This window comes from Liquorilactobacillus sucicola DSM 21376 = JCM 15457, from assembly GCF_000612445.1.
GTDB lineage: Bacteria > Bacillota > Bacilli > Lactobacillales > Lactobacillaceae > Liquorilactobacillus > Liquorilactobacillus sucicola.
Genome location: NZ_BALC01000003.1, coordinates 1 through 57,671, shown reverse-complemented (window position 1 = coordinate 57,671; position 57,671 = coordinate 1). Strand labels below are relative to the sequence as shown.

Here is a 57,671-nt window from a genome sequence, read left to right as displayed (position 1 = left end):
TTCTGATTCCTGCCGGTTATCGAAAAGATATGTCAACTCGATCGAAATCACAACTTTGTCATCCAACTTTAGGAACTTATCAATGTACCCGCGTTTTAAATCAGCTTTGACTAGTTCTTTTTCATAATTCGTTTCTTCTAAGTAAGAAATGCCTAAAATGTTCTCGACAAATATCCCCAGCGAGTTGCCCTTCCAGTCACACAGAATGACCTTATTATCATCTGCGTCTTTCGTATACTGACCAAAGAGTTTTCTTCTCAGATCTACGATAGGGATCATATGCTCTTGATACTCATATACGCCTAGAATATAGTCAGCAACTTCTGGCAAAGTGATAAAATTGTTGGCTTCGATCACCCTAGTAACAGCTTTGACTGGCATCGCGAATAGCTGTTCGTGACTTTTGAATACCACATATTGTTCCATTAACGCCAATCCTTTCTTTGAAAATGTAATTTTAAATCACCTGTAATTTAATTAAACCTTGAAACTATCAACTTGGAATTTCAGCACACTGGCAATATCTTCGATTTCCTTAACTGATGATTCGAATTTTTTGACTACGTTATAGAATTCTTCAACATTTGCTGTTGCTTCTTGAGTCCCAGCAGAGGTTTCAGAAATAGCAGAGGTGATATTCTCAACGGACTTCGTAACCGTGTCTTTTTCTTCTACCACTCCAGTGATGTGATTTTCGATGATTTTAATACTTTCAACAAACTTCTCGACCACCCCAGAGATTTCTTTCGTTGAATCGATTGCCTTATTGACCGTTTCAGTTTGTTTCTCGCCGCTCGCATAAGATTCATTCATGGCTTCCGTCATATGCTTTGATTTGTCTCTAATAACTTCAATAATATCGCGAATGTTTTTGGCAGACTTTCCGCTTTCCTCAGCCAATGTTCGAACTTCTTCAGCAACGATCGCAAAACCGCGCCCTGCTTCACCTGCACGGGCAGCCTCAATTGAAGCGTTAAGTGCAAGTAAGTTAGTCTGCTCTGAAATATCATTGATCAACTGAACGATATTGCCAATATTTTGAATATCCTTGTTCATGTTATCCATTTCTTCAACTATCTCAGATTGACCGTTACGCTCTTGTTCCCAACTTCTAGAAACATGAACCATCATATCTGTATTCTTAGTGTTGCTTTCTTTTGCTTGTTCAGCATAACCGCTCATTCGACCGACTTCTTTATGAATTTCTTCAATATTAGCTGCCAGTTTTTGCATATCACTCGTTGTTTGTTCCGCTTCTGTTGTTTGTGAAGTGGATGCATCAGCAATACTATTCATCGTAGACCGAATATTTTCAATCGTACTGGACGACTTCTTAGACATCGTTGCCAATGTACCTGCGATATCATTCATATGGCCGCTTTCTTCCTTAATTCCGATAATCATCGCAACAAAAGCGTTAATCACACCATGAAAGCCATCTTTAACTTTCGCAATTATCGGATTGTCCTTATTATTTGATCTGAACTTATCCAATTGCGACATATCGCCCGAACTAACAGCATCCAATATTTTTTGTAGGTTTTTCATTTCGGTATAAAATGCGCCATTAGACATTAGTGTAAGCACTTCATTTACTACCGCATAAACGATTACTACTACCACACTGAAAATGACAAAGCTATGTGCCGCCTGTGCATCTGCCGCACCTCTGACAATAAAGAAATAACAAACAATCAGAATCAACGCTGTTATACCCGCTGGAATTAGTGGGCGCAACTTTAATTTCTTAAAAAAATTCAAAAACTTTTTACCCATGGTTATACCCCTTCCGCTAAACATACCTGATTAAAGTATTAAAAATTCAAAGACGCTATTCAATTTTTTCTTTTTTAATTCCGCGCTCCTTTTTTGAATTTGAAAATAGCAATCCCTTACTTTCAATATCGGCAATTTCGCATAAAATTTTAAGCACCAACTCTCACCAGATATAAATATCTTTAGGATCGGCATAACTTGTGTATCCACCATCGTGATCATCACGGATCAAACGGCCTCCCTGCAATTCAAGAACACGTTTCCTGATTGAATTGACCATTGTACTGTCGTGTGTTGCCATTATTATGGTTGTTCCCTTCTGGTTCAGGCGAAAAAACAGTTTCATGATCTCAGCAGATGACTTGGTGTCCAAGTTGGCGGTCGGTTCATCAGCAATCAGCACAGAGGGGTGATTCACAGTAGCACGTGCAATCGCTATTTTCTTCTGTTGTCCGATCGAAAGTTCTTGCAGCATCTTATTTTTATGTGCTGTCATACCCACTAACCCTAGAACTTCCAATCCTCTTTTTTCTTTTTGAAGGCCTGTTATTCCCACTGCCTCCAAACAGTATGTAATATTCTCAAAAACTGAATAGTATGGAATAAAAAGATCCTTTTGCATAACGATCCCGATTTGACGGCGCAGCAAATAGAGCTTATTTGCTGCAATCTTTTCAACTTGCATATTTCCCATCCGAATCGTACCGCTTGTCAGTGTCTCCTCGCGCGTTAGTAGTTTCAGCAACGTTGATTTGCCTGCTCCACTGGGACCAACCAGATATACGAACTCCCCCTGCTGCACATTAAAAGAAACATCAATCAGCGCTTTTACACGCCCGTCATATTTTTTATTGACATTTGTTAAACTGATCAATTTATTCCTCCATTGACTACTCTGAGAACTTATTAACGACTCCCAACATATCATCTACCGCTTGTACGGCTTTGGTATTTAAACCATATGCCGCTGTGTGATTATCATATTGCTCATTGAATCTGACAGATCAACTGTCGAGTTTTCCAAATGATATTGTTGAATACTTCCAAGTCCGCCATTGAAAACCGGATTTATTTGCCCCCCATTGACAACACGATAAAGGTTATTGCCAGCTGCCTGCAGATCATTTGTATTATTAGGTCGATAAAGTGGGATCCTACCAACTTGGACAGTTCGTTCACCATCTTGGATATTGATAGTTCCATTAGAATCAATTCTTACATTTCCCTTAGGCCAGCGATCTTGCGGCACGGTCGCCTCAATCGACAAGCGATATCCCTGCTGATTGACAAGCTGCCCGCTACCATTAGGATGAAAATCTCCATTTCTAGTCAACAGCAAATTGTTATTCTGATCATACACTCCGAAAAATCCTTGCCCTTCGACTGCCAAATCATATGGTGAAGCCGTATTTTGCAGACTTCCTTGTGCAAAATTGATATTTTCCTGATTAACTTCCAAACCCTCATTCAGAGCTGTATTAGCTGCACGCGGACTCAACGCGACTTCTTGTGCTGTCGCCTGATTGTTCAAAAGCTCTTGAAAACTGGTATCACGATTTTTATATCCAACTGTATTAACATTGGCAATGTTATTTGAAATAACATCCATGCTTTTTTGCAATCCGTTTAACCCAGACTTATTAATTGATAGAAGACTATTCATATTCATTGTTAAGTTAACCTCATCTTTATATCTTTCCTAATTCATTGACTGCTTTACCCAATGTCTCATTGTTGGAACTCAGAGCTTTCTGATTAGCTTCAAATTCACGCCCTGTTTGAATTAAAGCGACCATCTCATCCGCAGTTGAAACATTAGATTGTTCCAGGTAACCCTGACGAACATCTGCTCCCGCGAGTTGACGCCCCTGCGCGTTGCTCGTAAAGTATGTATTTCCCATATTTTGTAGTGCTTGTTCATCATCAAAAGCTGTGATCCTGAAGTTATTATCTCCGGCTACTGCCGGCTGTCCCGCAGCGTTCAAAACAGTATATCCTTCCTGTGTCACGTACTGATTCTGTTCATTAAGATTAAAATTGCCGTTTCTAGTATAGGCTTCCTGACCATTAGGCATCCTGACTGTGAAGTAGCCATCATTAGTAATCGCAAAATCCGTTGCTCTTCCCGTCTGGTGCAATGCACCTTTAGTCTGATCAAGATATGATCCATCTAACTGATTACCAAAAGTAAAGCCGCCGATTTCGGTTCTCTGATTCGCATTAGGCCCGCCTTGATAATTATGCAGCTGCGCTTCCCTTAAAGTACTTTGAAAAAGATGTTTGGCACGGTAACCAGTCGTATTAACATTAGCAATATTTCCGCTGACATTCTCCTGTCGTTTCTGTAAAATATCGACATTCTGCCTTAGAGTATCAAGTGCACGTATCATGCCAATTCCTCCTTAATATAGTTTTTCAGTTTAATTATGATTTTCCCATGGATCTGTGAAACGCGTGCTATTGAAATATCTAAAATAGCAGCAATTTCCTTTAATGTAGCTTCCTCTTCATAATACAGACTCAAAATGAGTTGCTCGCGTTCAGACAGTTTCTTAATACTATGCACCAGTGCCTGCTTGCGTTCTTCTTCTAGCAATGTTTCTTCACTATTTTCAGCCAGTGTATCTTGAATCATATCCTGCAGTGAGATACCCTCATCTGTGTTTGAGAAAAGTGTATCTTCCAAAGAAACGCTAGCCAGATAGTGGATACTTTCGTAAATATTCCCTAGCTGAGCGGCATCAATCTTCATTTCTTTACAGATTTCTGCATCTGTAACTTCACGTTTCAACTTCTGTTCAAGATCTTGTTTTGCTTGATAAAATTTGTTGACGATCGTCATCTTATAGCGTGAAATTTTTGAATGTTTCCGAATCTCATCGATGATTGCACCCTTGATACGAATCATAGCGTAGCCTTCAAAGGGAACCTTTTTGCTTGCATCAAATCTTCTCAACGCATCGATCAGCCCAATCACGCCAATGTTATACAGATCTCCATACTCATATTCGGTACTTTTAACTGATATTCGATTAGCCACACGCTCAACTAATGGCAGGTACTTTAATACCTCATCTTCTATGCTTGTTTCGTACACAAAAACATCCCCCTTCCACGCTTAGAGTTTCCTTTCACCGATATGATTCATTAAATATTAATACTTCCAACAGTTTCTATCGCAATTTCATTTGGGATTTCGTTTAATGAAAGGACAGCAACATTAGGATAATTGAACGAGATCAATTTGCGGAATGCCAACCTGATCTTAGGTGAAGTCAACACAACGAATGACGTATCGTTGACCATCATCTCTTGCTGAATCTTTCCAAGAGCACCCAAAATGCGATTAACCGATTCTGGCTTCAAAACCGGATATGAGCCGGTGGCTGTTTTTTGAATGCTCTGCATGATAAGTTCTTCGACCTTAGGATGAACTGTAATGACGTTCAACTGATTGCTATCATCCGAATACTTATTCGCAATTGTTCGCTTAAGTGCTTGTCTGACATATTCTGTCAAAACCTCTGTGTCCTTTGTCACGGCCCCGTAATCAGCTAAGGTCTCCAGAATCGTCGCTAAATCATTGATTGGAATCTTCTCCTCCAATAAGTTCTGCAGAACTTTTTCAACCTCTCCCAACCGGAGAATATCTGGAATCAATTCATCGATCACTACGTTGTACTGATCCTTAATTCCTTCCAGTAATTTTTTGACCTCCTGACGTCCAAGAAGCTCTGGTGCATGCGCATAGATAATTTCCTTCAGGTGTGTAGCAATTACGGTCAAGGGTTCAATAATCGTAAATCCTTGCAGATCAGCTGCTTCTTTATCTTTTTCATCAATCCACATCGCATCAAGGTTAAACGCAGGCTCCTTGGTCGGAATTCCTTTGAATGGGAAAGGCTCATCATTAGGGCTGATAATCATGAACTTATCGGGGTAGATGTCGCCCTTCCCGACTTCATTTCCCCGAATCTTAATCGAATAGTCGTTAGACTCAAGGTAAAGATTATCGCGTATACGCACCGGATTCACTAGAATTCCCAACTCACGTGCGGTCTGTTTTCTAATCGAAACTATCCTGCTCATCAAACTGTTATCGACTGAACTGTCAACAATCGGAATCAACCCATAGCCAATTTCAATGGCAATCGGTTCAACTTGGAATGAAGAAACCGATTCTTCCTCGTCTTGCGACTCCTTCTTGCGTTGAAGAGCCAATGTCTGTTCCTCTTTCTTGCGCTGTTTGACAGCTTTTTCCTCACGCTGCTTGACAAGCATGCTGGCTCCAAACATTAGTATTCCAATCAGCATGAACGGAATGAAAGGGAAGCCAGGGATAACAGACAAGACCATCAGAATGATACCAACGATTCGGAATAACTGTGGATAACGAACAACGTCCCGCGCAATGTCCAATCCGAATGAACTATTATTATCAGAACGTGTTACGATGACCCCAGATGCGATAGATATCAGTAAGGACGGAATCGCACTGACTAGACCATCACCAATCGCTAGTTTCCCGAATTGAGATAATGCCTCTGTAACCGACATATCACCCTTGACAGAAAAAATGACTGCTCCGCCAATTAAGTTGATCAAGGTAACAAGGATACCTGCAATCGCATCACCCTTGACAAACTTGCTGGCTCCATCCATTGAACCGTAAAAATCTGCTTCGCGCTGAAGATCCTTACGGCGCTTGCGCGCGTCCTCTTCAGTAATCAAACCTGAATTAAGATCTGAGTCAATCGCCATCTGCTTACCAGGCATCGCGTCCAACGTAAACCTAGCCGATACCTCAGAGACCCTTCCAGCACCATTGGTCACAACAACTAATTGGACGACCATGATAATCACAAACAAAATTATCCCAACTATATAGTTGCTGCCGGCTACAACATTGGCGAACGCATCAATCACGTTCCCCCCGTTTCCGTTTGTTAAAATCAAACGTGTTGATGACATGTTCAGCCCTAATTTAAACATCGTAGTAATCAGCAACAGGGTCGGAAATGTCGTAAACTCCAGAACTGACTTTGTGAATAAAGTTATCAATAAGATGTTCATTGCCACCGTCAAATTGATAACAATCAAGACATCTAAAATAGGTGCAGGCAGTGGAATAATTATTAAACCAATAATCCCAACAACTAAAAATGAGACAAGTACATCAGCATAATTTAGTTTTCTGCCGCGCTTTTTCTTCTGAGCTGCCTTTTGCATTCACTTAGTTCCTCCTTAAACTTGAATCGAACAATCAAATCTTATCTTTGCTTTCTTCTTCCAAACGATAAACCAGTGCGATTATCTCTGCTACAGATTCATACATATCAACTGGTACAAATTGACCCGGTTCCACTTTTTTGTATAGAGCGTGAGCCAAGGGACGATTTTCGATCATCGGGACGTGTTCTTTGCGAGCCTCTGCCTTCATTCGCTGGGCCAACTGATCTGCACCTTTAGCCAACAAAATCGGGACTTCATCTTTTTCAGGATCATACCTGATTGCTAACGCAAGATGGGTCGGGTTAGTTATCAAAACCGTTGCTTTCTTAACATTAGAAACCGCATTGCGTACCATCTCCTGATACTTGGCTTTCCGTTGCGACTTGACCTTAGGATCGCCTTCCATCTGTTTGAATTCTTCCTTAATCTCTTGTTTTGTCATTCGCAAGTTCTTAATGTGCGTATAGCGCTGATACATGTAATCAGCTAGTGATAAGACCAACAGTAAGAGCGCTATTTTCAGAGACAAGTCTTTAGCAAAATCCAAAACAAAAAATAAAATTTTGCCTACACCGACAGAACTGAGATTGATTAAAGTCGGGATTGCCTGCATAAACTTCTGGTAGCAAAGATAGGCTATTATCGCAAATTTAGCCAACGTCTTAGTCATATTAAACAATGAACGCAAACCGAACATCTGCTTGAAGCCATTTAAAGGATTGATCTTCTTGAAGTCCGGTTTTAGTGGCTTCGTTGTAAAAAGTAAGCCAACTTGGACCAAATTGGCCAAGTATCCAAGTGCCATGCTAATAGCCATGAAAGGGGCACAGAGGAAAAAGATCATTAGAACAGCCTGAATTCCAACCTTTGAAAGATCGCGGTACTCAACCTTGAATCTTCCGATCTGTTGGATCATCTGAATCATATATGGCATAAAATGATTAAGTACAAATTCCCAAGATGGCACCATAATGAACGCAAAAACTAGTAAAGCTAATGCTGCATTCAATTCTTGGCTTTTCGGGACTTCGCCCCTTTTACGAGCGTCTTTTAGACGCTTGGCAGTCGGGCGTTCTGTTTTACCATCCTTATCTCCCATACCAGTCTTTTACCTCGCTTGTTGAATGGATCTGACAAAGTCCATCATATTGGAAATAGATTCAGCTAAATGTGTTCCTAGAAAACTCAGCAAGTTCGGCAGCAACAGTAAAAATATAATTAGGGCAACTGCTGTTTTGACCGACAAACTCAGCATTAAAACATTGATCTGTGGAATCGACCTTGAAATAATACCTAAGACCAGATCAATTACTAGTACCGAAACAACTAGCGGTGCCGCCAAACTTACGGACATCACAGCCATGCCAGCAAATAACTTAACAATTCCCTCAACCGTGAAACCTCTAAGAACGATAGCTCCCAACGGCACCAGCCGAAATGATTCTAAAACTCCAAATATCATCTGTTGATACAGGTTCAACATGAAGAAAACACATAATGCAAGCCAGTAATAAAGCTTCCCAAACTGTGAGGTCATCATTTGCATAGTCGTATCGTATGCTTGTGCCATTGAAAAACCAACTTGAAAATCAATCATCTGTCCGGCCATCATCACCGCATTAAAAACTAACTGGCTTAGATATCCCATCGCCAAACCAAATAAAATTTCTTTTACTGCCGCCAATGCAAAAAGAATCAATGAAACTTCTTTGTAGCTGCTAACGGCCGGAAACGCAGCCATTACCAGACTAAAACCGACAACCATCTTTGCCATATTTGGGAAACCGCGCTGTGAAAAAACTGGTCCAATAACGAGAAACGACATGATGCGGCAAAGGATCAATGCTCCCATCTGAACTTGGACCATTTTTTTCCACCTCACTTACTTGTCTTATTCTTATAATGAAGAGATCATTTTAAATATTGATTTTGTAAACTCTAAAAGGATATTCAACATAAAGTTTCCCGCTAATATCAGTGTGATAAAAATTGCGATCAGCTTGGGAACAAAACTCAATGTTTGTTCTTGAATCTGGGTCGTCGCTTGGAAGATACTGATCACAAATCCGACAATCATTCCAACTAAAACAGCCGGTCCTGCAATTAATATGATACGAATGAATGCATCCCGTACTACGTTTAAAACCATCTCACTGTCATAAACCACGTTCCAACTTCCTAGTAAAAACTTCTAATAAGGGACTCGACTAATAAGTACCAGCCATCAACCATCACGAACAACAAAATTTTAAACGGCAATGATATCATGACTGGCGACAACATGACCATCCCCATTGACATCAGAATACTGGAGACGACCATGTCAATTATCAAAAATGGAATAAACAATAAGAATCCAATACTGAAAGCAGTTCGTAGCTCACTGATGATAAAAGCAGGCGTGACTACTGTCATCGGAATTTCTTTGTATGACTTGTAGTGATGCTTATCTTTAGACGCGTCTAAGAACAACTGAATGTCTTTATTCCTTGTCTGTTTATACATAAACTTCTTCATCCGAACTTCGGACCGATTGAAAACCTGTTTTTGTGATATCTCTTGCTTGTTATACGGTACAATCGCATCGTGATAGATATCCGTATAAACAGGTCGCATTGTAAAAAAGGTTAAGAAAAGCGCCAAACCAATCAAAACTTGATTAGGTGGATTCTGTTGTGTTCCCAAAGCACTGCGAGCAAATGACAAAACCATGATGATTCGCGTAAATGAAGTCGTCATAACTAACAAAATCGGTGCAACTGACAAAAGCGTAAGCAGCAAAAATGTGTTGATAGTTTGATTTGACCCATTACCGCTGGATAATAAATTATTAACTGTCGATGTAACATCATTCGTGCTGATCGCCAAAGCGTCGACAGGGACCCACATAGTCCATCCGCAAGCGGCCGCCGCTGTAGTCAGCATCGCTGTTTTCTTTCTCATTTGCTACTTCCTTTTTTATTTGACAACTTTTTAGTTACTTTTTTCAAAACATCTGCAAACTCAGGTTTCTCCTTACCTGATGCCGCCAATTTCATCGAAGCAAGAAACTTCGCTGCTTCTTCTGCCGTCAGTTCTTTCAAAATCTGATTTTGTTGTTCGGAAAAGCTCATGACGTAATACTTGTCAACGATCTGAACTATTCCAATCGAGGAGGTTTTGCTAACAGCGATTTTCCGCAGAATTTGGAAGGTATTATTCGTCTGATTAGTATATTTATTCAAATATTTAAGTGACACATTAATCAAATAAATGATAATCAGCAAAAACACACTTATTTTGATAAGTGAAAAAAAGATCTCCATCAGCCAGCCTCCTCCCTTTTATTGCACAACTAGATCTGTCACGAAAACCTCTTGTACGATTTGCTGCCCATAAGCACGGTTGATACTATCCTTTAGTTCATTCTTCAGATTGGGGATACTATCGGCAGAATTCAAAATATCTCCTGCTTTTTTCTGACGCAAGACGTTAATCACACTATCACGGATAACAGCCGTATTCTTCTTAACATTTTTGCTGTTATCATCATTCGCCACCAAAAGCGAGAGTGAAACCCGGGCATATTTGTCAGTTCCAGACCCGTCGTTCGCCAAGTTGACCAAAAACTTCTTAACAGGTACGATAACTTGCTTATCAGATATTTTGGCAGTGTTGCTGCTTTGTTTAGCAGTCTCAGTTTTTTCGTTTGACATAAATTTCGAGGTCAAAATCGTTCCCCCAACACCACCGCCGATAGCAATTATCAAAATCAATGGCAGAATGATAAGCCACTTGATTCCACCTTTTTTACGTCCTTCTACTTCTTCATTTTCCTTTGCCATAACTCACCAACTCTATCTCTTAATTTCTTTCATCTTTCGGCAATTGCCGAAAGACTTTTCTGCGATACTCTATGATCAAATCCACAATTTCTTCTGCGGACTGCTTAACGATCAGAGTTTTACCATCAGTCAAAATCACCACCGTATCAGGAGTTTCTTCAATACGGTAGATTAGATCTGGATTCAAGTAAAACTTGCTGCCATTCATTGAAACCAAAGCAATCATGTTCATCCACCCTTTTTATAAAATGCATAGTAATCAGATCTTAACTAAAATGTTATTTAAAATTGCCTATTATCTCTTCAAGTTAATCAATTCTTGCAGCATCTCATCTGACGTAGTAATACTCCTAGCATTTGCTTGATAAGCTCGGTTTGCGATGATCATTTCTGTAAATTCATTTGAAAGATCAACATTTGACATCTCAAGTTTGCCGGATTGAATATTGCCGCTGCCATTTTCTCCTGCCTGACCAAGTACAGCCTGACCTGAGTTAGCTGTTGCAGCATAATTGTTGCCGCCCATCTTCTGCAAGCCGCCCGGATTGAAGAAAGTTGCCAATTGAACTCTGCCAAGTACATAGGTTTGACTGCCGTATTTAGCTGTCACAGTCCCGTTCTCGTCTACTGCCAATGAATTGTTACTGTAGTTCTGTCCTCCAATTTGCGCAGCAACCGTGATCGGAGAAGCCGTTCCATTGAAACCTGGATTGCCGCCTTCAACTTGTGCACCGCCTGAAGTAGCATAACCCAAAACTTTAAGGCCATTTGAATTAACCAAGGAGCCATTGGCATCCAACTTGAATGAACCGTCCCTTGTATAATAGTTAGCACCATTATTGTTACGGACAACAAAGTAGCCCTCACCACCGATGTACAGGTCAGTTGGATTACCTGTCGATTGTGGTGCCCCTGCACCAGTGGAAGTATCGATCGAACCTGTTTGCACACCTAGTCCAATCTGCTTACCATTAATTCCACCATTGTTGTTAGTAGGTGCAGTCGCGTTCGACATTGTTTGACTCACCATATCCTGAAAGGATACACGGCTTGATTTATAACCTGTCGTATTTACATTAGCGATGTTATTCGATACAACATCCATCTTTGTCTGTAAATTCTTCATTCCGCTAACACCTGAGTAAAGTGATCTTAACATTATTATTCCTCCTATTATTTGCTGCATTTTCTTCTGTCATTCCGAAAATGCCATAGCTTCTTTTCAGTCCAGCTATTATTTTATAAACTTCGTACTATCTATATTGGTTACAGTGTTGATCTCCTGCATATTCATCGCTGTAATTATTGTCCGATTATGGATATTGGCAATCAGCCCATATCTTTGTACAGCAGCAAAGACTCCTTGCTTCCTTTTTCTTCTAATTCGGTCAGTGCATTTGAGATCTGCTGGTAATCAGTATTATGAAGGTGCAGATCCCGTGCTGTTAATCGCTTGCGTGCATGATTAGAAAGTCTAACACTCAGCTTTTTTTCAGCTAATACTTCTGAAAAAAGTGCTGTTTCTTGCTTATTCTTTTGCGGAACGCTGTTCTGAGCATTTAGCGCTGCAGTATTGATCTGTGAAACCGACATTGACAGAATCACCCGACCTCATTCAACGTACTCATGCTATATTCTTTATTGTTTACTACCAAAGTCGCGTACCCATTATTAAAGCGAACTTTATCAACTTTGCCTGTAACACTGTTTCCGCCATCATTAAGCGTGACGTTTTTGCCCAACAGATTAAATGCTTCCTGCTGCTGCATAATCATGACTGAACTTGTCAAATTTTTGCCCATGGCGTTCAGCTGATCAAGCGTTGTAAATTGCGCAAGTTGAGAAACATAATCTGTTCCGCTACCGCTACTGCCAGAATCACCACCACTCATTGAAGGATTGCTCATTGACGCAGCCATGATTTTTAAAAATGATTCCATTGAAACCCCAGAAGAATTCTTGGTAGTGTTATAGGCTGTGGCATCGGCAACTGATGGAACAGCATCAGATATAGTATTGTTCAAAGATAATGACCTCCCTTATTAAGCCAAAATACTGATCGTACTTTTAGTTCTTTCTTCTTTTGTATCTTTCTTCGTTTTTTGAGCCGCCATTTTTTCTTGGTAGAGGCTGCCCTTACTATGATGCTTGAGAACATGTTGTCCAAACTGTCGCTGTGAAGAATGTTGGTTAAAGAAATCCATCTGTAAAGAATTCGAGTTGTTAACCTGCGATGCGGGCTCCTTGGTATTAATCGTTCCACTACCAAAATCTTGATTTTTCAAAACCTGTTCTAATTTTGTTGAAATCGACTCCAGCATCTGCTTTGCATGTTCACTTTGAACTTTGAACTCTAGCCGAACTTGTTGATCAGTCACACTTAACGAGACCCTAACTTTGCCCAAATTCTCAGGTAACAACTGTAACGTCAATGACTTGCTTGCACCATTAGTGCCTGTCTTCAACGCTTGAACGAGTGGTCGCGTTATCGCAGAAGTTTGTGCAGCTGTCAGTGAAGTGCTGTTCTCAGCAGTCGGAGCAACCTTTACCGTTGCTGTTGTCTGAGCATTTGGCCGCAAATCAGCAATAATCGGATTCTGCATCTCTGCAGCTGAAAGATCTGCAACAACTACTTGTTTGATAATCTCGGGTGCTTTAGCAACAGTATCAGCTGTTCCAACATCTGCCACAGCTTTAGTGACAATATTTTGAGTAATATCCGCCGACGATTGATCATCTACAGTAATAATATTTTTTTCAGAAGTTTTTTTCACACTATCTTGCATCATAACTTCTTGATATTGTGTATTATCTGAAACTCCAAAATTAGTTGTTTTTGACCCGCTATTGTCCACAATTTCAGCATTAAAATTTTTAGAATTTTTTTCTGTTAATTTTTGCAGATCGTCATCAGCGTTATTTTTTTCACTGGCTGCTGTAGCTTGTGGCTCGTTTTTGGGATCTACTGTGACGGATTTCGCAGCATCTGAACCTTTACCTTCTGCTTTTTGTTCACTCTTTGTTTTTCCTTTATCATCCATTCCCCCAACAAGCTGTGTTTCACCTGATGCCGTTGCCAACCCCTTTTTACTTACATTACTTTGGCTGTCTGAAGAAGTTGTCATTTGTTGCACTGATTGCTGAGTTGTATTATCAGCCATCTTAATATCATTAGTTACAGCAGGCGGTTCTTTGCTTTCATTTGATGTATTCAAAGCATCGATTCTTGATTCAGCTTTTGCGGTAGCTGTACGATCAGAGCTGACTGCAGTTGTATTCTCCTGTTCAGATTTGGCAGTATTTTGCTCTTGTCTGCTCTTAATGGGACCGTCTGAAGGAGCGGCTGCCAGTATGGTTTTTGCAGTAGTTGGTTGCTGAACATCCGCAGTTTTGCTAACTTCATTTGGGGATTGAACATTGGCCCCCGTGTTTTGAGCCTCTTGCGAACTGCTATTTGTTACCGGGGCGGCTGCCATCGTTGCTGCCTGGTCGATTACTGTTTTAGCATCAGTCTTTCGAACCGCTTGAGAACTGCTATTTACTACCGGGTCCGCCACTAAGATAGCTGTGTTCGTGATAGCTGGGGCCTTTTTTTCTTCTCTGTCATCGTCTTCATCAGTCATTGCCTGTTCTTTAGTAATATCTTTGGTGAACTTTTTTCCTTGTTTTTTTACCGCCTGCTCAGGAACTGCTGCATCGGAATTTTTCATGTTGATTTTTTTTAACAGCTTTTTAAAATTTCTAGCAGCAGTATTCGTACTGGGCTTCGCAACAAGAGGAGTATCAGGCAATTTGACGTCCTTTGAACTCGAATTTATTTTTTGCATCTATTCACCTCCTTTCGTTTTAAATAACAAATTTGGGACGATTGCCCATCTCGTCAAGCTGCTTTTGTTCCTCGTGCTTGACTTCTTGAAGATATGCTGCATGTTGTTTTTCTTCCAATTTTTCAAGAACTTTGCGTTCCCTTTGAGCCTGAACGACCTCTTGCAGCACCATTTCAACTTCATTTTGCAGCTCAAGGGACTCTGTTTTTATCTCTCCCATACGTCGGTCCAGTTCAAGTAAATATCGCTGCTGAACCTGCATTTTCCCGACCGACAATTCACTGACATCCATCAAATTGAATTTTTCAGCGCCTAATCGCGTAATTTCATCTTCTTTGCTTGCTAGTCTTTGCCGCAAAGCCGTATATTTTTGCTTGATCTGCTGTTCATTTTGCTTACGGTATTCAAGAATGTTCTCCAGTGAAAACTCAAAACGTTTGATTTCTGATCCTCTCCCTCAATGTACTATTATCGCTGTCCCTCCAGTGAGGTTACGTCGTTGAACAAACTATTTAACTGCTTCAATGTCTCATCATAGGTTGCATGCTCATCAATCTTCTGACAAAGGAAATCATCGATCGGATGATGTAGTGAAATAGCATAGTCAATGACTGCATTAGATCCTGCTTTATAGGCACCAATATCAATCAAATCTTTTGAATCAGTATAGACCGACATATTTTCCCGCAATTCACTTGCGTGCTGATAATGCTGCTCATCAACCAGTGATTTCATCAAGCGACTCAAACTATTTTGAATATCGATCGCTGGATAATGATTATGTGACGCTATTTTACGTGAAAGGATGATATGGCCGTCGAGAATACCACGCACAGCATCAGCAATCGGTTCATTCATGTCGTCCCCTTCAACCAAAACAGTATAAAATGCCGTAATTGATCCCTTGCTGGACGTTCCGCTGCGTTCAAGCAGTTTTGGAAGAGCCGCAAAAACCGAAGGAGTGTATCCTTTGGTTGTTGGCGGTTCTCCCGTTGACAAGCCTATTTCTCTCTGTGCCATTGCAAAACGGGTAACAGAATCCATCATCAGCACTACTTTCTTGCCTTGATCACGATAATACTCAGCAATTGCAGTTGCCACATGAGCCCCCTTTAACCGCACTAACGGCGGCATATCAGAGGTTGCACAGACAACGACTGATTTGCGATAACCTTCCGGTCCTAAATCATTCTCAATAAACTCGCGCACTTCACGGCCACGTTCACCAATCAAACCAATAACGATAACATCTGCTTCACAATATTTGGCAATCATCCCCAGAAGGGTACTTTTTCCGACTCCGCTTCCTGCAAAAACGCCTATTCGCTGCCCTTCACCGACTGTTAGCAAACCATCAATTGCTCTGACACCCGTACTCAAAACTGTGTCGATCTTGCGGCGTTGAAAAGGATCTGGCGAATCTTGAATAACCGGATAATCATTCATTTTTGTATCGCTAATTGCTTGGTCGAATGGTCTTCCCAAACCGTCAAGTGTGTGTCCTAACAATCCATCACTGACTTTTACTGTCAGTACTTTGCCTGTTGCCTTTACCAAGCATCCAGGGCCGATTCCTTCAAGCTCATCTAACGGCATCAGCAGCACTGTTTCTTTGATGAAGCCCACAACTTCCGTCAACGCATTTTTGTGGCCATTGTTGAGCATAACCTCGCAGATTTCACCCATGAAAACATCCATACCCTCAACTTTGATGATCAAACCAACAATTTCACTGACCTTGCCATATGAGGTATAGAATTCATGTTCTTTAGCTTTTTCGAGATAATCATCTAAGTTCAATTTAAATTCCATATCAATCACTCAGTTTCTTGTATTTGCTGTAAAAATTTCTGTAGTTCTTCTTGCAAATCAAATGTTTCCAATGATTCCGTCGACTCCACGGTTACCTCATACTGTGAAAGTTTTGCATTATCTAAAACGATATATCTCAGGTTAGCTACCTCTTTTTTCTTAGCTTCCATTTTTTTCACTAAAGCATCGTGATAGCGCGGATTAGCATGAATTGTTATCACTTGGTCAGGTTTTTCAAGTTTGAACAAGATTGGATCAAGCAATGGCAACAATTTTTCACTATCCATATCCAGCTCATGTTTTACCAGTATCTCCGCCATTTCGACTGCAAAAGAGATAATCTTATTCTTTTCCGCCGTCACGTAGTTTTTGGTGCCGGCAATCGTTTCCGCCAGATTATTCTTTGCTTCTTCAATCAGCTCTTGGGCAGCCTTTTCACCCTCAAGTAAACCTTCTTGATACCCGTCTTGATAACCCGTTTCTTTTGCCTGTTGATAAGCTTCTTCTTTGATCTTGGCAGCTTCTTCTTTAGCACTGCCAAGTATTTTCTGCCTAATGATCTCCATGCTTTTTTGCTGCTCAGCACTCAAAACATCAACAGCATTCGCACTTTTATATACTGGTTTTTTCTTCTTAACATGCGGCTTAGCAGCAACCATCTTTGTCACGATCGCCTTTGCGCTCTTATTCTTAGAAATATTGGTTTGCTTTAACAGATTATTATTACTTGATGACTGCATCCTGCTCCCCTCTTCCGATATAGATCTCACCGGCTTCATCTAACTTGCGAATGACCCCAACGATCGTCTGTTGGGCCTCTTCGACCGCGGACAAACGTGTTGGTCCCATAAATTCAAGTTCTTCTTTAAGATTTTCAACAGCACGGCTGGAAAGATTCTCGAAGATAAAGTTCTGTATATCCTCAGTTGTTCCCTTCAATGCAAGTACAAGAACATCATTGTCAACATCACGCAAGACTTTCTGAACATCCATCTTCTCAAGCGTGATAATATCCTCAAAGGTGAAGAGACTAGCCTTGACCTCACTAGCCAATTCAGGTTGCCGGACGTCCAAATCACTGATAATATTCTTCTCGGTACTCCTACTTGCTGAGTTCAGAATATCAACCAAAGTATGAACTCCACCGACATTTTCCGTATCATTCTCAGCATAATTCGAGAATTTGTTTTCAATAACCTTTTCGATTCGTTTAACGATTTTAGGTGACGTACTTGTGATTGTCCCAATACGTTCTGCGACATCCACTTGGAAATCCATCGGAAACTGGGACAAAACATCTGCGGCCTTATCTGGCTGCATATAGCACATAATTAAAGCAACTGTTTGTGGATGCTCATCAACCAGCAAATTGACTAGCTGTTGTGTATCAGCCTTACGTGCGATATTGAATGGCCTTTCTCTCAGCTGGATCTGATTCAAAATATCAATGATCTCTTTTGCTTTTTGAGGGCCAAGTGCCTGGTTTAACAGATTCTTTGCATAATCGATTCCCCCATCAAGGACATACTGTTTAGCCGCAGCAGTGTTAACAAACTCTTCTAAAACTTTTTCACGCTGGTCTGGGCTGACCGCATCCGTATTTGCGATTTCATAACTTACCTTCTGAATAAAGCTTTCTGGAAGCAACTTCATGATCTTAGATGACGTTTCCGATCCAAGCGAAATCAATAAGATTGCTGCCTTTTTAATACCTTCAATTGAATCCATTCCGCTTACCTCACATCTATTTTTCTTTCATCCATGCTTTTAGCAGATCAGCTACCTCTTCAGGATGTTTATCAGCATATTCTTTGGCCTTTTGGTCTTTGTCCTTTTGCGCTTTTTCACGTTTAGCCGCGTTTGCCTGGGCCTCTTTTTCTTCAGCTGTTGTTTCAGCTTGCTGTTCTTCAGCATCTTCCTCAGTTTGAACTGCTGCAGGTTGGGTTACATCCGCTTCATCTTCATAATATTCATCTTCAGCGTTCCGTCGTCTTCTCCTGATAAGCAAGATAGTGGCTATAATTGCACCAAGCAATAGCAAGACGCCAGCACCAATTCCAACATACAACCAAGTATTTGACTTCTTCTTTTTGGCCTTTGTATTATCATCAGTACTCTTACGCCGCCGAACAAAATCGATTCCTTGAACGTTGATTGCATCTCCCCTGTTTTGGTCAAAACCAACCGCTGAAGAAACCAGCGTCTTGATCTGATTTTGATCATTTTGAGACAAATCTCCATTGACCACTACTGAACTTGTCATCCGACGAATGGAACCAGGTGCACTAATAACTTTGGTTGTCTGCGTGTCTAATTCGTTGTTGACACTGCGACTGTATGAACCGTTGTTGTTACTACTGCTGTTGCCAGTCACGTTAGAAGCATTATTATTTGCCTCGCCTGTCTGGGTATTCTGCTGATTACCTTGCCCGTTCCCAGTTGTTTGGACGTTCTCACTTCTGATTTTGGGGTTGTTGTATGTAACCATCTTTCTCTCGATCGAATCAAAGTTTAAATCTAAATTGACCGAAACCCTGAGTTTATTAACCCCATAAATCGGCTGTAGAAGCTTATTTATCTTCTCTTCCAACATTTTTTCATAGGCTTTTTTGATTCCCATGTACTTTGTACTGTAACTCGACATTTGGGTGTCCTCACTGCTTCCACCCGATAATACTTGCCCATTGCTATCAACAACTTTGACGTTTTGCGGGCTTAGATTCTCAACTGCGCCTGAGGTTAGAGCAACAATTCCTTGAACCGCAGAATCAGTTATGCCATTGCCCTTGAGCGTTAACACAACCGATGCCTTGGCCTTCTTCTCTTTTCCATCATCGTCAAAAACACTTTGTTTAGGCGTCACTAGCATTACCTTGGCCTTTTCAACCTCATTAAGCGATTCAATAGCTCGTTCCAACTCGCCTGTAACCGCACGTTGATACATGACCTTGCGATCTTCATCTGTTGTCATAACGTTGGTGTTATCAAATAGCTCAAACCCCGTCGAACTATTTGGCAGCTTGTTATCAACAGCCAGATCAATGCGAGTTTGATCCACCTTACTCTGGTCGATCATAATTGTTTTTCCGTCATCCGTCAGTTTGTACGGGACATTCTCACTCTTCAATTCCTTCGTAACCGTTCCTGCATCGGCATCACTCAAATCGGTAAATAACACTCCATACTGGATTCTAGTGTTCATGTAATAAACAATTCCGATAACAACAAAGACACTGATAAGAGCAAGCGACAATGATATCTTTTTAATTCGACTTTGCGATTGCCAGCGATCCTTTAACCGTCCCAACCCATCTTTTAATTTTTCAAACACTTAGTCATTTCCCCCAATAGGCACTTAGAATTGCATATTCTTGAGATCATTGTACGCATCAAGGCACTTGTTTCGTACCTGAACTGCTGTCTGCAATGACAGTTGAGTTTCAGTCATTTTAGTCATGATGCTTCCTAGATCACTCTGATCTCCTCTAATCATGTCGGTCGTTCCTTTGTCCATGACCTTCATGTTGTTATTTAAACTAGAAACTGCATCTGTCAGATAGTCACCGAATTGTTTTCCACTGTTCTGTGTTCCCAAAACAGAAGATTTATTCAAATCTGTTACGTTTTCTAATGCCTTTTGATAATTTGGCAGACCCGAAACGCTACTTAATCCATCCATTTTTTAACCCCGTTCCTTTATTCTTTTGATATTTCTAAAGCCTTTTTCAGCATTGTTTTATTCATTTCAACTGCCGAAGTATTAGCCTCATAGGTCCGCATAGCCTGAATCATATCAACCATCTCATCAGCCATATTCACATTAGACATTCTGACGTAACCATTTTGATCTGCATCTGGATTAGACGGATCATAGCTTGTTTTCTCAGTATTGTCCGTTTGCATACCTGTGACCTTAACTCCATAGCTTTGCGGCATCCCTTTGAGTTGAGTTCCCGTGTCATCAGTTGCTTGCGCATTCTTCAAGTTTTCAGCAAATTCTACTGATTTACGTTTATACGGGCCACCTTCAGCAGTTCTTGTTGTATTCACATTCGCAATATTGGTTGAAATTGTATCCAGCTTCAAGCGTTCCAATGCTAAACCGCTCGTATTGATTGCTAAACCGTTAAAAATACTCATTCGTTGTCTCTCCCTCAATGATTCAAGACGTAATTCATCATTTGATAACGCCCGTTTAGTTGTGAAACCAATGCACTGTAATATAAGCCATTAGTAGCCTGATTCATCATCTCAACGTCAAGATCGACATTATTGCCATTCTTTTTGACGCTTGTATCTGTATTGGTTTTAATAGCAGGCGTTACAAGGTCATCTGCTTGCAGGTGCCTTTTGTTGGTTGTCGCTAGCTTAAAACCATCTGCCCCCATTGCTTGATTTAACTGATTTTCAAAGTCAACCCTCTTAGCTTTGTAATTCGCCGTATTTACATTTGCAATGTTGCTTGATATGAGTTGCGACCGCGTTGCCGAAACATCCATAGCTTGTTTTATTAAGTCGTATGCAGCCATCTGATCCCTCCTAGATAAGCAGTCAATAAATAATTATTTTTTAACCTTTTTCCAAAAAATATTAGGATAGTAAATAATATTTTATATTTAATACAATTGTTTTCTCTTAATACCTAGGAAAGTATACTTGAAAGAAAAAACTTTTTCAACATCCAAAACGCTTTAATTATAGGGTGTTTAATAGTGAAAGCACCAACTAGAGGATATATTTACCAAAGATTTACATTATTAATTAATTCGCATAATCGTATAATGATACTAATATTTTATTCTTAATTCTAATGGTAACTATTATTTTAACGTTAAAAGAATACAATATAACCCTCTTTTTGGAATTTTCTGAACTTTAAAACCTAATTTGTTGCATTACTTACTTTTTGTTACCCTTATTTCGAAAAGAACAACTGCTTCTAAAAAAAAATTACTTATTAAACCTTAGACTGTCCCAGCCGATATAGTATTTATACGCATGTATCGTCATTTAGTTTTAGGAGGAATCAGTAATGGACTTGTTCTTATTCATCGGAATATTTTTAGGAATCGGAGCTATTGTGGTCGGAATGGTTGCCAAGGGGGCAAGTATTGCTGTCTTGATTAATCCAGAAGCGGTTATTATCATCTTTGTAGGCATAATCGCTGCTATTATCAATTCATACCCCAGCAAAGAACTAAAACGGATTCCCAAAATACTTGGTGTGCTAGTGAAAAATCAGCATTATGACTATGCTGGAATAATCCAAGAAATCGTCACGATGTCTAACTTGGCCCGTCGAAACGGGCTTTTGGCCTTAGAAGATCCAGTCCAGAAATTAGAGAATCCATTTTTAAAAAACGGGCTTGAAATGGTCGTAGACGGAATTGAACCCGAACAGATCCGCGAAATTATGGAAAACGAGATCGAAGGGGTTGAGGAAAGACACCGCGTAGGTGCAGGAATCTTCAAAACAGCTGGCAGTACGTCGCCAACTTTAGGTGTTTTAGGTGCCGTAATCGGTTTGATTGGTGCGCTTGGCAACTTAAATAATGTTGATGCCTTAGGTCACTCGATCTCATCGGCATTCGTAGCGACGTTGTTTGGAATCTTCTTCGGATATGTAATCTTGATCCCCTTCAGTTCACGGTTAACAGTAAAATCTGAGCAGGAGATGCAAGAATTAACACTCATTCTTGAAGGGGTTATGGCGATTCAAGCCGGTCAATCATCTAAAAGTATTGAAAAAAAGCTTTTTAGTATGCTTGATCCAAAAGATCGTGCCGCTGACAGTGATGAAAACAAAGAAGACGAATAAAAAGGTGTTGAAGCTCATTGAAAAAGAAAAAGAAAGAAGAAGAGGTTGACGAAGGCTGGCTGCTGCCTTACTCAGATATGCTGACACTTCTACTTGCTTTGTTCATTGTTCTATTTGCAATGGCAAAAGTTGATGATAAGAAGTTTCAACAAATCAAGACTGAGTTTAATTCTATCCTGTCAACCCGTTCAGGGCCTGGATCTGATTCAATCATCGGAACCAAAGCCGTTGTAAAACAAGAAAGCGGTAAAAACTCCAGTAGCGAGGCACATGCCCTTGCACAGGAAGCTCAAGCCAGAAAGCAGTTGGAAACCAAGCAATTGGAAAACGTTAAACAGCAGCTTCAGACAGACTTTGCACAAGCAAATCTGCAAAATGATGTTACTGTTTCTCTTCAAAGTGATGGAATTCACATAACGATGAATAGCAATGCTTTATTCGACTCTGGCAGTGCTGATCTGACCCCAGAGGTTCAACGAAGTTTGGAGGGGATGTCACCTCATTTGCAGGTTTTGAGTAATAATCCCGTTATCATTGCAGGCTACACCGACAATGTTCCTATCAGAAAAAACGGTCGCTTTGCTTCCAACTGGAATCTGAGTGCAGAGCGTGCTATCTCAGTAATGAACTTCTTTGTTGCCAAAAAGGTTTTCGCCGAAGACAATGTCTCTATTCAAGCTTATGGAGAAAATAAACCTAAAGCTTCAAATGACAACCCTGAAGGTCGGGCACAGAATAGAAGAGTTGAAGTGATCATTCAACGTTTAAATAATTAAAATCAGGCTATATACTATTTAAAGTAGCCTGATTTTTATTGCTTTATGCCGAAGTAAAAACAAGGAGCTGGGTCAAAAAACTGACTCAGCTCCTCTATTTATTTCATATAAATATGTTCGTGTTCCACAAGTCAGACTTTGCAGCTTGACCATGATATTGGCCAAAGACATACTATGAGTAGGTTAATGCTCAACGACCTAACAATTATTGCGCCTACCTTTCTTCTTCTGACACGCAACGACTATTAGCTTTCATCTTAACTAACTGCACAAAAATCAACTCATATTCTTGCTTTACTATGGCACCTTTCTTGCAAACATGCTGTGCTTACATAAATCTTGTTCTTAAATTCTTTCCTTAATCTTTTGTGTCAGTTCCACATCCGTGGTGCAGAAAAAAGATCTAGCCAGAGTCGATTATTCTGACCAGATCTTTTCACTTTTATATTGGTTAATCCTGTTTAACTCTAATCTTGAACACTAAATTTGTTTGCATTCTTTTTCAATACATCTGCCACACTCTTCAGGTCACCCACGTGATTTGTAAATTCATCCATCGTTGCCAAAACCTCTTCAGAATTTGCAGATACTTCTTCTGTTCCAGCTGAGTTTTCTTCGGTCGAAGCAGAAATGTTTTCCAAGTTTTCCAAAACCTGCCCTTGAATTTTTTCAATTCGTTGACCAAATTCGTAAATTTTTTCAATGCCACTTATTATTTCTTGGCTGTTGTCAAAGACCTCGCTCGTTGACTCTCCAGCACGTTGCATTTTACTTGTCAGTTTGTCACTGTCTGCAATTGACTTAGATGTTTGTTGCACCATGTCTGTTGATTGTTCACGAATTTCGCCTACAATCTCTTCAATTTCCTTAGTTGATGATTTGCTTTGTTCTGACAGTTTTCTAATTTCTGTAGCTACAACTGCGAATCCTTTTCCTGACTCTCCAGCGGTGGCTGCTTCAATTGAAGCATTCAGTGCCAGCAAGTTTGTTCGATGTGAAATATCATTGATTACATTGATAATCTTAGTGATATTCTGAATATTGCCATCCATGCTTTGAATACCATCTAACAATTGTTTCAATTTAGCTAATTCGTTATCCCAACCTTGTGTGATATCTTTTGCAATTTCAATATTTTCTTGATTAAGTGTTTTTGATTTTTCTGATTTTGCGGCTAAATGTGTCGCATTTTCTGTAGACTCATCCACAACCGAGGCTAGTTTTTGGAATAAGTTAACACTCTTCTCTGTTTCTTGAGCCTGTGACCCTGTAACCTCCGCAATACCCGTAATCGTCTGGGCAACTTCTTCTGTAGCCGTGTTGGTCTGCTTGGAAAGTTCTAATAGTGAGTTTGACTTTTCAGCTACCTTATCACTCTGCTTCTGAACTTCTTTAATCAGCTCACCTATCGCAAGCACCATCTTATTATACTGTGCTGAAATTTGGTTGATCTCGTTTCCATTTTCATCGGGAGCAGCCGTTTTATGTGCTAGTGCCTTCATCCCCAAACCATTGCCTGTATCTACTTTGATCGGTGCGATTTTTCCTTCACTGCCACGCTTGAAGTAACCGGCGAAGACGCTTAGTGTTTCGCGAATCAGACCATTTACAAACAATGTTACGATTGCTACCAGAATCAACATAATAACCGCTACGACACCAGTTGTTACAAGAAGCGAGCCTAGTTCTTTGTTCAAATCGCTTTTTTGTACTTTGGAATATGCCCACACTGTATTGCCTGGATAAAGCTTATCATATGTGACCTGACTAACACTGTTTGAATTGGATAAATCTATCTCACCCTTTGTTTTATTGGCTCTCTTCATTTTTTGGAACAATTCAGTCTTACTGATATCTTGCCCCGCCTTGTAGCCATCTGAATGTGAAGGGTCTCCAGTCGCGATAACACGACCATTTTTAGAAAGTAAGGTTACACTTCCTGTTCGTCCAATTTTCAATGCCGAAGCAGTTTCCTGCACATCCTTAAATGAAACATCCATGCAGAGAACACCGCGCTGTCCTTGATTATTATGGACTGTTATCGAAGCAGTTGTTACGTAGTCCCCTGTAGTTGTGTCACGATATGGTTCTGTCCAATGTACTGTCCCATTATCCTTAACAGCACCTTTATACCACGGTCGTGTTCGTGGATCAAATCCAGCGGGCAGTTTTTGAAAAACAACTGTCTGACCATCTGAGGTTCCAAAACCAACCATTCTTATACTAGAATTACCTTTCTTTGCAGCTGCAAGGCTGCTACGTATATCCCTTAAATTAAATTTACTTTTAAAGACCGGCAAACTAGAAACATTTTTTAAGTCCTTCTCAGTAGATTGCCGCATATTTTCTGTTGAAGCCAAAACTGCTGCTGTCGCGCTTTGCTTGTTGATCTGATTTCGACTAATCAGTAATTTTTTTGTAGCTATGTACGGACTGACTGACATTATCAAAACCGGAATAAATGCAATCAGTAACAGCACTAGCGTAACAAACTTATTAATACTTTTGCCCTTACCGCGTTTCATTGAAAATCCCCCTAAAATTTTATCCAAGAATAAACAGGTCTTCCTTCAAAGAATGTGCTGTGAGAAGACCTTGCTATTAAAGGCTATCAAAATGAACCCCTTTCTTGTCTATATAAAATTTATCGGTTTAAATAAGTAAAACTTAAAGGGGATGCTTAGAAAAAAGCAAAAGGCCGAGTCAAAAGTTAAATCTTGCCGCAGTTCTCTGTCTGTTCTATCCAAAAGTATTCAATAGGTCAAAATCCACCACACTAATACGTCCTCAGAAATTCTTTCAACGCCGCACCGGTTCGTGACTCTTCCGCTTTCACTGCATCACAGGGGCGACCGCTGAATGTCAGCTTTCCGCCGTAAATTCCTGCATCGGGCCCGATATCAATCAACCAATCCGCCGCAATAACTACGTCCAGATTATGTTCAATAATGATAACTGTATTGCCTTGTTCAACCAGCTCGTTGAACAAACTAATCAGCCTTTCAGTGTCTTGTAAATGCAGCCCTGCAGTTGGTTCATCTAAAAGATAAATTTGTCCTTTATTATCAAGTTCAAATGCCAACTTCAGACGTTGAAGTTCTCCGCCCGATAATGTGGTCAGTGGTTGATCAAGGGTCAGATAGGCCAAACCCACTCTTATTAGATTGTCCAATTTCGTCTTGAGTTCTGGAAGATCCGCGAAAAAACCTGCTGCATCTTTAACTGGCAAGGCTAATACATCTGCAATATTTTTACCATGATAAAGATACTGCAGAGCATCCTCATTGTATCTTTTCCCTTGACACAACTCACAAACCTGAACCACCGGATCCATGAAGGCCATGTTAGTAATCGTTACGCCCTTACCTTTACAACGTGGACAAGCCCCTTTGCTATTGTAGCTAAAAAGCTGTGTTGAAACATGATTAGCCTTACCGAATAAGCGGCGAATGTGATCCAAAATATTTAAGTATGTTACTGGTGTTGAGCGAATGTTTACCCCCAATGGTGCTTGCGCAAGGTCAACATAATCTACTTTTAAGTTATTCTTCAAAGCTGTGATTAACGAACTCTTTCCCGAACCCGCTACCCCAGAAACTACAGTCATTACACCTAACGGGAAAGAAACATCGATATTTTTCAAATTATGCAGTGCGACTTGTCGCAAACTTAGTTTGCCTGTTGGTTTTCTTCCTTTATTAAAGCGCCGTGCTTTTCGCAGCCAGCGGGCAGTTAAAGTATTAGATTCCATTAGTTCTGTATATGTCCCGTTAAAAGTTATCTTGCCCCCCTTTCTACCAGCTTTTGGACCGATTTCTACCACATAATCTGCGAAAGATATCACAGATGGGTTATGCTCAACGATCATAATCGTATTGCCCTTCTGTCGTAATCTTGTCAATGCCTGCTTAATCAGTTTGATATCGTGCGGATGCAGCCCCACGCTCGGTTCATCAAGAACATAAACCATATCTGCCAAGGAGCTTGTCAGATACTTGGCAATCTTTATTCGTTGAGCTTCACCTCCCGACAGTGTCCCTGTGTTTCGGTCAAGTGTCAAATAGCCCAAACCAATATCAATCAATGACTGGATCTTAGTTTGCAGTTCGCGGATCACGTCCGTTGCTAAAGGTGCTGTGATTTTGCTTAAAAATTCCATCACATGTACGAGATCCATATTTGTAACCCGGGAAATATTATAACCATTGATCTTATTTTTCAACGTTTCTTTCTTCAAGCGTAAACCCTGACACACTGGGCAAACCTTATGCTTTACAATTTCTGAGAGCGCTTCTTTGTGGTGTTCACCTTCCTTACTGTATAAGATCGACCGCTTGATTCGTGGCACTAATCCCTCATATTTGGCTGTTTTGTACCATCCTTCTGGTGGATCCGTCAATTTTTGCTGGGGAGCATGCATCAAAAGATCATATTCTGCAGTAGTATACTTTGCGAGTGGCTTATCATTGTCAAATAAACCGCTGTTCGCATACCTCTTCCAGCGCCAAGTTCCAGGACCAAAACTGACAAATCTAATTGCTCCTTCATTTAATGATTTTGTTGGATCAATGAGTCTGCTTTCATCAAGTTCATCGACGTATCCTAATCCCTGACACTCAGGACACATGCCCTGAGGTAAGTTAAAGGAAAAGCTGTCTGAATAGCCAACAAAGGGTTTCCCAATACGTGAAAACAATAATCTTAACAGTGAATAGATACCAGTATAGGTCGCGAGCGTTGAGCGCGCGTTGCCCGTCAGCCTTTTCTGTTCAATTACTATAGCTACAGGTAAATGACTGATGCGTCCAACATGCGGCTGTCCAAACTTAGGAAGATATTGCTGTGTAAAACTCGGAAAGGTTTCATTTAATTCACGACGGGACATAGCTGCGATGGTGTCAAAGACAAGCGAGGACTTACCTGAGCCGGATAGTCCAACAAAAACTGTGATCTTTTGTTTAGGGATCTTCAAACTGATATGCTGCAGATTATTCTGCCAAGCATCCTCAACTTCGATATACCCATTTTCAAAAATATTGTTATTTTTCAAATCTACCCCTCCAGTTGTACGGGTTACTCATACCATGGACTCAAGGTCCAATAAGGTTTTTGTTCTACCATTTGATTCTAGCAGTCTCACGTCGATATTTCCAATTTCAATTAGCGTAAGAGACTGTTTTGTTTAACTGTGAAAGTGATCCTAAAGGTGGACTTAGCATTAATAGCGAAGATTGTGACATAATTCGGTAAATTTGAACACCAGCGCAAAATTACGAACATGGCAAATACTTTGCTATGAATAATTCGAAATAGACGGAGAAGCTTGGCTTGTGGAACACATTTATATGCTGACTAAACACAAAAAGACTGAATCAAAAGTTATTTTTGACCCAGTCTATTCGTTTTATTTTAAGTTGAACTATACGCAGTAGTGTATCTCAATAGTCAGCTTTTTCACTTACCCGCGAAGTTTAATCGCTCGCAGCGCTTAACAACTATTGATAGCCTTTCTTTTGCTTCTTTAAATATTGATATCTAATCTACTATCTTAAATTCTTCAGTCAAATTTTTCTCAAGTCTTTCTGAGATCTTCTTCAATTCAGCAACATGTGTTGTAAATTCTTCCATTGTTGCCAGCACTTCTTCTGAGTTAGCTGACACCTCTTCTGTACCTGCCGAGTTTTCTTCGGTAGAGGCTGAAATATTTTCAAGATTCTCTAATACTGTATTTTGTATTCCTTCGATGTGTGAGCTCGCCTTCTCAATATGATGTATTCCTTCAAGGATATTCAGTCCTTTAGAGTAGACATCACGTGATGATTCAATCGCATTCTTAATCAGTTCGGTCTGCTTCTCCCCACCAGCAAGAGAATCAGATGTCTGTTTAACCATCTCAGACGATTGACCCTGAATCTTCTGAATAATATTCTCAATTTCCTTGGTGGAATCCTTGCTCTGATCCGAAAGTTTTCTGATTTCTGCAGCAACAACTGCAAATCCCTTACCTGATTCACCCGCACTAGCAGCTTCAATCGACGCATTCAATGCCAACAAGTTAGTCTGATGTGAAATTTCATTGATAACACCAATAATTTTATTAATATTTTGAATATTATTGTTCATTTCTTCTACACCGTGCATCAATTCTTCCATTTTATCCAATTCGCTATGCCAATTAGAATTAACTTCACCGGTAACATCAATGTTTTCCTGGTTCATTTCACTTGACTCTTGTGACTTACTACTCATATCTTGAATGTTTGTGTGAAGGCCTTGAATTGTTTGGGAAAGTTCGCGCATTTGGGTAACACCCTTTTGCGTGTCTTCAGCCTGCGAACTTGTAACTTCCGCTATTCCAGTGATTGTTTTAGCAACTTCCTCAGTAGCCGTGTTAGTCTGCTTTGACAATTCCAGTAATGAGTCCGACATTTCTGCAACCTTTTTACCTTCGTTTTGGACCTTCTGAATCAAGCTACCAACTGAATCAATCATCTTGTTATATTCATAAGCCAACTGTTGTGGTTCATTACCGTGCTCATATGGATAAACAAATCGGTTAATTCTTCTTTCAAAGAAATTATTAGCTTTCAACCGTTCCGGAACGATCTTTTCAAGTTTACCTTTACCCGCCTCCGCAAAGAATGCACTGAGAGTATTAACTATTCGTTTGATTACATGTACGAAAAGAAATGCCATGAAAATAGCAAAAATTATCATTATCACCAAAACTAAAATTGAAGATCTGACAGCTGACCGTTGTTCGGGTGCAAGCTCATCTTTTTTGAGCTGAGCCATTGCGAATGTCCCGTTGTTATCATTTCCACGGTTGTAGTAAACCTTCTCGATCGCAGATGTCCCCGCAAGTGAAACACTGCCCTCTTTACCGGATGCTGCAGCTGCTTTCTTGAAGGCAGCCGTTTGTGCAACATTCTTGCCAATTAACTTCGCATCCTTTGAAGCGAGAACCGTCCCATTGTTGGAAACAAGCATCGCATTGCCAGTTCTTCCAACATTTAAATGATTCAGGATATCCTGCACATCATCATATAAAACTCTGAATGATAGTACGCCGGTCTGCCCCTTAGAATTCTGCACCGCTTCGGAGATACTAATGACATTACTCTTTGAAGCAGAATCATAGTAAGGCTTCGACCAGTATACCTGTCCCACATCCTTTACCGCACCCTTATACCAAGGACGTGTCGTCGGATCAAAATTACTTGGAAAAGTCTTTTTTGTCGAAACGTACTTACCATTAGAGGTTGCGAAAATTGTATCCAGCATGACATCATTTTCGCTTTCCGCCGCAGAAATTATCTTTTTGATGTTGTTCATATCAAAGTTATCTCTGAAAAGATCTTCTCCTGCCAATGTTGTTATAGCTTTTTTCGCCGAGACGTTCATCGAATCACGACTATCCAACACTGTCTTAACCGCACTTTCACGGCTATCGGCCGTTCGCTTGAGTAGAAAGTTCTCAGTGCTAAAGTAAGAGTTTGCCAACATGACAATGACTGGAACCATTGCAATGATTAGTAAAATACTAGCTACTAAACCGCTAATACTTTTATCCTTTTGTTTCATGAGTTATAGACCCCTTTGTTTTTTATTTTCAAATCCCAATATTCAAACCAAAAACATAAACGCACAGCAACATACATTTATTTATATCGGAAGAAACAAAGAAAAGTTAACAATTATAAGCAAATTTATTTGTTTAAAAATAGAGAGCCCATGGATGCTTAAGTTAATGTACTTACCGAAAGTCTCATTCTGTAAGCTGATTTTTGCTTACTTTGCTTATTTACAGTAAGTCTTAATCTAATTTTTCTTTTAACCGCGTCTCAGCTCATATTTAAACTCATTGCAAAAAACAACATTAAGGGTAGTTTATGCAACTCATAGCTACAACAGCAATGAAACCTTTTACAAAAAGACAACACTTAACGGCAAATGCTGGGAATTATGCTAAAATCTATGTTGTAATCACTGCTTCCTTACTTCTCATATTAGTGAGGATCTCGTTGAGCAAGTTTAAATGTATTCGACAAGGAGAGAACCAATGAACCAATCTATTTTTTATTCAAAAATTGAATTACCCAATATAAAGTTAAAAAAAATGCTGTCCTTGATGACCGAATGGCAAACTGCCTTCATTTTTCAGGCACCTTCAAATAATACGATCCGTTTGGCCTATGGAGCAGTTGCAGAATACTATTTTGATAGGAGTAAGAATCAATTTGACGCACTAAAAGAATGGCAGTCAAGTTTAAAAAAACGTTTAACCAATAGCGAGAAGGCAGAGGCTGAGCATCTCGCTCTAGTAGGCAGCTTCTCTTTTGATCCAAATTCCGCTGGAAAAGACGTTTTTTGGGGCAAACTGGGACAAGGATATTTTTTCCTACCCAAGTATACTGTCATTAAATCTGGCAATAACACCGAGCTGATTACCTGTAGTCTTGACTCCACAACATTAAAAAAAGAAAGCCGTTTATTTGCAAAAAAACTCCAAGCTGTTTCGGGGCATCCCTTGTCTTTGACATCCCATGAGACACTTATGCAAAATGATACAGCACTAGCCCAATGGACAGCTGCAGTATCTGCCACTACTGCACAAATAAAGCGGCAGCAACTGGACAAAGTTGTTTTGGCACGTTCACTTGAAGCAAATTTCAGTGACACAATTAATTCTCTTGCTGTCTGGCGAAAACTAACCCTGACGCAACCACAGACCTACCATATTTTACTAAAGACCGTTAACGGTTCGTTTATCAGCTCAACTCCTGAGAGGTTTGGTAAATTCAAGGAAAATCAATTTCAAACAGCAGCTGTCGCAGGAACTATTAAGCGCGGACGTAATCGAAAAGAAGATGACTATTTGGGGAACAAACTTCTACAGGACCACAAAAATCTGCAAGAACAAAAATATGTTGTAGAAACGATCAAAACCATCCTCCAAAAGCATAATCTAACTGTCAGATGTTCGAAAAGACCGCAATTACTTAAAAATCCTAATGTCCAACATCTTTACACTCCCATCATGGCTGACGGGCATTTTGAATTATTCAAAGTATTGCGCGACCTACATCCTACCCCAGCGCTAGGAGGATTACCAAGGGAAAAAGCTCTTAGGCAAATAGCACAGGTCGAGCCAGGAACACGTGGGCTCTTTGGAAGTCCACTGGGATATCTTCAATTTGATAATGCCGGTGAACTAGCCGTCGGCATCCGTTCTGCCTTGCTGACCGGAAAAACCGCACATTTATTTGCCGGAGCAGGTATCGTTTCAGAATCAGATCCACAAAATGAAGCAGCTGAAACTCAGTTGAAATTCCAGCCATTACTGCGTGTTTTAGGAGATCAAAATGACGAATACACAAACATTAACTAACCAAATAACAACTATTTTAAACGCTCTATTACTTCAGGGCATTCAGACTGCTGTCCTGGCACCCGGTTCACGTTCCACACCATTAGCTCTAGGATTGGCACAGTTGGCACGTGAGAATAAACTCAAGCTGTACGTTGACATCGATGAACGATCGGCCGCTTTTTTTGCTTTGGGCATCGCAAAAACGACCGCTCGCCCTGTATTGCTTTTATGTACGTCGGGAACCGCAGCTGCGAATTTTTACCCCGCTATTTGTGAGGCCAATTCATCACATATTCCTTTGATTGTGCTGACAACTGATCGCCCGCCAGAATTGACCAAAATTGGTGCACCGCAAGCACTGGATCAGGATCATTTCTATGGGCAGCAAGTCAAGCAATTTTGGCAACTTCCGCTCGCTTCAGATGATCCCGCCGAATGCCACTATACCAATTTCATTGTTCAAAGAAGTGTCATTCAGGCTACCAGTTTGCCTTGCGGACCTGTTCACTTAAACCTGCCCTTGCGCAAACCATTAATGCCACGGCTCCCCTTCTCGTTTGCAACTAATAACATACCGCAGAAAATTGATCGTTTAACAAGTAAAAGTAGTCTTACCAGTGCTGATTTTACTGCGCTGACCACAAAAATTGCAGGCAAACGCGGCCTTATTATTGCTGGGCCCAGCGAAATAGACATGCCCGCTAATTCTCTGTTGCGTTGGGCTGAAAATGCAGGTTGGCCAATTCTTGCTGATCCATTGAGTCAATTGCGTGGATACGACTCAAACTGTATTATCTCGGCCTATGATATTCTGCTGAAAACCAAGCACTCAATTCTAAAAATGCTCAAACCCGAGATCATTATTCGCTTTGGAGGAACTTTTGTTTCAGCAAGTCTTGCCTCTTGGCTGAAAGAACTCAGAGTACCAACCTACTACCTTGACCCAAACTGCGAATTAAATGATTATACTGAAACTACCACAAAACTTTTACCGCTTTCCGAAGCTGATTTTTTTGAAAACTGCCCTGCTCCTGTTGCGCAACCAAGTTGGCTCAGCCAATGGAGCAAAGCTCAAGAGATTATTAAAAGAAGTTGGGATAGCACAAGCCCCCAAAAGGTCGTGTCCGAAGCCCTGCTGCCACATCTGCTGGAGCGAGCACTCGCACCTAACACTCACTTGTTCATCAGCAACTCCATGCCGATTCGTGATATTGACAGTTACTATCTACCACAGACCAAGTTCTGTTACCTGTACTGTAATCGTGGTGCAAATGGAATAGATGGTGTTATTTCAAGCGCTCTAGGAATGAGCAGTCAATTTCAAAATAACGTCTTATTAATTGGGGATCTGGCCTTTTTTCATGATATGAATGGGTTGATGATGGCATACCGTTATGCCTTGCAGTTGCGCATTATTGTAATTAACAATAACGGCGGTGGTATTTTTTCATTTCTTCCGCAAGTTGGCAGCACTGACTTCGAAACAGTCTTTGGAACACCGCAAAACCTGTCCATAAAACAGACAGCACTTCTTTATCACGCTGAATATACCAGAATTCAAAATAGTGCTGATTTTGTAAAAAAGCTCCAACACTCCCCTCATGGACTAGAAATTATCGAGGTTATTACCGATCGTGCTGCCAATGTTGAACAGCATCAGAACACAGTTCAGCAAATCAAGCAAAAACTATCTGAGGAGTTTTATTAATGGAGATTGTCCTTAATCATGAGAAATACTATTTTACATCTGCACCTACCACTGACAACTCACACGCACAATGGCTGTTACTTCATGGTTTTATGGGTAGTCACCATGATTTTGATCGAATTGTTCCTTATTTGAATGGACCTATTCTGCTTCCTGACCTGCTCGGACATGGAAAGAGCTTGACTAAGTCTTCTTATGAGCGTTTTTCTATTGAATACCAAATAAGTGATTTAGCTACTTTGATAAAACAAAAAATGGCACCTCCAGTCAATCTTTGGGGGTATTCAATGGGCGGCCGCTTAGCACTTGGGTTGGCATTAAAGCATCCCGAACTTATAAAACACTTGGTCTTAGAAAGCAGCACAGCTGGCCTCATGACTTTAACTGAACGTTTGAAGCGGCGCAGACATGACCAGCGATTGGCGCAAGTATTGTTGCAAGACGGACTACCCGCTTTTGTTTCATTTTGGTCAGAACTCGCTCTTTTTTCTTCACAAAAACGACTGCCGCAAAAACAAAGAAAATTTATTCAACAGCAGCGTCTAGAACAGGATAGCGTTTGCCTAGCTAACAGCTTACTTGGAATGGGTACAGGTAAAATGCCAAATTACTGGCCACAGCTTAAAAAATTAAAACTACCAGTTACTCTGTTGGCAGGAGAACTTGATCCCAAATATACTAAGATAACAGCACAAATGCAGAAACTGCTGCCACAAGGACAACGTTATCTCATTCATGCAGCAGGTCATAATGTCCATCTTGAACAACCGCGCACCGTAGCTGAAATTGTTGAATTGGAGGGAATCTAGTTGAAGATAAGCACTGCCAAAATACTGCCTTACAATCTAAAACTAAAAAAATCTTTTCGCTCTGCACACGAAACTATTAATCTACGTCCAGTAACAATCATTGCACTCGGCTCAGATGATGGGGCTTGGGGTTATGGCGAACTTGAAGCTTTCACACAACCTAATTATACTTCTGAGACTCAAGCGACCGCACGCCTGATCATCTGTGAACACTTACTCCCACTGTTGAAGAAACAAGAGCTGTGTGCTCCAGAAGATGTCACAAGAGCTTTTATATCTGTTCAAGGGAATCAAATGGCAAAGGCGGCACTTGAAACAGCAGTTTGGGATTTATTTGCTAAGCGCGAGCAAAAAAGTTTGGCTCAACTTCTTGCTGAACATTCTCATCTGCCTAGTCGACAGTGCATCCCTGTCGGTATCAGTCTTGGTGCACAGACTCAGCCTAAAAAAATGATTGCTGCCATCACTCAAGCTGCCGCAATGGGATACAAGCGAATTAAGCTCAAAGTTACAAGCATTTCTGAAGTAAAGTCTTTTTGCAGTATACGCAGGTATTTTCCTGAATTGAAATTCATGCTGGATGCTAATTCAAGCTTTTCTTTGCAAAATACTACTCAACTCAGGAAACTTGAAGAAGCAGACATCGTCATGCTGGAACAACCACTTGCCGTGACAGACTTTGTCGAACACGCTGTACTACAGAAACAACTACATGTTCCTCTCTGTCTCGATGAAAACATCTTTTCACTAAATGATGTGCGAACCGCTTACCAACTTGGAAGCGCACAAGCCATTAATCTTAAGCTTTCTCGTGTTGGCGGCCTTGCTAATGCCCTTAAAATTATTCGTTATTGCAAGGCACATCATCTGCTTGTATGGTGTGGCGGAATGTTTGAAGGAGGAATCGGGCGGGCAACCAATCTTGCCTTGGCCAGTCTTTCACCCCTAACTTTTCCAGGCGATATTTCCGCATCTGACCGTTACTATCAAACAGACATTATCACCGAAGACTTCCATCTAAAAAACGGCACACTATCTTTACCACACGCCAGTGGAATCGGAGTAACCTTGAAGGAAAGTATCCGCCAGCAACTATCGAAACAACCTAATATTTTAAAAAGGGACCTTTAAAACCAACTGGTTCAAATTTATTATTTTAATTTTGGGCATTGAAAGAGGTTTCTGGTATAATTACGGTAGTGCAGGTGCACATTACCTAGACTTACATTTTATGTTTTATTGAACGAAAAACCATATGGTGTATAATGATGTAGAAAGATGTTTTTTTTAAGATCGTTAGAAACAACTAAGGAGCTAATTAATATGACAACACCAATTAAAATTGTGACAGATTCATCTGTTCAACTTACACCTGAAGAAGTGAAAAAAAATGATATCCATATTGTTCCCCTATCTGTAGAAATTGAGGGTAAGAACTATGTTGACGGGGAAGATATCACCCGTCAAGAATTAATCGACAATTTACGCGCCGGCAAATATCCTAAGACCAGCCAGCCGCCATTAGGAAAATTTGTCGAACTCTATGACAAGTTAGGCGCAGACGGCAGTGAAGTGTTAGTTATTACTATTTCTGACGTCCTTAGCGGAACATTCAATACTGCTCAATCGGCCGCTGAGATGTCAAAGGCCAAAGTTACGGTTATCAACAGCAAGTCAACTGACCGTGGGCTTGCATTCCAAGTTTTAGGCGCTGCTGCCGATATTGCAGCTGGTAAAACTATCGCTGAAATCAAACAGCATTGTGCCGATATCTACAAACGGACCCGTATCAATGTTTTGATAGATAACTTGGACTGCCTTGTGAAGGGTGGAAGAATCAGTCGCTTTGCTGGTGCTGTAACTAAGCTGATTAACCTTAAAGTTATCGTTCAACTTAACAATAAAAGTCTTGATGTCATTGTCAAAGGCCGCAGCCGCAAAACGTTTTTGAAGTTCTGCCAACAGGTGGCCGCAGCTCATCAAAACAACAAAATCCTTGACTTGTCACTTTCACATGTTGGAGTCGATAATGAGTTCCTTGATCGTTTAAAAGATATTATTCTACCAACCGAGAGCAAAGCCAATTATCTAGCTCGTTTGACAAGCCCTATCATTATGACGCACACGGGCTTGAACGCTGTCGGCATAATTACTCTTTCCGAAAAACCTGAACCACAAGAAGCTTAATTCATTTATGGTGAGTTGCTATTTGCGAAAATGACTTCAAAAAAAGATAAATAGAAAAACTAAATCCGATTTTATACAAAAAATGGATCAAAATTTAATTTTTGACCCGTTTTTTTATATAAGCATGTTCTATATGGCAAACTTCTCTGTCTAACTTAGAATTACTCATCGCAAAAAGCGCTATGTTCGTAATCTGACTTCAGTACTCAAATATTATCGATTTATGTTCACACCCCCTTGTTTTATCTTATATTATAGTCGGTTTAAGAATGAAATATTTACCATAGAGCCTTGGTTATGCTCTTTAATTACAGTTGAAGCTCAAAACCTGCCAGCTATTCGCATATCCACGTTTTTGAGTTTGCATTTTACTGAGCATAATAATTGCACTTAATTACTTTAATATTTAAAATAACTAAATGTAAGCGATTATTCTAAATAAACATTAGGAGGGATTTTATGGTAAAATGGCTGCGCCAATCACTTAGCGGAAGAGTAGTAACAACAATTATCCGTGTATATCTCGGCTATCTGTGGCTAACATCTGGAATTGAGAAGTTACATGGTTTCACCGCACAGAAATTCATTGAAAATGGGATTAAGAATCCGGTACTAGGTGTTGATGGAAAGCCTGTTTATGGTTGGTATACAGAGATTTTAAGGAACTTTGTTATGCCGAACGTAAATTTGTTTGATTTTCTTGTTGTTTGGGGCGAAATCTTTATTGGTATCGGCTTGATTTTAGGTGCTTTTGCAACAACTGCGACTTTTTTTGCCCTATTAATGAACTTCAGCTACCTGCTTGCAGGCTCTATTTCAGTGAATCCGCAATATATCTTTTTAGAGTTTATCATCCTTGTCGCTGGATTCAATGCTTCCAAACTGGGATTAGACTATTTTATTATTCCTTTTCTACGCAGAAAAATACCTTTTCTGGAAAAAACAGTTGGTCAGTAACTGAATATTTTTAAGCCACAACATAATACTTAAAGGTCTGTTAAAAAGTCTGTTCTCAGAGCAGACATCGCAGACCTTTTTGGTGCAACAAAAAAACCATCTATCAGGGCTTCAGACTTGAACTGAGTTCTTGATAGTTGGTTTAGTTACTTTTTATGAATTAGTCAATAACAACCTTAGTTCCATATGGAATATTTTCATACATCCATTTGGAGTCAGCAACTGTCAGATGCACACATCCATGCGATGAAGGCCGTTTACCCAAAGCAGCGGCATCTGATTTGATAAAATTCTTCTGCTCATCTGTTGGGGTAGAATGAAAGAGAAACTCACCATGGTTCTTCCACGAAACCCAATAATACGCGCCTTCATTTTCAGACTGGCTATAGAAATAATCACCACGCTCACCCTGAATATGATAAACACCTCTAGGAGTAGCAGTCTTTCCAGGTTTACCTGTGGAAGCATACATCGTATAAAGCCGTCTACCTTTATCTATTAGATAAACGCGCTGCTTCTCAAGCGACACATGTATCCACAAATCCGGATGTGCAGATATTTGCGGGTATGCCTTTTTCATTGAGGGCGCCCGCCAGTCAATATTCCGCTGTTTTTTCGCTTTTTTAACTGTTGCTGTCTTTTTCTTTTCAACTGCCGTTGCCTCTATAGTTTCCTTATGATGCTGCTGCTTAACGAATTGCAGGTTTTTACCAGCAAAAAACAGCAACATTATAATAACACTGCCCGAAATCAAGTACCGCCATCTATTACTCAGCCTCATCTTTATCGCCTCCCCGTTTTGCAGCCCATTGTTTTAAATGTTTATTCATCAACGTAAGAGCTACGCAAGGAACTTTTAGTTCACACAATTACATCTAATAGCTACGATAATTATTATCACACAGCTGCTACGATCTAATAATAGCTTCACTGCGAGCTAAGTTCAAGCTAACTGCAATGAATTGCAACTACTTAAGGTTTCTTATTCTTATAGGGTTTTTTCCAACCGATCATACAAAGAATTACAAGCCCCAACAAGACAATTCCTACGACGAGCAGATTTCGTTCAGCCAGCTGTGTGCTTCCCACAAAAACACTCAAGATAATAGTTATGCCTACACTCAGCAGCATCGTAATCCACTGAAGTTTACTGAAAGCCGTACCGTACTTTTCTTCACGTTTTGTTACCAGTGGTAAAATACCTCCTAAGCCGATCAAAACAGCAATCGCAACAATATTAATAACCAGTTCATGCCACCATAGTGCACTGAATTCGGTAACATCTTGGGGGGCGATGCCAAAAACTGTTGCGAGTGCAGTCACTGCCAAAGCCCAAAAACCAACCCACCACGCCAGTTTATTATTCTTAATAAAAACATACTGGGATGGATATCGTTTGGGATCCTTGCGAACACGCATAAAAGCATAAAAGATCCAGCAGGTGACACCTGGAGAAATAATGCCATTCAAATTAAGCAGCCAATTAAAAACATCATTCATCTCAGGCAAGAAAACACCCAGAAATAGAATGAACCCAGACAAAAAGCACGTCAGCAGGTAACCGTTGATTGGCAGTCCAGCTTGATTGGTTTTGCGCAGAAAGCGTGGCATATATTTTTGACCTGTATCTGCGACTAACATTCGTGTCATAGCATCTAATAGAACTGCTAATAAAGCTGCTAGGTAAATAACTTCTGTCCAAGCGAATAGATACATGAATAAATTGCCAACATGATACTGCTGTCCAAGCGCTTGAAAGGCGTAATAGGATCCGTTCATTTTGAGATCATACGGCAAATGATGTGCATCAAAGAAAATCCCCAGTGAGAATGATCCAAAAATTGTTAAAAAAGCCGTCATCACAACTAACATCAGCATTGATTTAGGAAATTCTCGGCGCGGATTTTTCATTTTAGTCACAAATGGCGCAATGAGTTCACACCCGTTAACAGCATAAATCAGCAACCCAACTGTTGTTAAGTATTTTAAATCAAATTTAGGCACAATAGCCCCAAGATTCATTGGCTGCGTTGCAATATGCCCACCCATACCTAAGGAGGAAAGCGCATGATAACAAACAAAACAGTCATTCCAAACATAGCAACTCCGCCAATCGAACTCAGTAGTTCCAAGGAACGTTTAAATCGTGACTGAATCGCAATGAAAACAACAAATACTAATAAAGTCCACAAAGCAAATTGGCCATTCGACATCGTGTCTTGAAATTTTCCACTGCCTTTAATTGCCCAGCCTAAACCAACAACAACCGAGTTAGCAGTATCGACCACATAGGGAATTGATGCGGCCCAATAAGTCCACGCCGTGAAATAGCCTAGGAATTCACCATTTGTTCCCCTGATCCACGAGCTTAGACCGCCACCTTCCTTATTAAAAATCGATCCTAACTGACCAACCATTAATGAATATGGAATCACATACAAAAAGAGCATTAAAACCCATGATGTAATAACACCCATACCCTGATTCTTAAAATTATAAATTATATCATCAAAACCAATAACTGTAACAAAAGCCATCATGCCAACACTGGCCAGCTAATATAATGCCTGTTATTTTCTAAATTATCCATTTTTTCTCTTCCTTGCTTAGAAAGCAATTCTCAAATCAAGTTACACCGCTCTATCATCTACTTTGAATATCCTTTAAGTAATCGTGTGCGCAAGGCAGTATCTGCTGCATAGATATACATTCCCAAACGAGCTCTCGTTAAGAGAACGTCTATCGAATTTAAAATCAGTCGCTCTTTTAACACAAATGCGTTCTTTTTCTTAGCTAAACCGTTAAAAGCTGCCTGATCTTGATAGGCCTCAGGGCATATTTTAAGACAGTCGCGCACAGCATCATACCGCACACTAGGGCCAAGGATAACACCTGCATAATTAAGGTCAAATCCTTGAATAGTGTAAACAGACCCTACTTCAGCTATTGAGTCCTTCCGTTCAGCCCACGGCAATGGTGCTTGTGGCTGGTTCCTATCCCAACGTAATTTAAAATCACCAGTGTTCACATAATAATCCTGTCCGTCCAACCGGTATGGAAAATCATAAGTTGCCAGCATACGACTTAAGCCGACTGTACTATTTTTTTGTTTAATCAGCTCATACATTTCTTGTGCATCATTCATAATCCTAAAGTCAAACTTCTGGGGTGCGGGTGGTGCAGAAATACGTTTTTCAACAAGCTCTTTAATCCAATCTTTGACATCTTCCCCAGCTTTAACCCGAAATTGCTCTGTCAGATGGTAGTATTGGACATTTTTTGCAGCAACAAGTCGCTTGAGCTTATCATTGCTCCAATAGCTTTTGCCCTTTAAAACCTGTTTTTCATCAAAAACCAAGATAACGATCTTGCTAAGCTTTATGATTTCCTGCAACTGATTCTCTTGTTTGAAATGATTATAAGGATCCCGCTTTGTCAATAGCAAATGAGCTTCGTCAATTAGAACTATATCCGACTCACTTTGCTCCTTCTGGGAACGATTAATAAAAGTTGTTGGCCTTTCAAAATTCTTCTTTAATAACCCGGGACATACTGCTGCAATATTTCTATAAAGCTTCAGCATCTCAGGATGATTTACCAAAAGATAGTTATTAGTTTTGTATAGAAGTGATGCCTTATCCTTAGCGAGTTTTTGAAGTGTCCCAAAAATGGAAGTCAAGACTACGCTCTTACCTGTTCCAGCATCTCCAGAAATAACAAAAACCCCTCGCTTTTGTTCAGCGAGAAGCTTTTTACAAAAGCGGAGCAGCCGTTTTTCTAAATCTTGTTGTTCAATTGTCAGATTCACCGCTAATAATTTATTAAGTGCCTCGTTAGTTGACTTGTTCATAATTTCCACCCGTGACTCTCATTAAATGATCTTGCTGCCAAACTTAACTCTTTTTGAAACATTTCTTCATAAATTCTTCATAAATTAGCATTAGACTGTACCTGTAACATGATATTTAACCAACTTCATTTACTCCCCCTAACAAAGTAAATGAACATCCTTTTATCGTTAGTTACTAACGAATTCCCTTCTCCGCTTGGCATAATTGCCTAGGCGGAGTTTTTTATTTATATTGCTCCATCAAGCATTAATGTTTTTTCTGTATAGTTTAATGTATAACTTAGGGAAGAATATAGCCAAAAAGAAAGCAATTTTATACTTATTTTTCAACCACGGATTAAGTTCTATATCATAATTCAAACCGTTTTTTCTTAAAATGGAAATCTGCTTTCTTGGCTCCCAGCCATTATCATACTTTATATGATGATGAATAACATGCAGAATAGTCCGTGCAACAAATACCTGAAAAAACCTATTATCAAATGTTCCTTTTTCTTGAATTCGACTTTTAACTTTTTCCATATAACTCAACGATAGAATATCGATGTCGGAATTATAGCACGTAGTCGTTGTATCACTATGTTTAAATAGCACATACAAAGGCTCATGAATAAACCCAATATCCTGCGGTTTTATTTTCAGTAGGTAATCCAATACAAACAAACTATCTTCGAAGAAATTACCGTTTTCCATTCGTTGGTCATCTAAGATGTCGCGTCTGAACATCTTATTCCACAACCCAACATCCATTTCCTTATTTCGTGTAAGATATGCTGCTATCATCCTATCTTGCTCTGTAGTATTTTCTAAAACAGATTCAACTTCAAGAGCAGCATGCGCTTTAAACTGCTTTTTAATGCCACAAACCACAAGCTTTTTATGTATTATTTCTCTGTGCATTTTTTCAATCATCCCTGGGAGCATAATGTCATCACTGTCCATGAACATGATATACTTACCCTTAGAATGGTATAATCCCTTGTTTCTTGCAGCAGATTGTTTTAAATTAGCCTGCACAAACAGTTTTATACTAGGAAACCTTTTCTGCATATCCTTAATAATAGCTACTGTATTATCTGTCGAGCCATCGTCAACAATTATCAATTCCGTTGAGAGTGATGTTTTTTGATTCTGAACCGACATGATAGCATCGCAGATATACTTAGCTGAATTGTATGCAGGCATTATAATACTTACTTCAAGTGACATTTACACACCCCTACACCATAATAGCCATTAACTTTTTGAAATATATATTTACAAATAGCACATTTTAATTTCGATAAACTAACTTATCTTCCTTAAAGTAATCAATATTCGAAAACGTCGCCAAAAAAAGTAAATTAAATGATAACTCCCACAAATGTTGATCAATAATCGAGCTTAGGACTACCAATATCAATCCTATTTCTAAAGCAAAACAATTTTTCAGCATAAATCTGTGAGATAAGAAAATTATAATTCCCATTGTTATTATAAACATAACAACACCATACATCATTAAAACTCGAATGAATGAAGAATCAATAAAGAAATAATTAATTACCTTTTTGTCGGTACCTCCACTGCCATTCTGATAAACAATTTGCCCCAAAATAGGAACGTTGTACCATTTAAATGCCAAATGCTCGAAGTATAACCGACCAGAAAGCAGTTTATTCAGAAATTCAAATACTGGATTTTTTTCAGTGTAGAAATAAGCTGCCAAAATCCCCCCTGCTGTAAGTAAGAGCATCAGCGCAGTAATTACTTTATTACCCATCCAAAGCATAACTTTGACACAGTACTTATAAGTTGCAACCACCAAAATAAGCAATACCATCAAAAGTACCGAAAGTCTAGTATCTGTAACTACATATGCTCCCACCGCCAACAAAACACATCCGACATAATCAAAGATATTAAATTTGAACTTTTTGAGAAAAGCATACGCCAGCATTAAATAAAAAATACGCGCGGCTAAATCAGTGGGATAAATTGTGCCTAAAGCGTAGCGCACAACTTCACTATTTGTCCGACCATATGATAAATTCGGAATTATTCCCACTAATGCGGAAATAATTGTTATTGCTAGATAAAGCGAAATAGTTATTACAAAAGCTTTAACTACCTTTTTCAGGTTTACGTTAACTGCCCCAATCACGAAAATATATGAGTAATATAAACCAAATCCAGCAGCACGACCACTTATGTAATACACTAAAGCACACGACAAAACAGCCGGCAGAAATATTTTCCAGCTCAATCTATCAATAATAAGTAGTTTGAAGAATAATAACACTACCGAAATTTGTGTTAAAATATTTAAAAATCCAGCCAAGTGGAAACGCATAAACATTGTGCCCCACATAAAATTTGCAGTAACACACATAATAAAAGCCAATATATAAATATTGTCATTAATATTGGGCATCTTTCTGAACAAATATTTATTTAACCTGTCAAATCTATTTGTTATCTGCAAGCTCAACTCTCTCATCTTATCCTCCTGATCTTCTATCCCTAAGTAGTTGTTTTACCCTGTCTAAAATAGTTGGTTTCAAAAGCAATAGCAGTCCTAAGTAAAGTAATATTCCTAAAGTGACTTCTAAAATTAACGACATAAAATTGAATCTAATCATCGTGCTAATTTTAAAAACTGCTATAAACATAATTAACCCTGCCAATAGGTACTTGGGAACATTCACTGCAAGTCGCTTCAGCTCGACTTGCTTTCTGATTTTCCAAAGTTGATAAATTGTAACTGCTAACTCTGAAAGTACAGTAGCAGCAACCGCCCCGCTCAGACCCCAAAAATAGATAAAGGGAACGTTGCAGATAATATTTACTACCGCTCCTAGAATAACAGAACTTGAATAGCTCTTTATCTGATTCGTTGGCAACAAATATTGCTGTCCAACAACATTACTCCAACCAATAAAAGTTATCACAGCTGCCTCTAAAATCATCGCAGATCCGACTGGTGTAAATTGCTTTCCGTAAAACCAAGGGGCAAAATTCAATGCGATTGCGGCCAGACCAAAGGTTAGCGGCACAACTAAACACGAAACAAAATCGAATGAGTCATATAAATAACGGTTCACCCGCTCACGCTCTCCTCTATGAAAAGCATTGGCCACATGTGGAAGCATAACCGTGCCTGTTGCCGTGGCTAAAGATAAAACCAGCTTTACTATATTATCCGCTTTTTCATAAAAACCAGAATAATCCGCCCCGATCATGATCCCCAGCATCGACTTGTTCAAAACTAGGTATACCTGAATGGCTATTTGAGGTATAAACAACGATAGTGCTGGATAAAAATGTTGAAAAATATTAAGCTTACTCCATTTAACAGATGTCAGCGTTTTTCTTAAGTATGGCCACAGAGTTGCATTACCCAGCAAAGTCGAACCACCCAATATCAAAATATAAATACCTGTATCATTAGGTGTTTTTACAAACGTAAAAATTAGAATAATCGAAAAAACCTTAACAAAGGTATTTCGCAAAACTGTTTTCTTGAAGTCTTCAATTCCCATATAGAGCCAGGAAATGTCTATCCCAGCTGCTAAAATATACAAAGACTGGATTAGCATGTATGTATGATATCTATGCATAAACATTAAAGATATCAAAAACACAGCATATGAGACAGTGATAGTCAGTGTTTTCAGGATCTGTATCTCCCAAAAAGTTGCCGTCATTTTTTCTCTATCGTCCCGAACAAACGCAATCTCACGGTTCCCGTACAAGCTTATCCCAATGCTCCCAAATAAGACAAAGTACTGAATAAGTGAATTTGTATAGGAATTGATCCCTACACCACTCTTACCTAAAACTCGAGTTATATATGGACTAGTTATAAGAGGCAGTATCATTGCCAGCACCTGATAACCTGCATTGTAAAAATAGTTTCGAAAAACTTTCATTATCTATTCTCCAAATTCAATTTTAACGGTGTTCAGAGCAGCTGCTATAACCTGATCCATATTATAGTATCTATATTGACCTAAACGTCCTCCAAAAATAACTTTTTCTGCTTCCTTATCTGCTAATTCCTTATAACTCTTGTATAAAGCGTTGTTTTTCGAATTATTCACAGGATAATATGGTTCATCGCCGTGTTTCCATTCTTTAGGATACTCGTGCGTAATAACCGTCTTCCCTTTACCACCCTTACCAAAATCAAAGTGTTTGTGCTCAATTATTCTCGTATAAGGCGTTTTTGAGTCCGTATAATTAACAACTGCATTACCTTGAAAGTTATCAACATCGATTTCCTTCGTTTCAAAACGTAGACTGCGGTATTCCAGTTCGCCTAGGCAATAATCAAAATACTGATCGATCATTCCGGTGAAAACAACTCTGTCATAGTCTTTAAGGTACTTGTCTTTATCAGCAAAAAAGTCTACACTAGTTGAAACCGAAATCAAGTCGTTGTCCAACATCTTTTCAACAATTTGTGTGTAGCCTCCCATTGGAATTCCTTGGTAACTATCATTAAAGTAATTGTTGTCATAGGTAAACCTTACTGGTAGTCTTCTAATAATAAAAGCTGGCAATTCTTTGGCAGAACGACCCCATTGCTTTTCTGTGTAACCCTTTATCAGCTTTTCATAAATATCAGTTCCAACTAAAGAGATAGCCTGTTCTTCAAGGTTTTCTGGTCTTTTACCATGTAACACAGATTTTTGCTCTTCAATTTTGCTCTTTGCTTGCTCCGGTGTTACCACACCCCATAATTTATTGAAAGTGTTCATGTTAAAAGGGAGATTATAAATCTCACCGTTAAAATTAGCTACTGGACTATTCGTATACCGATTAAACTCAGCAAATTGATTTACGTAATTCCAAACCGTTTTATTAGATGTATGAAAAATGTGTGCACCGTATTGGTGAACTTGAATTCCGTCTACTTCTTTTGTATAGATGTTGCCGGCAACATGATCACGTTTTTCAATAACTTTAACTTCATGTCCACGCTTTGCTGCTTCGTATGCAAAAGTTGCCCCAAACAGACCCGCTCCCACTACTAAATACTTTGCCATCAAACATTCCTCCACTTTCAATTCAAATCCTTAGACCCAAAACCTTTTTTAGCACAGTTAAATGAGAATTTTCTTCTAAAATGTATGACATAACTATTCTTTTAACCAGTTATCCATTTCATGACAGTGAAATCACTCTAACCCGCTATTTAATAAAAGACTTGAAGTTTCCAACAAAAATTTTTGCTTCTGTAAGAATATTCATCCGCCCTGTAGTTCCAACAATAAAGTTATTTATATTACACATTTGTCCTATAGTTGCTTTCTTGTATTTTAACACTTAAAAATGATTATTTGAGAGCAAAGCCACATTTACGTGCCAAAAAACTAAAGATTTTCTTCCCCCAGTGCTGTTTTCCAATAAACATCACCGGTTTCTCAGTATAATTGATTTTGTTCTTATCAACCCAAACATCAAGCAATATTTCACTAATGAAACCAAATATTCGTTTCTCGTACTCTGAATAAGTCGAAATATCAACTCTTTTTTCAACTTCAGGCAAAATTTCAAATAACCATTCGGTGTAATTGTCGAAAATGTCCCCACGAGCAATTAACATGTTGAACATATGCACTGCTTTACGCTCTACAACCTCATCAAAAATAGGAACATATTCAGGATAAAGCTCCTGCAACACATCTCGCGTTACATTTAGTCCTTCTATATGATGTGCGTGTTCATAATGAGACCACGATGTCTCAATATAGTAATTTCTCTTATGGGGCAAAATCATCTCATACTTTTCCATGCAGGCCTGTAGTGTATGCACATTCATTACATCGTTCAACTTTTCAGCTGATGTTTTGAAGAAATTCTTTTTTCCATTTGAGAAATAGCGCCTATAATGTACCAACCCCTTAATATCGGCACGTCGATTTTTCCACGCCCAGTATTGTGCAGTCAATTCACAATAGTTAGGGTTTTTTCCAGAGATATTATCGCCTGTATCATCTCTTAAAAAACCTTCAAAAGTTTGTTTGCTCTTTCCCACTTGTACAGGAACATAGATTTTATCCTTAGGCATCTCTACCTTTTTATGACTGACTATGTATATTTCAGCTTTCAACTATATCCCACTTTCATAAATAATTGAAGAAAAGATTCAATAAGCACCTTCTCCTCTGAAGATACTAACAATATTCTTAAACAAAATTTTCAAATCAAATAAAAAAGATGCGTGGTCAACATAGTAAAGCTCATATTGACACCTCTCAGGATACTCAATATTGCTTCTACCAGATGCTTGCCAATAGCCCATTGCTCCAGGTGTTACAGATAAGAATTTATCAACGTCTTCCCCATACTCTTTAAGTTCTTCTTCGATAATGGGACGCGGGCCTATCAGAGTCATTTCTCCCTTAAAGATGTTAATAAATTGTGGCAGTTCGTCAATTGAGGACTTTCTTAAGAATCTGCCCAACTTGGTGATCCGCGGATCCAACTCACTAGGTAACTTATAGCTATTTTTCAGATACAAGTCATACAATTTTTTATTTGCTTTGAGTTTAGCATCTGCACCTACGACCATCGATCTAAATTTATATATCTTGAACTTCTTACCACACTTACCTACCCGTTCCTGCTTGTAAAACAAAGGCCCCTTGTTTGTGCCAAAGCGATAGACAATAAACATTATTATGAATATCGGAACCATCAGTATTAATGCGACTATCGATATAACAATGTCTATCAATCTCTTAATAAAAAGATAGACATTTCCTTGGCCTACTTTTTTAGCTTCACGAGCCATCATAATTCTCCTCTTCGAATATACACTTTTAAAACCCACACTAACCGGAGTGATCACGTCACTAACCCAATAGCATCGCGGCCAATTATTCAGTTATGCTAATGACCATTTAATAATAATTCACTTTGGTCTGCTGAAAAGCCATTGTCCACTGTTTTTCGTCCTGTTTAGACTGGCTTCAAGCATAACACAAATTATAATACGAAACATATTTTTTAGCAATTTTACCCTGTCTAGCGCTTTAAAATACAGCTTTGCCATTCTTGCAGAACCAAATCTAAGGCAAAAAGTCTTCAACCCTGCTACGCCTCTCCTTGCAATTGAATTTATAATTAACTTTAGTCTTGCTCGCCTATCATCATCTAAAAACTATATATTCTTTAATATTTTTTAAGATCTAGCCTTTGCTGTAGTCTTTTTTGAAAAATATTTCTTGTATTTTTTTAAAGTAAAGAAAATTGCTAAACTAAGCCATCCGATTCCCGCTATAAACAAGCCAACAAAATACAAACTACCTGGGGCATATCCTATCGTCACAACATGCTTCCCCTTAGCCAGTTCTAACTGAACCGTCGCTCTCTTACTTTTGGAGAAAGGAACTTTCTTATGATCAACGTAAACGTAAGTATGTGCGTAAGTCACCACAGGCAGATCAACCCTACTTTTATTATCCAGTTTTATATTGAATGTCAAATAATTAGGTGCGGCTGTAGGTTTGATCTTTATTTCCTTATTATTGATGACCACCATATTGTTTACAATCGACTCAGCATAATTGCTATTTGCTTGAGCCCTTTTAGGATAATAATCGGTCTCACCGTAAGCAACTGCGTATCCAAACTGATTTTGGTAATTCTCTTTGTTCAACTGTGTCGGTTGAGGTATTTTTTGAACTGGATTATTGGGATTAGCAGCTTCAACGCCATATTCTGATCGTATTTTTTAATCTTAGCTGTTGTACCAGAAACTGAGCCAAAATAACCTAGAAGCCCAACAGCTGCTAAGATTAGTGAAAAAACTACGAAAGCTGTTCTAGTATTCCAACTTTTACACGATCGGGCGAGTATGTGCGATGCGACAACGGCCAAGAAAAAAGCCGAGTAACTCAAGTATCGCCAAGGTAACTGCACTGTTGCTATAAAAGACTCAGAAAACATATCCCATGGAAAAACAGAAGTTGCTATTATCATTAGCACAATACCTAACCAGTAGGAGTACCGTTCAAGAGTACCCTTTATAGTCGCATGCCATCCCACTACTACAGTTGCTAAGAGAACGATGCCGATGCTAGTGCCAGATGTATTAGCAAATGAATCTTGGATTAAAGTAGTCCCATTGATTAGTATCCCTATTCCTTTATACGCCGAAAAAATATCATGACCTATAAAATCTGTCACAAAAGGGATGATGATTGGTAACGAAAGAAGTACCGTAAGCAAAGCACTAAAAGCCAACGCCTTTAATTGCAGGAAAGAAATCTTCTTAGCAATCAAAAGGATTCCAACCACAACAACGAGAAGCTCTACCATCAAAAGTACACTAAGAATATGGCTATAAACTAATAAGCTCATACCAATGCTTAAAATATACCATTTTTTGCTATCTCTCCATACTATCTCATAAAGTCCTAAAAAGACTAAGGGTATAAAAGTTGCCGCAATAAATTCACCAAACACAAAACCACCTAAGTATAAACGGTAGGGAGCTAACGCATAGATGAAGGCAAAACTAAGGCTACGCATTTTATTTTTAGAGTAACTTAGCATGCACAGGTAGCCAATCATGTACGTAAAAAAGGTAACTATCCCATACCAGATATAGAATGAAACTATCGGATTAAAATAAAATCTGAGGATCGCCCAAGGATAAAAAAACAGTGTCGGATAAAAGAGAAAAGAACCCACACCAGTATGTTGGAATGTTGTCGTTGCAATATATGTAAACAACTTTCCCTGTCGCAAATTATCATAAATCTGTTCAACCCGTGAAGCATGGAACGCCCAATCAGAAGTTGCCAAGATACGTTGTGTCTCTAAAAAGGGCACTATCATTATCACAGTGGCAACTAAAAAAATTAGCACAATAAAAATATTCTCTAGCTTACCCCTATGATCTTTTTTCTTCATTACATTCAATTCTGACATTACCGAACCCCTCCGTGAAGATTTATTATACCACCTTATGCAATATACAATTATCTAGTCTCAAATACACTAATTATAGTAATTGCTACAAAAAAAGCAAACAAATTTTTAAATACAAAATCTGTCTGCTTTAATTAAACCTAGCACTATCTGTTATGTGTAACAAAAGTTCCCTGCCGGTCAACATCAAGCGCCACCAACTTACCGGTCAACCCTGCTTCTCTTATTTCCTGTGAAAAAGCGGCGGCCTCTTGTCCTGGAATAATAGTCATAACGGTTGGACCTGCACCACTTAAATATGTCGCCATTGAATTGTGTTTGTGTCCAATTGACCGGATTTTCGTTAGATGGGGCACAAGTTTAAGCCGATATTTTTCGTGATAAAGATCCTCTTCCATCAAACACCCAGCTTGTTTTGTTCGCCCAGTCAATAAAGCAGCAACCAAGGCATTCCCAATACTTCCGGCACTCACAGCTTCCTTGAAAGGCAACCGTTGTGGAAGAACTTCCCGGCTTTCAGTTGTTAACAATTCCGTGTGCGGAATATATGCCATGAATTGCAATTCGGGAAAATGCCCCTTAATACTCGTGTTTTTTTGCTTTACAAAAGTTGAAACAACAAAATCACCCAGAATAGCCGGAGCTACATTATCAGGATGCCCTTCAAGCTCAGTAGCAAGCTGAATTTTTTCCTCATTCGTCAAATTCATTTTGCCAAGTTGATTAGCCATTTCAATACCTGCTACAATTGCTGATGAACTGCTACCTAATCCCCGCGCTAAAGGAATATCAGATTCAACTTTAAAGCAGTGTGCCGGGAGAGTCGGCAGAATTTTTAGAGCTGTTTTAACGATCATATTCGACTCATCATGGGGAATATCTGCCCCCATATCATGTTCAACGACCCATTCCTTTGTCCTGCCCTTAACCGTAATAGTCAGGTATAATGTAACTGCAATCCCTAATGAATCAAATCCCGGGCCTAAATTTGCACTTGTTGCGGGGACTCTAATTTGCATCTGCATTGCGGCTTCATCTCCATCATTAGTCTGGTAAAACTTTATAAGAAGCAATTACATCAATGCCTTCTAGCCCAGCAACTGCTCCAAGGATCTCCGTCAACTGAGCTTCAGACATTTTATGCGTTGTCATAACCACACGTGCATAATCATCATCGAGTTCTGTTTGCAGAATAAGATGAAAACTGGCTTTAACACTAGTCATAACTTCTGTGATCTTTAGCATTTGTCCCGGCCGATCCTTAACACGTAAAGAGATATAGTATGGATAAACAACTTCGGTTGCCAAAGCCTGTTTTCCTTCACGTGAGAAGTCGTTAAACCTGCTGCCTGTTGTCCCTAAAACAATGTCCTTGGTGACCGCAATAATATCGCTCAAGACACTATTAGCAGTGGGCAACTCTCCAGCTCCAGGACCGTAAAACATTGTTTCTCCAACTGCTGCACCTGTAACGAGTACTGCGTTATTCTCATTTTGAACAGCTGCTAAAGGTTGATCTTCAGGTATTAACACAGGGCCAACTGAAACTTTGATACGGTCATTGATAAGTTTTGCAATTCCTACCAGTTTAACATTGTAACCTAATTCTTTAGCTTGCTTAATGTCTTCCAGATCAACATTGCTGATCCCTTCAACCTCAATATCGTCGAGTGTTACATTCATCCCGAAAGCAAAACGTGTCAGAATAATCATCTTATAGGCCGCGTCAATGCCTTCAACATCGTTTGTCGGGTCTGGTTCAGCAAAGCCAAGTTCTTGTGCTGATTGCAACGCTTTTTGATACTCAACATGGTTCTGACTCATCTGAGTCATAATATAGTTAGTAGTCCCGTTGACAATTCCTTTGACTTCAACGATACGATCAGCTGCAAAGGAATTGACGATTGTCCTTAAAATCGGGATTCCACCCGCTACGCTAGCTTCATAGAACAGGTCACAGTTGTTCTTTCCCGCAAGTTCAGCAAGTTCGGATCCATAAGTTGCAATTAAATCCTTGTTAGCAGTAATAATATGTTTCCCCGCATTTAATAATCTTTCAATATACTCTTTAGCTGTTGTAACTGTCCCCATCACTTCAACAACGATTTGAATATCCTTATCATTTATCAAATCATCAATTTTATCTGTCACATTAATTCCTGCTAAGTCAACATTCCTTTTCTTAGCAAGATCATGAACAACGACTGTTTTTATAACTAATTTTCGTCCTGTGATGCTTGATATCTTATTCTGATGGTCACGTAAAATTCGAACCACACCACTGCCGACAGTTCCAAGACCCAAAACTCCAATATTAATGACTTGCATGTCGTATCCTCCAATTCTTCTGATGGAATCATTTTATCATATAAATCTAATTTTTAAATCAGTAAATGAAATTAGTTTAATTTTATTCCAGATAGGAGATCTAAATAAAAAACATCCATTATTCGATTCATACCTTAAATACAGCAATACATTTCAATAACCAACCTTTTACATTTAGGTACAGATTGCTATAGTCTACTCTGATCACATTTTGTCCCTTTACACAAAATCCCTAAAGTTTACCGACTACGGACCACCTTAAAAACATGCATCTGAATTGTTGATTAGCTGTTATCACTTCCACAATTATGTTATTCTTCTTGTAAAACATGCTATATTAATGAGAAAAACATTAAGAATTCAAGGAGGAAAAACTTTATGACTGTACTTTATAGGAGCACGCGTGACAAGAACGGACGAACAGTCACTGCGTCTCAAGCAATCCTGCAGGGCCTCAGTCCAGACGGAGGTTTGTATGTTCCTGCTTCCATCCCCAAATTCGAGTTGCCTTTGTCGGCTTTAGAAAAACTGTCTTATCGCGAGTTAGCCTACCATATCCTGCAGACTTTCTTCAGTGATTTCAGTGAAAAAGAATTAAGGGACTGCATTGATAATGCCTATGGATCTAATTTTGCATCACCCAAGATCGCCCCTATCACCTACCACGCGAAAAACGCCTACCTTGAATTATTCCATGGCCCAACGATCGCATTCAAGGATATTGCCTTGCAATTGCTGCCTCATCTGATGACAGCCGCGGCCCGTAAAAATGGTTTACAAAAAGAGATCGTAATCCTGACAGCAACTTCCGGTGATACTGGTAAGGCTGCTATGGCTGGTTTTGCAGATGTTCCTGGTACTAGGATAATTGTCTTTTATCCTAAAGACGGCGTCAGCCCTGTTCAAGAACGACAAATGCTGACACAGCAAGGAAAGAATACTTCTGTTGTCGGTGTGGCAGGTAACTTCGATGATGCTCAAACAAATGTTAAGAAAATATTCAACGACACCGAACTAAATGAAGAATTGGAACAAGCTGGTTTCCGCTTCTCATCCGCAAACTCTATCAACATTGGACGTCTTTTTCCTCAAGTTGTTTACTACTTTTACGCTTACGGTCAATTACTTAAAGCTGGAAAAATAAAGAAGGGAGATTCCATCAATTTTAGCGTCCCCACTGGTAATTTTGGCAATATACTTGCTGGGTATTTTGCTAAAAGAATGGGCTTGCCAATCAACAAACTTATCTGTGCTTCAAACCGCAATAATGTTTTAACTGACTTCTTTAATGAAGGGGTCTACGATAAAAACAGACCTTTCTATGTAACATCTTCTCCTTCAATGGACATCCTAGTTTCAAGCAACCTTGAAAGACTACTATTTTATATTAGCGGGGAAGATCCTGTCAAAACAAAATCTTTGATGGATGAATTAACAAGCACAGGCAAATATAGAATTGATGATTCTATGCATTCTAAATTAGCAGACTTCTATGCAGCCTATGCTACTGAGGAGCAGACTGGACAGGAAATTGCGGAAATTTTTACTGCGGATCAAACAGCTATCGATCCACATACAGCAGTTGCTGCCTATGTCGCAAAAGAATATCAAAAAAATACTGCGGATCCGCACCAAACGGTCGTTGTTGCAACAGCTAGTCCGTATAAGTTTCCCCAGTTTGTACTTACTGCGCTTCATGCAGAATACAGTTCTGGTTCGCCACTATCATTGGTTGATGCCCTTCACTCTAAAACTGGCACACCGCTGCCACAGACAATCAAGGACCTCGCCGTACTTCCACTCAAGCATCACCGTGAAGTTGCTCCAGCATTAATGAAGACAACTGTCGCAGAAATACTAGGTATCAAGCCCGAATAGATTGCACCTTAAAATATCAGTGGGTTGTCCTGAATACCTAATTAAGCATAGGTGCTCAACAAACTTAAAAAGCGAGGAGTTAGGTCAAATTTTTTTGACCCAGCTCCTTGCTTTTTAAGTTAAAATATACGAACTAACGTATTTCAATAATCAATCTTTTACGCTTAATCACAGATTAACCTAACCATAGTCAAATTAGACCGTGTTCGTAATCCACAGCTAATGTTCAAGGGCTAACAACACTTAGCACTCTCCCTCTTAGTGAATATACAATTTCATTTTCTATGGTATATTATTATAGTGTTTGTTAACTATACGAATTGATATCAAGCAACGCTAGTAATATAATGTACGCAGTTACAAGCAACGGATATACTATGATTTACGTTGTATTGATATTGGAAAGGTTTTAATTATTTTATGGAAAATTATATTTTATCGTGGCATGATAGTGCAAAAAATACTGGGGGAGTCAAAGCAAAAGATGATACCGATAAATTTTTAAAAAAGTTAGATTATAAAGTCATTGACACTCCCTATGGGAAAATTTCCAAAGTCCTATATATTTTTTTCATACTCCCACTAGTTCTTATTAAAATAAAGCCTGGAATAGTCTTTGTTCAATTTCCCTCTGGGACCCCTGTCATTATGAAAAAAATAATTACTAGTATAAAAAAGTATACTAATGCCAAACTTATTATGCTCGTACACGATGTTGAAGCACTCCGTCTCCACAGTGGATCTGGTCATGAACAGGAAACAAAAGCTGAACTTGAAAGGTTGAATTCTGCTGATGGACTAATCGTTCTTAATACGAAAATGAAAAAATGGCTTACCGATAAAGGCATTACTATCCCTATGGTCGATCTGCAGGTTTGGGATTATGACAATCTGCAACCTTTTCAAGAAAACCCTAAGTTTGATAACTCTATTTGTTTTGCAGGCAATTTAGGCAAATCAGTGTTTTTAAAAAATCTTAATTTAAGGCATAATTTAAGCATTTTTGGATCGAACCAACTTGAAAGCTATCCGGAAAATACAAAGTACGAAGGGGCATTCTCCCCTGATGAACTGCCAAAACACATCTGTCAAAACTGGGGACTCGTCTGGGATGGTCCCAAGATAGATACTTGTGATGGGGCTTATGGTAGCTACCTTCGCTACAATAATCCGCATAAGGTTTCGCTCTATTTAAGTACAGGAGTACCGGTAATTATTTGGAAAGACGCAGCCATTGCTGACTTTATCTCAAAGAATAACCTCGGTATCTTAGTGAGTGATCTATCTGAGTTAGACAATATTTTAGATAAGATAACTGAAGCGGAGTATGCTGAGTTCAAAAAAAATGCTGTATCCATCGGTCTAAAGATGCGAAATGGTTTTTTCCTGAATACAGCTCTAAACAACCTACTTAAAACAATATAATACTGTCGGAGGCTCTCATAATGAACAACTATGTTCTTTCAATATATGACAATAAAAAAAATGATGCTGGTCCCAAAGCGAAACAAGACATTGATAAATTTTTAACTGAAGAGAATTTTGAAATTATTAAATTAAAACTCTCTTTAACTACTTCCTTAGCTGGAAGATTGACGAAAATAAAATATTCACTTTTTGATATTCCGAATATTTTTCGCCGGCGCAAAATTGACACACTCGTCTTGCAATATCCATTTTATTCATTGTTCCTAATGAAAAAGTTAATTAATAATGCAAAAAAACATCCTGACACTAACTTGGTATTCATCATCCATGATGTTGAATCTCTCCGTCTTTTCAAAAACGATCCTGCTTATGTTGCATCCGAGATTAAACTTCTTAATGCAGCAGATGGCCTAGTTGTTCATAATCAAAAAATGCTCAGTTGGTTGAAACAAAATGGGGTTACCACCCAAATGGTTCCACTTGAAGTTTTTGACTATGACAACCCGCAGAACTTCCAAACAAGTTCTGACTACGAGAGAAGTGTATGTTTTGCAGGCAATCTCAAGAAATCTGAATTTCTAGAAAAAATGCACTCGCTGAATGAAATTGATATATATGGTCCTAACCCTGCAAAAAGCTATCCAGATGGATTAAACTACAAGGGATCATATTCCCCGGAGGAACTGCCTAAATACTTAACTCAAAATTTTGGCTTGGTTTGGGATGGCACTGAGTTATCCCAGTGTAATAGTGTTTTTGGTGAATACATGAAATTCAACAACCCGCACAAAGTTTCTCTTTATCTAAGTTCTGGAATCCCTGTTATTATATGGGACAAAGCAGCCTTAGCTGACTTTATTGTTTCGAATGGCGTCGGGATAGCAATAAGTAATTTAAACGATCTAGACGATATTTTAAAAAATGTTTCTCCTGATGAATATAAGAAAATGCGTCAGAAAACTATTTCGATAGGTAAAAAAATGCGCAATGGTCATTACATCAAAAAAGCAATAAGTGCTTTTGATTAAGTTATTGAACTGAGAATGCTACTCATGGAACACACCTATGCGGAATAGAAGAAGAGCTAGGTCAATTAAATTTAACTTAGCTACTTGTTTAAATTTAAAATTAATACGTTATTTAATTAATTACTTTAAATAGTT

51 protein-coding genes and 2 pseudogenes (1 of these 53 running past the window's edge) are annotated in these 57,671 nt (G+C 39.3%); 11 read left to right on the top strand and 42 right to left on the bottom strand.

The annotated features are described in order from the left end of the window. The 26 genes and pseudogenes from JCM15457_RS05695 to flgB form a co-directional block, all read right to left on the bottom strand. Positions 1–426 carry the 5' portion of a chemotaxis protein CheW gene (locus tag JCM15457_RS05695; protein WP_034988400.1) on the bottom strand. The gene continues 69 nt to the left of window position 1, outside the view, so 426 of the gene's 495 nt are visible here — the first part of the coding sequence; the start codon lies at positions 424–426; its stop codon lies beyond the left edge, outside the window. A 51-nt stretch (positions 427–477) separates the two neighbouring features. After that, positions 478–1,776 carry a methyl-accepting chemotaxis protein gene (locus JCM15457_RS05690; RefSeq protein ID WP_034988399.1) on the bottom strand — a complete coding sequence of 433 codons (1,299 nt, stop codon included), beginning with the start codon at positions 1,774–1,776 and terminating at the stop codon, positions 478–480. A gap of 163 nt (positions 1,777–1,939) precedes the next feature. Then, positions 1,940–2,650, bottom strand: coding sequence for a cell division ATP-binding protein FtsE (locus JCM15457_RS05685; RefSeq protein ID WP_034988398.1), 711 nt, complete (start codon positions 2,648–2,650; stop codon positions 1,940–1,942). A gap of 78 nt (positions 2,651–2,728) precedes the next feature. Then, positions 2,729–3,445 carry a flagellar hook-basal body protein gene (locus tag JCM15457_RS05680; protein WP_051993311.1) on the bottom strand — a complete coding sequence of 239 codons (717 nt, stop codon included), beginning with the start codon at positions 3,443–3,445 and terminating at the stop codon, positions 2,729–2,731. A gap of 19 nt (positions 3,446–3,464) precedes the next feature. After that, positions 3,465–4,166: a flagellar hook-basal body protein gene (locus JCM15457_RS05675; protein WP_034988397.1), complete on the bottom strand. Its 702-nt coding sequence runs from the start codon at positions 4,164–4,166 to the stop codon at positions 3,465–3,467. Then, the gene (locus tag JCM15457_RS05670) at positions 4,163–4,873 is read right to left on the bottom strand and encodes a sigma-70 family RNA polymerase sigma factor (RefSeq protein ID WP_034988396.1); all 711 of its coding nucleotides are present in this window, start codon (positions 4,871–4,873) and stop codon (positions 4,163–4,165) included. Before JCM15457_RS05670 ends, JCM15457_RS05675 begins: the two co-directional genes overlap by 4 nt. Positions 4,874–4,923: 50 nt before the next feature. Beyond that, positions 4,924–7,005: a flagellar biosynthesis protein FlhA gene (flhA, locus tag JCM15457_RS05665; RefSeq protein ID WP_034988395.1), complete on the bottom strand. Its 2,082-nt coding sequence runs from the start codon at positions 7,003–7,005 to the stop codon at positions 4,924–4,926. A 34-nt stretch (positions 7,006–7,039) separates the two neighbouring features. Further along, complete coding sequence (flhB, locus tag JCM15457_RS05660) at positions 7,040–8,107, bottom strand: flagellar biosynthesis protein FlhB (protein ID WP_034988394.1); 1,068 nt, start codon at positions 8,105–8,107, stop codon at positions 7,040–7,042. A gap of 9 nt (positions 8,108–8,116) precedes the next feature. Further along, positions 8,117–8,875 carry a flagellar biosynthetic protein FliR gene (locus JCM15457_RS05655; protein ID WP_034988393.1) on the bottom strand — a complete coding sequence of 253 codons (759 nt, stop codon included), beginning with the start codon at positions 8,873–8,875 and terminating at the stop codon, positions 8,117–8,119. 30 nt (positions 8,876–8,905) lie between these two features. Beyond that, the gene (fliQ, locus tag JCM15457_RS05650; protein WP_034988773.1) at positions 8,906–9,157 is read right to left on the bottom strand and encodes a flagellar biosynthesis protein FliQ; all 252 of its coding nucleotides are present in this window, start codon (positions 9,155–9,157) and stop codon (positions 8,906–8,908) included. A gap of 29 nt (positions 9,158–9,186) precedes the next feature. Then, on the bottom strand, positions 9,187–9,897 hold the full coding sequence (fliP, locus tag JCM15457_RS05645) for a flagellar type III secretion system pore protein FliP (RefSeq protein ID WP_420836009.1): 711 nt from the start codon (positions 9,895–9,897) through the stop codon (positions 9,187–9,189). Between the two features lie 50 nt (positions 9,898–9,947). Beyond that, entirely contained in the window at positions 9,948–10,313 is a 366-nt protein-coding gene (locus tag JCM15457_RS05640; RefSeq protein WP_034988392.1) for a flagellar biosynthetic protein FliO, read from the bottom strand. 18 nt (positions 10,314–10,331) lie between these two features. Further along, positions 10,332–10,832 (bottom strand): flagellar basal body-associated FliL family protein, encoded by a 501-nt coding sequence (locus JCM15457_RS05635; RefSeq protein WP_034988391.1) that lies wholly within the window; start codon positions 10,830–10,832, stop codon positions 10,332–10,334. 19 nt (positions 10,833–10,851) lie between these two features. Beyond that, a complete protein-coding gene (locus JCM15457_RS05630; protein ID WP_034988390.1) occupies positions 10,852–11,058 on the bottom strand; it encodes a flagellar FlbD family protein in 207 nt (68 codons plus the stop codon). Between the two features lie 69 nt (positions 11,059–11,127). Beyond that, positions 11,128–11,991 (bottom strand): flagellar hook-basal body complex protein, encoded by an 864-nt coding sequence (locus tag JCM15457_RS05625; protein WP_034988389.1) that lies wholly within the window; start codon positions 11,989–11,991, stop codon positions 11,128–11,130. A 75-nt stretch (positions 11,992–12,066) separates the two neighbouring features. Beyond that, positions 12,067–12,431: pseudogene (locus JCM15457_RS05620) on the bottom strand (flagellar protein). 2 nt (positions 12,432–12,433) lie between these two features. Beyond that, positions 12,434–12,856: a flagellar hook capping FlgD N-terminal domain-containing protein gene (locus JCM15457_RS05615; protein ID WP_034988388.1), complete on the bottom strand. Its 423-nt coding sequence runs from the start codon at positions 12,854–12,856 to the stop codon at positions 12,434–12,436. Between the two features lie 18 nt (positions 12,857–12,874). Continuing rightward, entirely contained in the window at positions 12,875–14,659 is a 1,785-nt protein-coding gene (locus JCM15457_RS05610; protein ID WP_034988387.1) for a flagellar hook-length control protein FliK, read from the bottom strand. A gap of 19 nt (positions 14,660–14,678) precedes the next feature. Next, positions 14,679–15,080: a flagellar export protein FliJ gene (locus JCM15457_RS05605; RefSeq protein WP_268870126.1), complete on the bottom strand. Its 402-nt coding sequence runs from the start codon at positions 15,078–15,080 to the stop codon at positions 14,679–14,681. Positions 15,081–15,127: 47 nt separating this feature from the next. Beyond that, the gene (fliI, locus tag JCM15457_RS05600) at positions 15,128–16,471 is read right to left on the bottom strand and encodes a flagellar protein export ATPase FliI (RefSeq protein ID WP_034988385.1); all 1,344 of its coding nucleotides are present in this window, start codon (positions 16,469–16,471) and stop codon (positions 15,128–15,130) included. A 5-nt stretch (positions 16,472–16,476) separates the two neighbouring features. Continuing rightward, positions 16,477–17,211 carry a FliH/SctL family protein gene (locus JCM15457_RS05595; protein WP_034988384.1) on the bottom strand — a complete coding sequence of 245 codons (735 nt, stop codon included), beginning with the start codon at positions 17,209–17,211 and terminating at the stop codon, positions 16,477–16,479. After that, on the bottom strand, positions 17,195–18,199 hold the full coding sequence (gene fliG / locus JCM15457_RS05590; protein WP_034988383.1) for a flagellar motor switch protein FliG: 1,005 nt from the start codon (positions 18,197–18,199) through the stop codon (positions 17,195–17,197). Before fliG ends, JCM15457_RS05595 begins: the two co-directional genes overlap by 17 nt. A 16-nt stretch (positions 18,200–18,215) precedes the next feature. Continuing rightward, positions 18,216–19,802, bottom strand: a complete 1,587-nt coding sequence (fliF, locus tag JCM15457_RS05585) for a flagellar basal-body MS-ring/collar protein FliF (protein WP_034988382.1) — start codon at positions 19,800–19,802, stop codon at positions 18,216–18,218. Between the two features lie 24 nt (positions 19,803–19,826). Continuing rightward, positions 19,827–20,150: a flagellar hook-basal body complex protein FliE gene (gene fliE, locus JCM15457_RS05580; protein WP_034988381.1), complete on the bottom strand. Its 324-nt coding sequence runs from the start codon at positions 20,148–20,150 to the stop codon at positions 19,827–19,829. 17 nt (positions 20,151–20,167) lie between these two features. Beyond that, positions 20,168–20,611, bottom strand: coding sequence for a flagellar basal body rod protein FlgC (flgC, locus tag JCM15457_RS05575; RefSeq protein ID WP_034988380.1), 444 nt, complete (start codon positions 20,609–20,611; stop codon positions 20,168–20,170). A gap of 14 nt (positions 20,612–20,625) precedes the next feature. Next, positions 20,626–21,000: a flagellar basal body rod protein FlgB gene (gene flgB, locus JCM15457_RS05570; RefSeq protein WP_034988379.1), complete on the bottom strand. Its 375-nt coding sequence runs from the start codon at positions 20,998–21,000 to the stop codon at positions 20,626–20,628. A gap of 503 nt (positions 21,001–21,503) precedes the next feature. Between flgB and motA the strand changes: the two genes are divergently transcribed. Together motA and JCM15457_RS05560 are read left to right on the top strand one after the other, a co-directional pair. Continuing rightward, positions 21,504–22,289, top strand: coding sequence for a flagellar motor stator protein MotA (motA, locus tag JCM15457_RS05565; protein WP_034988378.1), 786 nt, complete (start codon positions 21,504–21,506; stop codon positions 22,287–22,289). Between the two features lie 17 nt (positions 22,290–22,306). Then, on the top strand, positions 22,307–23,065 hold the full coding sequence (locus tag JCM15457_RS05560; RefSeq protein WP_034988377.1) for an OmpA family protein: 759 nt from the start codon (positions 22,307–22,309) through the stop codon (positions 23,063–23,065). A 467-nt stretch (positions 23,066–23,532) separates the two neighbouring features. Here the strand turns inward: JCM15457_RS05560 and JCM15457_RS05555 are convergent, their stop codons facing one another. The 3 genes from JCM15457_RS05555 to JCM15457_RS05545 all read right to left on the bottom strand — a co-directional run bounded on the left by JCM15457_RS05555 (position 23,533) and on the right by JCM15457_RS05545 (position 30,649). After that, entirely contained in the window at positions 23,533–25,590 is a 2,058-nt protein-coding gene (locus tag JCM15457_RS05555; RefSeq protein ID WP_034988376.1) for a methyl-accepting chemotaxis protein, read from the bottom strand. 251 nt (positions 25,591–25,841) lie between these two features. After that, positions 25,842–28,100 carry an ATP-binding cassette domain-containing protein gene (locus JCM15457_RS05550; protein ID WP_034988769.1) on the bottom strand — a complete coding sequence of 753 codons (2,259 nt, stop codon included), beginning with the start codon at positions 28,098–28,100 and terminating at the stop codon, positions 25,842–25,844. 500 nt (positions 28,101–28,600) lie between these two features. Beyond that, positions 28,601–30,649, bottom strand: coding sequence for a methyl-accepting chemotaxis protein (locus tag JCM15457_RS05545; protein ID WP_034988375.1), 2,049 nt, complete (start codon positions 30,647–30,649; stop codon positions 28,601–28,603). 478 nt (positions 30,650–31,127) lie between these two features. On the opposite strand from JCM15457_RS05545, the gene JCM15457_RS05540 reads away from it, so the two are divergent. The 6 genes from JCM15457_RS05540 (at position 31,128) to JCM15457_RS05515 (ending at position 38,099) form a co-directional block, all read left to right on the top strand. Next, entirely contained in the window at positions 31,128–32,456 is a 1,329-nt protein-coding gene (locus tag JCM15457_RS05540; RefSeq protein WP_051993309.1) for an isochorismate synthase, read from the top strand. Beyond that, positions 32,431–34,146 carry a 2-succinyl-5-enolpyruvyl-6-hydroxy-3-cyclohexene-1-carboxylic-acid synthase gene (gene menD / locus JCM15457_RS05535; protein ID WP_034988374.1) on the top strand — a complete coding sequence of 572 codons (1,716 nt, stop codon included), beginning with the start codon at positions 32,431–32,433 and terminating at the stop codon, positions 34,144–34,146. The genes JCM15457_RS05540 and menD overlap by 26 nt, the downstream gene beginning before the upstream one ends. Then, positions 34,146–34,955, top strand: coding sequence for a 2-succinyl-6-hydroxy-2,4-cyclohexadiene-1-carboxylate synthase (menH, locus tag JCM15457_RS05530; RefSeq protein ID WP_051993308.1), 810 nt, complete (start codon positions 34,146–34,148; stop codon positions 34,953–34,955). Before menD ends, menH begins: the two co-directional genes overlap by 1 nt. Beyond that, complete coding sequence (gene menC, locus JCM15457_RS05525; protein WP_051993307.1) at positions 34,956–36,086, top strand: o-succinylbenzoate synthase; 1,131 nt, start codon at positions 34,956–34,958, stop codon at positions 36,084–36,086. 192 nt (positions 36,087–36,278) lie between these two features. Further along, positions 36,279–37,142, top strand: a complete 864-nt coding sequence (locus tag JCM15457_RS05520; RefSeq protein ID WP_034988373.1) for a DegV family protein — start codon at positions 36,279–36,281, stop codon at positions 37,140–37,142. 459 nt (positions 37,143–37,601) lie between these two features. Beyond that, positions 37,602–38,099, top strand: a complete 498-nt coding sequence (locus tag JCM15457_RS05515) for a DoxX family membrane protein (RefSeq protein WP_034988372.1) — start codon at positions 37,602–37,604, stop codon at positions 38,097–38,099. 160 nt (positions 38,100–38,259) lie between these two features. On the opposite strand, the gene JCM15457_RS05510 is transcribed toward JCM15457_RS05515, so the two are convergent. From JCM15457_RS05510 to JCM15457_RS05450, 13 genes and pseudogenes are all read right to left on the bottom strand, one after another. Further along, complete coding sequence (locus JCM15457_RS05510; protein ID WP_420836007.1) at positions 38,260–38,874, bottom strand: L,D-transpeptidase; 615 nt, start codon at positions 38,872–38,874, stop codon at positions 38,260–38,262. A 197-nt stretch (positions 38,875–39,071) separates the two neighbouring features. Then, positions 39,072–40,689 (bottom strand): annotated as a pseudogene (locus tag JCM15457_RS05505) (APC family permease). 57 nt (positions 40,690–40,746) lie between these two features. Then, positions 40,747–41,949, bottom strand: coding sequence for a DUF2075 domain-containing protein (locus JCM15457_RS05500; protein WP_034988370.1), 1,203 nt, complete (start codon positions 41,947–41,949; stop codon positions 40,747–40,749). A 240-nt stretch (positions 41,950–42,189) separates the two neighbouring features. Further along, positions 42,190–43,158 (bottom strand): glycosyltransferase family 2 protein, encoded by a 969-nt coding sequence (locus tag JCM15457_RS05495; protein ID WP_034988369.1) that lies wholly within the window; start codon positions 43,156–43,158, stop codon positions 42,190–42,192. 64 nt (positions 43,159–43,222) lie between these two features. Then, complete coding sequence (locus JCM15457_RS05490; RefSeq protein ID WP_034988368.1) at positions 43,223–44,428, bottom strand: hypothetical protein; 1,206 nt, start codon at positions 44,426–44,428, stop codon at positions 43,223–43,225. A 1-nt stretch (position 44,429) separates the two neighbouring features. Further along, the gene (locus JCM15457_RS05485; protein ID WP_034988367.1) at positions 44,430–45,860 is read right to left on the bottom strand and encodes a flippase; all 1,431 of its coding nucleotides are present in this window, start codon (positions 45,858–45,860) and stop codon (positions 44,430–44,432) included. A 3-nt stretch (positions 45,861–45,863) separates the two neighbouring features. After that, positions 45,864–46,979, bottom strand: coding sequence for a UDP-galactopyranose mutase (gene glf / locus JCM15457_RS05480; protein WP_034988366.1), 1,116 nt, complete (start codon positions 46,977–46,979; stop codon positions 45,864–45,866). 290 nt (positions 46,980–47,269) lie between these two features. Further along, positions 47,270–48,046, bottom strand: a complete 777-nt coding sequence (locus tag JCM15457_RS05475) for a DUF4422 domain-containing protein (protein ID WP_081778199.1) — start codon at positions 48,044–48,046, stop codon at positions 47,270–47,272. 36 nt (positions 48,047–48,082) lie between these two features. Continuing rightward, complete coding sequence (locus tag JCM15457_RS05470) at positions 48,083–48,730, bottom strand: sugar transferase (RefSeq protein ID WP_034988757.1); 648 nt, start codon at positions 48,728–48,730, stop codon at positions 48,083–48,085. A 390-nt stretch (positions 48,731–49,120) separates the two neighbouring features. Continuing rightward, complete coding sequence (locus tag JCM15457_RS05465) at positions 49,121–49,597, bottom strand: hypothetical protein (protein ID WP_034988365.1); 477 nt, start codon at positions 49,595–49,597, stop codon at positions 49,121–49,123. After that, positions 49,594–50,874, bottom strand: coding sequence for a putative glycosyltransferase family protein (locus tag JCM15457_RS05460; RefSeq protein WP_051993306.1), 1,281 nt, complete (start codon positions 50,872–50,874; stop codon positions 49,594–49,596). Before JCM15457_RS05460 ends, JCM15457_RS05465 begins: the two co-directional genes overlap by 4 nt. Positions 50,875–51,020: 146 nt before the next feature. Continuing rightward, on the bottom strand, positions 51,021–51,899 hold the full coding sequence (gene thrB, locus JCM15457_RS05455; protein ID WP_034988752.1) for a homoserine kinase: 879 nt from the start codon (positions 51,897–51,899) through the stop codon (positions 51,021–51,023). Positions 51,900–51,918: 19 nt separating this feature from the next. After that, positions 51,919–53,202: a homoserine dehydrogenase gene (locus JCM15457_RS05450; RefSeq protein WP_034988364.1), complete on the bottom strand. Its 1,284-nt coding sequence runs from the start codon at positions 53,200–53,202 to the stop codon at positions 51,919–51,921. 378 nt (positions 53,203–53,580) lie between these two features. Here JCM15457_RS05450 and thrC point away from each other — a divergent pair, with 378 nt between their 5' ends. The 3 genes from thrC to JCM15457_RS05435 all read left to right on the top strand — a co-directional run bounded on the left by thrC (position 53,581) and on the right by JCM15457_RS05435 (position 57,536). After that, positions 53,581–55,080 (top strand): threonine synthase, encoded by a 1,500-nt coding sequence (gene thrC / locus JCM15457_RS05445; protein WP_034988363.1) that lies wholly within the window; start codon positions 53,581–53,583, stop codon positions 55,078–55,080. 420 nt (positions 55,081–55,500) lie between these two features. Beyond that, entirely contained in the window at positions 55,501–56,505 is a 1,005-nt protein-coding gene (locus JCM15457_RS05440) for a glycosyltransferase (RefSeq protein ID WP_034988362.1), read from the top strand. A gap of 20 nt (positions 56,506–56,525) precedes the next feature. After that, the gene (locus tag JCM15457_RS05435) at positions 56,526–57,536 is read left to right on the top strand and encodes a glycosyltransferase (RefSeq protein ID WP_034988361.1); all 1,011 of its coding nucleotides are present in this window, start codon (positions 56,526–56,528) and stop codon (positions 57,534–57,536) included. The last annotated feature ends 135 nt before the right edge of the window (positions 57,537–57,671 follow it).

Coding starts and splice junctions, on each gene's coding strand:
- JCM15457_RS05690 (WP_034988399.1), bottom strand. CDS start 1,776: ATGGGTAAAAAGTTTTTGAATTTTTTTAAGAAATTAAAGTTGCGCCCA.
- JCM15457_RS05680 (WP_051993311.1), bottom strand. CDS start 3,445: ATGAATATGAATAGTCTTCTATCAATTAATAAGTCTGGGTTAAACGGA.
- JCM15457_RS05675 (WP_034988397.1), bottom strand. CDS start 4,166: ATGATACGTGCACTTGATACTCTAAGGCAGAATGTCGATATTTTACAG.
- flhA (WP_034988395.1), bottom strand. CDS start 7,005: ATGCAAAAGGCAGCTCAGAAGAAAAAGCGCGGCAGAAAACTAAATTAT.
- flhB (WP_034988394.1), bottom strand. CDS start 8,107: ATGGGAGATAAGGATGGTAAAACAGAACGCCCGACTGCCAAGCGTCTA.
- JCM15457_RS05655 (WP_034988393.1), bottom strand. CDS start 8,875: ATGGTCCAAGTTCAGATGGGAGCATTGATCCTTTGCCGCATCATGTCG.
- fliQ (WP_034988773.1), bottom strand. CDS start 9,157: ATGGTTTTAAACGTAGTACGGGATGCATTCATTCGTATCATATTAATT.
- fliP (WP_420836009.1), bottom strand. CDS start 9,897: ATGTGGGTCCCTGTCGACGCTTTGGCGATCAGCACGAATGATGTTACA.
- JCM15457_RS05640 (WP_034988392.1), bottom strand. CDS start 10,313: ATGGAGATCTTTTTTTCACTTATCAAAATAAGTGTGTTTTTGCTGATT.
- JCM15457_RS05635 (WP_034988391.1), bottom strand. CDS start 10,832: ATGGCAAAGGAAAATGAAGAAGTAGAAGGACGTAAAAAAGGTGGAATC.
- JCM15457_RS05630 (WP_034988390.1), bottom strand. CDS start 11,058: ATGATTGCTTTGGTTTCAATGAATGGCAGCAAGTTTTACTTGAATCCA.
- JCM15457_RS05625 (WP_034988389.1), bottom strand. CDS start 11,991: ATGTTAAGATCACTTTACTCAGGTGTTAGCGGAATGAAGAATTTACAG.
- JCM15457_RS05610 (WP_034988387.1), bottom strand. CDS start 14,659: ATGCAAAAAATAAATTCGAGTTCAAAGGACGTCAAATTGCCTGATACT.
- fliI (WP_034988385.1), bottom strand. CDS start 16,471: ATGGAATTTAAATTGAACTTAGATGATTATCTCGAAAAAGCTAAAGAA.
- JCM15457_RS05595 (WP_034988384.1), bottom strand. CDS start 17,211: ATGCAGTCATCAAGTAATAATAATCTGTTAAAGCAAACCAATATTTCT.
- fliG (WP_034988383.1), bottom strand. CDS start 18,199: ATGGATTCAATTGAAGGTATTAAAAAGGCAGCAATCTTATTGATTTCG.
- fliE (WP_034988381.1), bottom strand. CDS start 20,150: ATGGATGGATTAAGTAGCGTTTCGGGTCTGCCAAATTATCAAAAGGCA.
- flgC (WP_034988380.1), bottom strand. CDS start 20,611: ATGAGTATTTTTAACGGTTTAGCAATCAATACGAGCGGTTTAGCATTG.
- flgB (WP_034988379.1), bottom strand. CDS start 21,000: ATGGCTGCATACGACTTAATAAAACAAGCTATGGATGTTTCGGCAACG.
- motA (WP_034988378.1), top strand. CDS start 21,504: ATGGACTTGTTCTTATTCATCGGAATATTTTTAGGAATCGGAGCTATT.
- JCM15457_RS05555 (WP_034988376.1), bottom strand. CDS start 25,590: ATGAAACGCGGTAAGGGCAAAAGTATTAATAAGTTTGTTACGCTAGTG.
- JCM15457_RS05545 (WP_034988375.1), bottom strand. CDS start 30,649: ATGAAACAAAAGGATAAAAGTATTAGCGGTTTAGTAGCTAGTATTTTA.
- JCM15457_RS05540 (WP_051993309.1), top strand. CDS start 31,128: ATGAACCAATCTATTTTTTATTCAAAAATTGAATTACCCAATATAAAG.
- menD (WP_034988374.1), top strand. CDS start 32,431: ATGACGAATACACAAACATTAACTAACCAAATAACAACTATTTTAAAC.
- menH (WP_051993308.1), top strand. CDS start 34,146: ATGGAGATTGTCCTTAATCATGAGAAATACTATTTTACATCTGCACCT.
- JCM15457_RS05520 (WP_034988373.1), top strand. CDS start 36,279: ATGACAACACCAATTAAAATTGTGACAGATTCATCTGTTCAACTTACA.
- JCM15457_RS05515 (WP_034988372.1), top strand. CDS start 37,602: ATGGTAAAATGGCTGCGCCAATCACTTAGCGGAAGAGTAGTAACAACA.
- JCM15457_RS05500 (WP_034988370.1), bottom strand. CDS start 41,949: ATGAACAAGTCAACTAACGAGGCACTTAATAAATTATTAGCGGTGAAT.
- JCM15457_RS05495 (WP_034988369.1), bottom strand. CDS start 43,158: ATGTCACTTGAAGTAAGTATTATAATGCCTGCATACAATTCAGCTAAG.
- JCM15457_RS05490 (WP_034988368.1), bottom strand. CDS start 44,428: ATGAGAGAGTTGAGCTTGCAGATAACAAATAGATTTGACAGGTTAAAT.
- JCM15457_RS05485 (WP_034988367.1), bottom strand. CDS start 45,860: ATGAAAGTTTTTCGAAACTATTTTTACAATGCAGGTTATCAGGTGCTG.
- glf (WP_034988366.1), bottom strand. CDS start 46,979: ATGGCAAAGTATTTAGTAGTGGGAGCGGGTCTGTTTGGGGCAACTTTT.
- JCM15457_RS05470 (WP_034988757.1), bottom strand. CDS start 48,730: ATGGCTCGTGAAGCTAAAAAAGTAGGCCAAGGAAATGTCTATCTTTTT.
- JCM15457_RS05460 (WP_051993306.1), bottom strand. CDS start 50,874: ATGTCAGAATTGAATGTAATGAAGAAAAAAGATCATAGGGGTAAGCTA.
- thrB (WP_034988752.1), bottom strand. CDS start 51,899: ATGCAGATGCAAATTAGAGTCCCCGCAACAAGTGCAAATTTAGGCCCG.
- JCM15457_RS05450 (WP_034988364.1), bottom strand. CDS start 53,202: ATGCAAGTCATTAATATTGGAGTTTTGGGTCTTGGAACTGTCGGCAGT.
- thrC (WP_034988363.1), top strand. CDS start 53,581: ATGACTGTACTTTATAGGAGCACGCGTGACAAGAACGGACGAACAGTC.
- JCM15457_RS05440 (WP_034988362.1), top strand. CDS start 55,501: ATGGAAAATTATATTTTATCGTGGCATGATAGTGCAAAAAATACTGGG.
- JCM15457_RS05435 (WP_034988361.1), top strand. CDS start 56,526: ATGAACAACTATGTTCTTTCAATATATGACAATAAAAAAAATGATGCT.